This is a genomic window from Acidimicrobiales bacterium (assembly GCA_035536915.1).
GTDB lineage: Bacteria > Actinomycetota > Acidimicrobiia > Acidimicrobiales > JAHWLA01 > JAHWLA01.
The window spans coordinates 1-56,904 of the sequence record DATLNE010000014.1; the positions used below are offsets into that span (position 1 = coordinate 1).

At 70.0% G+C, this 56,904-nt stretch carries 55 protein-coding genes and 1 tRNA gene (1 of these 56 only partly in view); 19 read left to right on the top strand and 37 right to left on the bottom strand.

The window, feature by feature from the left end; all coding sequences use genetic code 11:
- Positions 1-58 precede the first annotated feature (58 nt).
- Both VM938_04105 and VM938_04110 read right to left on the bottom strand, forming a co-directional pair.
- Positions 59-403 (bottom strand): TraR/DksA C4-type zinc finger protein, encoded by a 345-nt coding sequence (locus VM938_04105; GenBank protein ID HVF74208.1) that lies wholly within the window; start codon positions 401-403, stop codon positions 59-61.
- A 10-nt stretch (positions 404-413) separates the two neighbouring features.
- Positions 414-1,124 carry a methyltransferase domain-containing protein gene (locus VM938_04110; protein HVF74209.1) on the bottom strand — a complete coding sequence of 237 codons (711 nt, stop codon included), beginning with the start codon at positions 1,122-1,124 and terminating at the stop codon, positions 414-416.
- A gap of 58 nt (positions 1,125-1,182) precedes the next feature.
- On the opposite strand from VM938_04110, the gene VM938_04115 reads away from it, so the two are divergent.
- On the top strand, positions 1,183-2,862 hold the full coding sequence (locus tag VM938_04115; GenBank protein ID HVF74210.1) for a DEAD/DEAH box helicase: 1,680 nt from the start codon (positions 1,183-1,185) through the stop codon (positions 2,860-2,862).
- Here VM938_04115 and VM938_04120 read toward each other — a convergent pair.
- Positions 2,859-3,683 (bottom strand): GNAT family N-acetyltransferase, encoded by an 825-nt coding sequence (locus VM938_04120; GenBank protein ID HVF74211.1) that lies wholly within the window; start codon positions 3,681-3,683, stop codon positions 2,859-2,861. The genes VM938_04115 and VM938_04120 overlap by 4 nt on opposite strands.
- Before the next feature lie 40 nt (positions 3,684-3,723).
- Entirely contained in the window at positions 3,724-5,115 is a 1,392-nt protein-coding gene (locus tag VM938_04125; protein ID HVF74212.1) for an NAD(P)-binding protein, read from the bottom strand.
- 28 nt (positions 5,116-5,143) lie between these two features.
- Here VM938_04125 and VM938_04130 point away from each other — a divergent pair, with 28 nt between their 5' ends.
- Both VM938_04130 and VM938_04135 read left to right on the top strand, forming a co-directional pair.
- A complete protein-coding gene (locus tag VM938_04130) occupies positions 5,144-6,124 on the top strand; it encodes an NAD-dependent epimerase/dehydratase family protein (protein HVF74213.1) in 981 nt (326 codons plus the stop codon).
- Positions 6,109-6,558: a hypothetical protein gene (locus tag VM938_04135; protein ID HVF74214.1), complete on the top strand. Its 450-nt coding sequence runs from the start codon at positions 6,109-6,111 to the stop codon at positions 6,556-6,558. The genes VM938_04130 and VM938_04135 overlap by 16 nt, the downstream gene beginning before the upstream one ends.
- Here the strand turns inward: VM938_04135 and VM938_04140 are convergent.
- The 4 genes from VM938_04140 to VM938_04155 form a co-directional block, all read right to left on the bottom strand.
- The gene (locus VM938_04140) at positions 6,551-7,486 is read right to left on the bottom strand and encodes a hypothetical protein (protein HVF74215.1); all 936 of its coding nucleotides are present in this window, start codon (positions 7,484-7,486) and stop codon (positions 6,551-6,553) included. The two genes, VM938_04135 and VM938_04140, sit on opposite strands and share 8 nt — an antisense overlap.
- Positions 7,486-7,995: a DoxX family protein gene (locus VM938_04145; protein ID HVF74216.1), complete on the bottom strand. Its 510-nt coding sequence runs from the start codon at positions 7,993-7,995 to the stop codon at positions 7,486-7,488. Before VM938_04145 ends, VM938_04140 begins: the two co-directional genes overlap by 1 nt.
- 152 nt (positions 7,996-8,147) lie before the next feature.
- Complete coding sequence (locus VM938_04150; protein HVF74217.1) at positions 8,148-9,134, bottom strand: hypothetical protein; 987 nt, start codon at positions 9,132-9,134, stop codon at positions 8,148-8,150.
- A 9-nt stretch (positions 9,135-9,143) separates the two neighbouring features.
- On the bottom strand, positions 9,144-9,848 hold the full coding sequence (locus VM938_04155) for a DUF5995 family protein (GenBank protein HVF74218.1): 705 nt from the start codon (positions 9,846-9,848) through the stop codon (positions 9,144-9,146).
- 42 nt (positions 9,849-9,890) lie between these two features.
- Here VM938_04155 and msrA point away from each other — a divergent pair, with 42 nt between their 5' ends.
- Complete coding sequence (gene msrA / locus VM938_04160; protein HVF74219.1) at positions 9,891-10,541, top strand: peptide-methionine (S)-S-oxide reductase MsrA; 651 nt, start codon at positions 9,891-9,893, stop codon at positions 10,539-10,541.
- Positions 10,542-10,564: 23 nt separating this feature from the next.
- On the top strand, positions 10,565-11,107 hold the full coding sequence (locus VM938_04165; GenBank protein ID HVF74220.1) for a carbonic anhydrase: 543 nt from the start codon (positions 10,565-10,567) through the stop codon (positions 11,105-11,107).
- 4 nt (positions 11,108-11,111) lie between these two features.
- On the opposite strand, the gene VM938_04170 is transcribed toward VM938_04165, so the two are convergent.
- Positions 11,112-11,936: a diacylglycerol kinase family protein gene (locus VM938_04170; protein HVF74221.1), complete on the bottom strand. Its 825-nt coding sequence runs from the start codon at positions 11,934-11,936 to the stop codon at positions 11,112-11,114.
- Between the two features lie 82 nt (positions 11,937-12,018).
- Between VM938_04170 and VM938_04175 the strand changes: the two genes are divergently transcribed.
- Together VM938_04175 and VM938_04180 are read left to right on the top strand one after the other, a co-directional pair.
- Complete coding sequence (locus VM938_04175) at positions 12,019-12,555, top strand: type 1 glutamine amidotransferase domain-containing protein (protein ID HVF74222.1); 537 nt, start codon at positions 12,019-12,021, stop codon at positions 12,553-12,555.
- Positions 12,556-12,585: 30 nt separating this feature from the next.
- Entirely contained in the window at positions 12,586-12,786 is a 201-nt protein-coding gene (locus VM938_04180) for a hypothetical protein (protein HVF74223.1), read from the top strand.
- A gap of 30 nt (positions 12,787-12,816) precedes the next feature.
- Here the strand turns inward: VM938_04180 and VM938_04185 are convergent, their stop codons facing one another.
- Entirely contained in the window at positions 12,817-14,043 is a 1,227-nt protein-coding gene (locus VM938_04185; GenBank protein HVF74224.1) for a diguanylate cyclase, read from the bottom strand.
- A 47-nt stretch (positions 14,044-14,090) separates the two neighbouring features.
- Here VM938_04185 and VM938_04190 point away from each other — a divergent pair, with 47 nt between their 5' ends.
- Positions 14,091-15,791 carry a SpoIIE family protein phosphatase gene (locus VM938_04190; protein ID HVF74225.1) on the top strand — a complete coding sequence of 567 codons (1,701 nt, stop codon included), beginning with the start codon at positions 14,091-14,093 and terminating at the stop codon, positions 15,789-15,791.
- On the opposite strand, the gene VM938_04195 is transcribed toward VM938_04190, so the two are convergent.
- The 4 genes from VM938_04195 to VM938_04210 are packed head-to-tail and all read right to left on the bottom strand — an operon-like array spanning position 15,742 to position 17,568.
- Complete coding sequence (locus VM938_04195; protein HVF74226.1) at positions 15,742-15,876, bottom strand: hypothetical protein; 135 nt, start codon at positions 15,874-15,876, stop codon at positions 15,742-15,744. The two genes, VM938_04190 and VM938_04195, sit on opposite strands and share 50 nt — an antisense overlap.
- Positions 15,873-16,637: a metallophosphoesterase gene (locus VM938_04200; protein HVF74227.1), complete on the bottom strand. Its 765-nt coding sequence runs from the start codon at positions 16,635-16,637 to the stop codon at positions 15,873-15,875. Before VM938_04200 ends, VM938_04195 begins: the two co-directional genes overlap by 4 nt.
- On the bottom strand, positions 16,634-16,897 hold the full coding sequence (locus VM938_04205) for a hypothetical protein (protein ID HVF74228.1): 264 nt from the start codon (positions 16,895-16,897) through the stop codon (positions 16,634-16,636). The genes VM938_04200 and VM938_04205 overlap by 4 nt, the downstream gene beginning before the upstream one ends.
- Positions 16,894-17,568, bottom strand: a complete 675-nt coding sequence (locus VM938_04210; GenBank protein HVF74229.1) for a nucleotidyltransferase — start codon at positions 17,566-17,568, stop codon at positions 16,894-16,896. Before VM938_04210 ends, VM938_04205 begins: the two co-directional genes overlap by 4 nt.
- A 56-nt stretch (positions 17,569-17,624) precedes the next feature.
- On the opposite strand from VM938_04210, the gene VM938_04215 reads away from it, so the two are divergent.
- Positions 17,625-17,813 carry a hypothetical protein gene (locus VM938_04215; GenBank protein ID HVF74230.1) on the top strand — a complete coding sequence of 63 codons (189 nt, stop codon included), beginning with the start codon at positions 17,625-17,627 and terminating at the stop codon, positions 17,811-17,813.
- 51 nt (positions 17,814-17,864) lie between these two features.
- A complete protein-coding gene (locus VM938_04220; GenBank protein ID HVF74231.1) occupies positions 17,865-18,908 on the top strand; it encodes a hypothetical protein in 1,044 nt (347 codons plus the stop codon).
- A 325-nt stretch (positions 18,909-19,233) separates the two neighbouring features.
- Here the strand turns inward: VM938_04220 and VM938_04225 are convergent, their stop codons facing one another.
- Genes VM938_04225 through glgX form a run of 6 tightly spaced genes read right to left on the bottom strand, consistent with a single transcriptional unit; the run spans position 19,234 to position 27,666 of the window.
- On the bottom strand, positions 19,234-20,349 hold the full coding sequence (locus VM938_04225; GenBank protein HVF74232.1) for an NAD(P)/FAD-dependent oxidoreductase: 1,116 nt from the start codon (positions 20,347-20,349) through the stop codon (positions 19,234-19,236).
- A gap of 5 nt (positions 20,350-20,354) precedes the next feature.
- Complete coding sequence (locus tag VM938_04230) at positions 20,355-20,816, bottom strand: SRPBCC family protein (protein HVF74233.1); 462 nt, start codon at positions 20,814-20,816, stop codon at positions 20,355-20,357.
- Positions 20,817-21,191, bottom strand: a complete 375-nt coding sequence (locus VM938_04235; protein ID HVF74234.1) for a DUF5709 domain-containing protein — start codon at positions 21,189-21,191, stop codon at positions 20,817-20,819. It abuts the gene before it with no gap.
- Positions 21,192-21,200: 9 nt separating this feature from the next.
- Positions 21,201-22,910 carry a malto-oligosyltrehalose trehalohydrolase gene (gene treZ / locus VM938_04240; GenBank protein HVF74235.1) on the bottom strand — a complete coding sequence of 570 codons (1,710 nt, stop codon included), beginning with the start codon at positions 22,908-22,910 and terminating at the stop codon, positions 21,201-21,203.
- A gap of 42 nt (positions 22,911-22,952) precedes the next feature.
- Complete coding sequence (gene treY, locus VM938_04245) at positions 22,953-25,577, bottom strand: malto-oligosyltrehalose synthase (protein ID HVF74236.1); 2,625 nt, start codon at positions 25,575-25,577, stop codon at positions 22,953-22,955.
- Positions 25,567-27,666, bottom strand: a complete 2,100-nt coding sequence (gene glgX / locus VM938_04250) for a glycogen debranching protein GlgX (protein HVF74237.1) — start codon at positions 27,664-27,666, stop codon at positions 25,567-25,569. The genes treY and glgX overlap by 11 nt, the downstream gene beginning before the upstream one ends.
- Before the next feature lie 93 nt (positions 27,667-27,759).
- Here glgX and VM938_04255 point away from each other — a divergent pair, with 93 nt between their 5' ends.
- On the top strand, positions 27,760-28,137 hold the full coding sequence (locus tag VM938_04255; protein HVF74238.1) for an ATP-binding protein: 378 nt from the start codon (positions 27,760-27,762) through the stop codon (positions 28,135-28,137).
- A gap of 16 nt (positions 28,138-28,153) precedes the next feature.
- Complete coding sequence (locus tag VM938_04260) at positions 28,154-28,519, top strand: hypothetical protein (GenBank protein HVF74239.1); 366 nt, start codon at positions 28,154-28,156, stop codon at positions 28,517-28,519.
- Positions 28,520-28,574: 55 nt separating this feature from the next.
- On the opposite strand, the gene VM938_04265 is transcribed toward VM938_04260, so the two are convergent.
- Positions 28,575-31,526, bottom strand: coding sequence for an EAL domain-containing protein (locus tag VM938_04265; GenBank protein ID HVF74240.1), 2,952 nt, complete (start codon positions 31,524-31,526; stop codon positions 28,575-28,577).
- 136 nt (positions 31,527-31,662) lie between these two features.
- On the opposite strand from VM938_04265, the gene VM938_04270 reads away from it, so the two are divergent.
- The gene (locus VM938_04270) at positions 31,663-32,250 is read left to right on the top strand and encodes a hypothetical protein (GenBank protein ID HVF74241.1); all 588 of its coding nucleotides are present in this window, start codon (positions 31,663-31,665) and stop codon (positions 32,248-32,250) included.
- Positions 32,247-33,365 (top strand): response regulator, encoded by a 1,119-nt coding sequence (locus VM938_04275; protein ID HVF74242.1) that lies wholly within the window; start codon positions 32,247-32,249, stop codon positions 33,363-33,365. The genes VM938_04270 and VM938_04275 overlap by 4 nt, the downstream gene beginning before the upstream one ends.
- Here VM938_04275 and VM938_04280 read toward each other — a convergent pair.
- Entirely contained in the window at positions 33,362-35,014 is a 1,653-nt protein-coding gene (locus VM938_04280; protein ID HVF74243.1) for an AMP-binding protein, read from the bottom strand. The genes VM938_04275 and VM938_04280 overlap by 4 nt on opposite strands.
- A gap of 1 nt (position 35,015) precedes the next feature.
- Positions 35,016-36,230, bottom strand: a complete 1,215-nt coding sequence (locus VM938_04285; GenBank protein ID HVF74244.1) for an acyl-CoA dehydrogenase family protein — start codon at positions 36,228-36,230, stop codon at positions 35,016-35,018.
- Positions 36,231-36,322: 92 nt separating this feature from the next.
- Here VM938_04285 and VM938_04290 point away from each other — a divergent pair, with 92 nt between their 5' ends.
- Entirely contained in the window at positions 36,323-36,751 is a 429-nt protein-coding gene (locus tag VM938_04290; protein HVF74245.1) for a hypothetical protein, read from the top strand.
- A 1-nt stretch (position 36,752) separates the two neighbouring features.
- Here VM938_04290 and VM938_04295 read toward each other — a convergent pair whose 3' ends face one another.
- A complete protein-coding gene (locus VM938_04295; GenBank protein ID HVF74246.1) occupies positions 36,753-38,084 on the bottom strand; it encodes a hypothetical protein in 1,332 nt (443 codons plus the stop codon).
- A 35-nt stretch (positions 38,085-38,119) separates the two neighbouring features.
- A complete protein-coding gene (locus tag VM938_04300; GenBank protein ID HVF74247.1) occupies positions 38,120-39,355 on the bottom strand; it encodes a M15 family metallopeptidase in 1,236 nt (411 codons plus the stop codon).
- A 117-nt stretch (positions 39,356-39,472) separates the two neighbouring features.
- Here VM938_04300 and VM938_04305 point away from each other — a divergent pair, with 117 nt between their 5' ends.
- Positions 39,473-42,184 carry an aconitate hydratase gene (locus VM938_04305; GenBank protein HVF74248.1) on the top strand — a complete coding sequence of 904 codons (2,712 nt, stop codon included), beginning with the start codon at positions 39,473-39,475 and terminating at the stop codon, positions 42,182-42,184.
- Here the strand turns inward: VM938_04305 and VM938_04310 are convergent.
- Genes VM938_04310 through VM938_04320 form a run of 3 tightly spaced genes read right to left on the bottom strand, consistent with a single transcriptional unit; the run spans position 42,168 to position 44,901 of the window.
- Positions 42,168-43,502 (bottom strand): MFS transporter, encoded by a 1,335-nt coding sequence (locus VM938_04310; protein HVF74249.1) that lies wholly within the window; start codon positions 43,500-43,502, stop codon positions 42,168-42,170. The genes VM938_04305 and VM938_04310 overlap by 17 nt on opposite strands.
- Entirely contained in the window at positions 43,499-44,317 is an 819-nt protein-coding gene (locus VM938_04315; GenBank protein HVF74250.1) for an SRPBCC domain-containing protein, read from the bottom strand. The genes VM938_04310 and VM938_04315 overlap by 4 nt, the downstream gene beginning before the upstream one ends.
- Complete coding sequence (locus VM938_04320) at positions 44,314-44,901, bottom strand: helix-turn-helix domain-containing protein (GenBank protein ID HVF74251.1); 588 nt, start codon at positions 44,899-44,901, stop codon at positions 44,314-44,316. The genes VM938_04315 and VM938_04320 overlap by 4 nt, the downstream gene beginning before the upstream one ends.
- A gap of 94 nt (positions 44,902-44,995) precedes the next feature.
- On the opposite strand from VM938_04320, the gene VM938_04325 reads away from it, so the two are divergent.
- A complete protein-coding gene (locus VM938_04325; GenBank protein HVF74252.1) occupies positions 44,996-45,829 on the top strand; it encodes a neutral zinc metallopeptidase in 834 nt (277 codons plus the stop codon).
- 38 nt (positions 45,830-45,867) lie between these two features.
- On the opposite strand, the gene VM938_04330 is transcribed toward VM938_04325, so the two are convergent.
- The 4 genes from VM938_04330 to VM938_04345 all read right to left on the bottom strand — a co-directional run bounded on the left by VM938_04330 (position 45,868) and on the right by VM938_04345 (position 50,695).
- Positions 45,868-46,608, bottom strand: coding sequence for a hypothetical protein (locus tag VM938_04330; GenBank protein HVF74253.1), 741 nt, complete (start codon positions 46,606-46,608; stop codon positions 45,868-45,870).
- Positions 46,609-48,438: 1,830 nt separating this feature from the next.
- Entirely contained in the window at positions 48,439-48,939 is a 501-nt protein-coding gene (locus VM938_04335) for a toll/interleukin-1 receptor domain-containing protein (protein ID HVF74254.1), read from the bottom strand.
- Positions 48,940-49,297: 358 nt separating this feature from the next.
- Positions 49,298-49,753: a YfbU family protein gene (locus VM938_04340; GenBank protein HVF74255.1), complete on the bottom strand. Its 456-nt coding sequence runs from the start codon at positions 49,751-49,753 to the stop codon at positions 49,298-49,300.
- Between the two features lie 768 nt (positions 49,754-50,521).
- Positions 50,522-50,695, bottom strand: a complete 174-nt coding sequence (locus tag VM938_04345) for a hypothetical protein (GenBank protein ID HVF74256.1) — start codon at positions 50,693-50,695, stop codon at positions 50,522-50,524.
- A 105-nt stretch (positions 50,696-50,800) separates the two neighbouring features.
- Here VM938_04345 and VM938_04350 point away from each other — a divergent pair, with 105 nt between their 5' ends.
- Together VM938_04350 and VM938_04355 are read left to right on the top strand one after the other, a co-directional pair.
- A complete protein-coding gene (locus VM938_04350; protein HVF74257.1) occupies positions 50,801-51,778 on the top strand; it encodes an ATP-binding protein in 978 nt (325 codons plus the stop codon).
- A 155-nt stretch (positions 51,779-51,933) separates the two neighbouring features.
- Positions 51,934-54,249, top strand: coding sequence for a S8 family peptidase (locus VM938_04355; GenBank protein HVF74258.1), 2,316 nt, complete (start codon positions 51,934-51,936; stop codon positions 54,247-54,249).
- A 384-nt stretch (positions 54,250-54,633) separates the two neighbouring features.
- Here the strand turns inward: VM938_04355 and VM938_04360 are convergent, their stop codons facing one another.
- The 5 genes from VM938_04360 to VM938_04380 form a co-directional block, all read right to left on the bottom strand.
- Positions 54,634-54,876 (bottom strand): helix-turn-helix domain-containing protein, encoded by a 243-nt coding sequence (locus VM938_04360; GenBank protein ID HVF74259.1) that lies wholly within the window; start codon positions 54,874-54,876, stop codon positions 54,634-54,636.
- A gap of 56 nt (positions 54,877-54,932) precedes the next feature.
- Positions 54,933-55,394 (bottom strand): site-specific integrase, encoded by a 462-nt coding sequence (locus VM938_04365; protein HVF74260.1) that lies wholly within the window; start codon positions 55,392-55,394, stop codon positions 54,933-54,935.
- Complete coding sequence (locus VM938_04370) at positions 55,372-55,983, bottom strand: hypothetical protein (protein ID HVF74261.1); 612 nt, start codon at positions 55,981-55,983, stop codon at positions 55,372-55,374. Before VM938_04370 ends, VM938_04365 begins: the two co-directional genes overlap by 23 nt.
- Before the next feature lie 206 nt (positions 55,984-56,189).
- Positions 56,190-56,264, bottom strand: a tRNA-Cys gene (locus VM938_04375).
- 37 nt (positions 56,265-56,301) lie between these two features.
- A protein-coding gene (locus VM938_04380) for a dehydrogenase E1 component subunit alpha/beta (GenBank protein HVF74262.1) crosses the window boundary here: on the bottom strand, positions 56,302-56,904 show its 3' end. The gene runs 1,521 nt beyond the window's last position; 603 of the gene's 2,124 nt are visible here — the last part of the coding sequence; the start codon falls outside the window, past its right edge — the gene reads right to left on this strand; the stop codon is at positions 56,302-56,304.

Genomic DNA, 56,904 nt, shown 5'->3' on the forward strand with positions numbered 1-56,904 from the left:
GCCGTTTTACAGCGCGATTTCGACGCAACTTCGCCACGGCGGGCCTGCGCCTCCAAGCCTACGAGCGGCGTGCCGCGCACGACGTGCACGAAACGGCGTCGGGCAACACCGCCAGGCGTTCGGCCGGGATCGGCACGCCGCAGGAACTGCACACGCCGTAGGTACCGGCGTCGAGCCGGGCAAGCGCCTCGTCGAACGCCGCCAACCGGCTGCGGGCACGCTCCAGCAGGGCGGCGACCCGAGCCCGTTCGAAGCCCACCGTCGAGCCGTCGGGGTCGTGCTCGTCGTCGAGGGCCACGCCCTCGGACGCCGACACGACGGCCGCCAGTTCCTCGGCCAACTCGGCCGCTTGGGCCGCGACGCGCACCCGTTCGGATTCGAGGTGCCGCCGTGCCTCCTCCACCCCGCCGAGCCTACGAGCGGCGCAGCACGTACTGGGCGAAGACGGCGTCGTCGGAGTACGTCGCCTCCTCGACAACGAAGCCCGCCCGTTGGGCCATGGGCTCCAGCAGCCACGTGAACGTGGAGTGCTCGTCGCGCACGTGCTCTTCCAGTTCGACCCGGCTCCACTCCTCGGCGCCGTCGCCGTCGGCGGTGGCGCACCACTGCTCGATGCGCCGCTCTGCGTCGGCGGGCTCGAAGCTGTAGACGACGTCCCACAACCGCAGCACCCCGCCGGGCCGCAGCAGGTCGCGGATGCGCCGTAAGGCGACGCCCTTCCAGAAGTCCGGCAGGTGGTGGAGCGCGTAGCGGGAGTAGACGAGGTCGGCGGGCGGTCCCTGGTGCTCGTAGGTGAGGAACCCGGCCTCCACGACCTCCACGTTGGCAGCGCCCGCTTCACCGACCTTGGTGCGCAGCCGCTGGAGCATGACCGGCGACACGTCGACGGCCACGACACGAGCGCACCACGAGGCGACGGCCAGGGTGAACTGCCCGGTACCCGCGCCGAACTCGACCACGGTGGCCTCCGGGGTGAGCCCCCACTGCCGGCAGCGCGCCACCTCGGCGGCGGCGTCGGCGTCTTCCTTGGTGTCGTACTGCGACACATGGAGCTGGTCGAGGTTCTCTCGACCGGCACTCGCCACCTCGTCGAGCAGCCACCCCGGTCGGCGGTCGGCAGGCACATGAGCATCCTCTCGCGATTCCGAGGACCGGAAGGCGTCATGGCATAGTCGCCTCATCATGACTTCCGATGCACCCGACGGCATTGCCGCGTTCGCGCACCTGGCGCTGCGCCCCGAACTCCTCCAAGCCCTGAGCGAGCTCGGCTACGAAGAGCCCACCCCGATCCAGCGCGAGACGATCCCTCCTCTCGTCGAAGGCCGCGACGTACTGGGCCAAGCGGCCACCGGCACCGGCAAGACGGCGGCCTTCGCCCTGCCCATCCTCGAGCGATTGGTGCCCGGCGGCGCCGACCCTCAGGCACTCGTCCTGGTGCCGACGCGGGAACTGGCCGTACAGGTGTCGGAAGCCGTGCACCGCTACGGCGCCCGCCTCGGCGTGCGGGTGCTGCCCATCTACGGCGGCCAGCCCATCAACCGCCAGCTCCGTGCCCTCGAACGCGGCATCGACGTGGTGGTGGCCACCCCCGGCCGCGCCGTCGACCACATCGCCCGCAAGACCTTGCGCCTGGGCAACCTCACCACCGTGGTGCTCGACGAAGCCGACGAGATGCTCGACATGGGCTTCGCCGACGACATCGAGGCGATCTTCGCCGAGACGCCGGAGAACCGGCAGACCGTGCTGTTCTCGGCCACCCTCCCCCATCGCATCGACGCCATGGCGCGACGCCACCTGCGCAACCCGGTACGCGTGCAGCTCGACCGCCAGGCCTCGCAGTCGGACGGGCCGTCGCTGGTGCGCCAGAGCGCCTACGTCGTGCCCCGAGCCCACAAGCCCGCCGCCCTCGGGCGCATCCTCGACGTGGAGGCGCCCGCCGCGGCCATCGTCTTCTGCCGCACCCGCGACGAAGTCGACCAGCTGACCGAGACACTCAACGGCCGCGGCTACCGGGCCGAGGCGCTGCACGGCGGCATGAACCAGGAACAGCGCGACCGGGTGATGAACCGCCTGCGGGCCGGGACCGCCGAACTGCTCGTCGCCACCGACGTGGCCGCCCGCGGCCTCGACATCGACCAGCTCACCCACGTCGTCAACTACGACGTGCCGTCGGCGCCCGACTCCTACACGCACCGCATCGGCCGCGTGGGGCGGGCAGGCCGTGAAGGCGTGGCCATCACGTTGGCCGAGCCGCGCGAGCACCGCATGCTCAAGACCATCGAGCGGGTGACCAAGCAGCGCATCACCGTGGAGAAGCTGCCGACCATCGCCGACCTCCACGCCCGCCGGTTGGAGATGACCCGCGCCGCGCTGCACGAAAGCCTGGTGGAGGACGACTTCGAGCGCTTCCGGGTCGTGGTCGAGACGCTGACCGACGAGTTCGACGTGATGGAGGTCGCCCTCGCCGCCGTGAAGCTGGCCCACGAGGCGGGCAACGCGGCAGGCGACGACGAGGAGATCCCCGAGTTCACGCCCCGCGCCGACGGCGGCGACACCCGTGGGCCGCGCAAGCCGCAGCCCCGTGGGCCGCGCGGCCCGTCGGTGGGCACGACGCGCGTGTTCGTGGGTGCGGGCCGCAACGCGGGCGTGCGCCCGCAGGACCTGGTCGGCGCCATCACCGGCGAGTCGAGCCTCAGCGGACGCGACATCGGGGCCATCGAGATCTCCGACCGCTTCGCCCTGGTCGAGGTGCCCGAAGCGGCGGCCGACGAGGTCATCGCCGCCCTGCGCACAACCACCATCAAGGGCAAGCGCCCCCCGGTGCGCCGCGAGCGCTTCGAGCAGCCCGGGGGGCGGGCTTAACCGAAGCGGTAGCGCAGGCACTCTCCCGCGGCGCGGTAGCCCATGCGCCGGTAGATGGAGTTCGACACCGGGTTGCCCAAGTCGGTGTAGAGCATGGGGCGGTGGCCTTCGTCGAGCAGGCGCTGCGACAGGGCAGCGACGCACCCACTGGCGTAGCCGGTGCCCCGCCGTTCGGGCGGCGTGTAGACGAAGGCGATGCGCGACACGCCGTCGAGCGGCGTCGATGCCGCGGCGATCGACACCGCCTCGCCGGTGTCCCAGACCCACATCTCCCCCGCGGCCGTGCGCCGCGCCACGAGCGCCTCGATGTCCAACGTCGGCCCGTCGCCCACTTCCACCTGGAAGGCGGTCACCCACTCCACGAGCAGGTCGTGCTCCGCGGGCGTCGCGACGCGCAGCCGGCCTTCCACGCTCGGCAGCACGACCGTGTGCAACTCGTACACACGCATCCCCGAGGTCGGGAATGCCCCGACGCCGACCATCTCCGTCCACTGCCCTGCGAAGCGCGCCGCGGTGGCGGCGTCGCCGTGGATGCCGGGGAGGCGCACCCCGCTGTCGGCGATTGCGGTCACGACAGCGGCGACGGCCTCGGCGGGCATGGGAGTCATGGTGGCGGCGAAGTCGAGCGGCGAGAGGAACACGACGCCCACGACGTCGTCGCCGGCTCGCACCATCCAGTAGCGACCGGGCTCCGGGGCGGCGACGCGGGCGGCAAGCAGCGTCCGAACCAGGTTGTGCATCACCGGGTCGGAGGCGAGGAACGCATCCGCCTTCTCCACGACCTCGTTCGCGTCGTCCGTCGCCTCCACCGTCAGGTCCATGCGGCCATGATGGCCGCGCCGTCCACCGGCCCCGACGGAATTAGCCGGCGCCGACCAAAGCCAACATCTCGTCGCGCGACGGGCCGGGCGCCGGGCGCGGCGTCGCCCGCATCGCCGCGAACGTCTCCTCGATGCGGCGCTGGAGCTCGACGTCGTCGTCGAGCACGGCCGTGCTGTCGAGCAGGCCGATACGCCGCACGTACATGCGGAACACCTCGGCATCGGCCATGGCGACGGCGCCGCCTGCCACCAGGCTGAACAGTGCGTAGTCGCCGTCGTGGTGGGCGAAGTCGACCGGCTCGCCCAGCCACATGCGACGGCGCTGCTCGTCGAGGGCGGTGGCGAGGTCGTAGCGCTCCCGCAAGGCAGGCATCACCGCCGCTGCGTACGCGCTCGACGCGTCGACCACATCGGAGTGGTCGCGCAAGGCCGCGGCCAACGCCGTCGCGTGCACGAAGGCAAAGGCCACGCCGTGCGCCAGCACCGGGTCTGTGTGGCAGAGGGCGTCGCCCACGGGCACCAGGCCCACCGCCGTGGTTGGGCCGTAGTGCCGCAAGGTGTTGCGCAGCCCGGCCATCGGCATCATGTCGGTGATGGGCTCGACCTTCTCCGGGTCGACCCACAGCCGCAGCATGGGGATGCGATCGGCGGCCGCTTCGAAAGCTGCGGCATCGCCGAAGGCCCGCCACTCAGGCACGCCGCTCGGCACCGCCAGCAGGGCGGCGAAGGTGTCGTTGTCGCCGGGGAAGGTGGCGAACCCGAGGTACCCCAGGTCGCCACGCGGACTGAGCAGCCAGGGGCCGTCGGGCAGCTCGAACCCGGGCCGCACCCGGTAGTAACGGTTGTAGTACACGACACCGCAGTCGCTGCTCTCCGCGGGATCGGATTCGACGCCCGCGTCGCGCAGCCACGCCGTCGTCGGGGCCCGCCGTCCCAGGGCGTCGACCACCAGGTCGCCGTCGAGGTCGCCGCCGTCGGTGCGCACTCCCGTCACCCGGCCGCCGTCGAGCACCAAGCCGGTGACTTCGGTGGTTGCTCGCACGTCGATCCGCGGCTCGGCGTCGACGGCGCGGCGCAGGGCCCACTCGATGACGGGACGGCGCACGGCCAAGTAGCGGAGGTCGTCGTCTCCCGGTCGAGGACCGCCGGGCGCCCGGGCGGCGACGTCGACGTCACCGGCCCCGGCCGCCAACAGGTCGGCGAACACGTCGGGCAGGCTGTCGCGCAGTTCCGCTCTCCCGCGCGGCCCGATGGCATGGGGCTGGAGGAAGTGCGGCACGCCGCGGCGCTCCCAGCCGATCGACTCCTGTGACGGCCCGACGTCGAAACCGTCGCGCTCGACCACCGTCACCCGATGGCCGTCACGGGCCAGCCGAAGCGCCGTCGCCAACCCGGCCAGGCTGCCCCCCAAGACCAGCACGGTCGCGCTCATGCCGCGCAGGCTAATAGCGTCGCCTTTCATGCGACTGCTGGTGCTGGGAGGAACGTCGTTCGTCGGGCGGCACATCGTGGAGGCTGCCCTCGACGGCGGCCACGACGTGACCTTGTTCAACCGGGGCCAGACGAACCCCGGGCTGTTCGACGGATGCGAGCAGCGCCACGGCGACCGCGACAAGGGCGACTACGCGTCGCTCGCCGACGGCACGTGGGACGCCGTGCTCGACGTCAACGCCTACATCCCCCGCGTGGTTCGTGAGGTGGCCGCGGCCCTCGACGGACGGGTCGGGCACTACACGTTCGTCTCCACCGTGTCGGTGTACGTGGTGTCGGGCGACGATTCCGTCGACGAGTCGACGGAGCTGGCGACGCTCGACGATCCCACCACCGAGGTGGTCGACAACGAGACGTACGGCGGCCTGAAGGTGTTGTGCGAACGGGAGGTCACCGCCGCCTTCCGGGGCCGGTCGACGATCGTGCGGCCTGGCATCGTGGCCGGCCCCTTCGACCCCACCGACCGCTTCACCTACTGGGTACGGCGGGCGGCGCGAGGCGGCATTGTGGCCGCCCCCGCCCGGCCCGATCAGCCGGTGCAAGTGGTGCACGCGCGAGACCTGGCCGACTTCACGGTGGGCGCCACCGCCGAGGGCCTCGAAGGCCCCTTCAACGCCGTCGGTCCCACCGAGCCGATGACGCTCGCGGGCCTCATCGAGGCATGTGCCGCGGCGGCGCGCAGCGACGTCGAAGTCGAGTGGGTCGACGAAAGCTTCCTGCGCGAGCAGCGCGTGCGCATGCCGTTGTACGTGCCGTCACACGCGCAACTCGACGGCGTGTTCCGATGCTCGCCCGCCAAGGCGCTGGCGGCCGGCCTTCACAACCGGCCGGTCACCGAGACGGCGGCCGACACGTTGGCGTGGGACCGCACCCGCGGCGACACGGCCATGGAAGGTGCGCCGACGCCCGAGCAGGAGGCCGCCCTGCTCGAGGCGTGGCGCACCCAGTGAAGCGGGGCTACCTGGCCTCGGTCGTCGGGGCCTTGCTCGGCGCCGCCGCCTTGGGACTGACAGGCGTCTTCGTGGCCTTGGTCCTGGCGGGCAACGCCACACAGGACAACGACGGCGACGCCTTCGGCGAGCTCTTCGGCGACCTGTTGGGCATCGTCGTGGTGGGCATCCTGTTGGCCATGGCGGGCCTGTGGATCGGCGCCGCCCTGGGCTGCTGGTTGGGCCTGAAGGTGGCGGGCCATCCCCGCCAGGCCCGCACCGGGGTGGTGCTCGGCGTGCTGCTGCCGCCGTGGGTGATCGGCTTGGCCGTGGCCCTGGGGGCGGCGTTCGGGGAGGTGCCCGACCTGGTTGTCGGCGCCGCGTCGGCCGCCACCGTCGTCGGCGCGCCGGTCGCCGCCCGTTCGCTGGCGATGCGCGGCAGCGAGGTCAGCTGAAGCGTTCGGAAGGCTGCGTGTCGAACGTCAGCAGCACTTCCCAACGCCCGTCGCCCCGCCGCTGCGGGCCGCGCATGCGCTCGCGCAACTCGTCGGCCGGCCCTTCGATGCGGATGCCGTTGGCCGACAACACCCGCTTGGTCGGCACCGCGTCGGGGTCGAGGGCGACGGCAGGCCGGCGCTGCGCCCGCAGCTCGCTCTCCACCTCGTCGCGGTAGGGCGAGAAGTCGGGCACGTCCTCGGCGATCCAGTCGAGGGCTTCGTCGACCTGCGTGGGCCGGCGCCGGGCCAGCGACTCGGCCACCTCCTCGGCGGCGTCGGGCAGGCGCGAGGTGACGGCCGTGACCATGGCGGCCACTGCCCGCTTGGGCGCCTGGTCCTGGCGCAGGCCCAGCGCGGTGAGGAAGTAGAGGGCGCCCACGTCGAGCTGGTCGCCCACCACCACGTCGCTCTCGGCCCGCGGGTCGGGGAACAGCGCCCCCTTCTGCAGGCGGCCCGGCGCGTCGAGGGCGTCCTGCACGGCGCCCAGCCGGGCCCGGCCCTGCGTGCGTTGCAGGTAGCCGAGCCGTTCGGCGGTGACCTGCAACTTGAGCACGGCAGCCATGGCCTGGCCGTCCTCGTCGACGCCGTGCAGCGCCACCAACAGGCCCGCGGGCGTGCGGAAGTCCATGCCATCCAAGAGAGTTGCCGCCAGTTGGTTGGCCGAGGCCAGGAACTGCTGCTCGCTCCCCGTCCGCAAGGCCTCGAACCGCTCCTGCGCCGTGTCGTCGACGAACGACGTGGGCGGGCTCTTGGCCGCCAGCGCGGCCAGCGTGTCGAGGTGGGCGTCGAGGTACTCGGCCGTGGTGGCGTCGACCTCTTCCAGCGCGAGGGGATCGAGGGACCGACCGACCTCGACCAACCCGTAGGCAACGCGCAGGATCGCCATCAGGCGGGGCGCCGCCAGAAGGCGAGCAGGTAGGCGGCCGTTCCGCCGATGCCGACCACGGCGGCGACCAGCAGGGCCTGGCCGGGGTCGAAGGCGAACGACACGTCGAGGGCGTCGTCGAGCGACCACTCCCCCGGGCCGAAGGTGGCCAGCGCCAGGCCGAGCACGGCGAGGGTCATGACGTACTCCCACCCCTCGGTAGGCCGGGCGGTGATGAAGAAGCCCTTGTCGCGGTGGTTGGTGAGATAGGCCACGAGCATGAGCGACACCACCACGCCGTAGGCGGCGGGCGTGAGCAGCCCGAGGGCCAGGACGGGCGCGATGCCCACCTCGCTCCACGTCAGCAGTTGCGCTTGTAGGCCGCCGTACTTCAGGCCCAGGCTCTCCAACCAGTTGGCCATGCCGGGGCCCGATCGCAGGGCCTTCACGTGCTTCCACCCGTGGGCGAACATCACGAGGGCGATCCAGACGCGCGCCAGCAGCAATGAGAAGTTCACGGCGTTCGACATCGCGGGCGACCCTATCCGTGGCGGAAGGTGATGCTGATCCTCGGGCCTGCCGACGCCACCTTGGGCACCGTGTGCTCCCACGTGCGCTGCAGGGTGCCGCCGGTGACCAGCAGGTCGCCGTGGCGCAGGTCGAGCAGGCGGCTGCGGCTACGTCAGGCGGTTACGGGTGCAGGGAAGTGCACGTAGTGCTCGATCAACAGCTTGCCCAGGTCGCCGTCCGACAGGGCCGCGTCGACGCCGCCGAGGTCGGCCTTCAACGTGTCGAGGATGACCTCCAGGGTGAGGTCGTCGCGGTGATCCGCCCATGCGGCGCGCTCGGCCTCGTCGGCGAAGCAGTACGCCTTCCACGACACCGAGTACCGCAGGTCGTCGGTGGCGTACTCGGCGATGCGCTCGTCGCCGTCGCGCACCGACCACCGGTCGCCGCCGTCGTGGTGCAGGCGCATGCCCGGCTTGATGCGCGGGAGGGCGCTGTCGTCACCCAGCACCCGGTCGACTCCGTGGAACACGGTGTCGGTGTCGAGCATGGCGGCGGTGTTGTGGCAAGGGGCGTAGGTGGCGGCGGGGCCTGCGGCGCCCTCGGGGTAGTAGGCGAGCTCGCCGCCCCGCCCGCCGCCGAAGTAGGCGATGCCGGTGGCGATCGGCATGCGCCACCGCTCGAACAGCCCCGAGTGGCGAGCCACCACCAGGAGCCACTGGGGCACCACCTTGCGGTTGGCGCCGCGGAACTCGGGCACGTCGGTGTGCACGGCCAGTTCCTGGCCGGGCAGCAACAGGTTGGCGTAGACGATGGCGGGCACCACGACCGGCCTGCCGTGCAGTTCCCGGGCCGCCTCGGCCAGGCGCTCGCTCTGCCACAGCACCTCGACGCCCTCGGCGTAGACGTCGTCGCCGTAGGCGTAGGTCTCGCGGAAGTAGTTGGTGCGCGCCGCCCGCACGGCGAGCGGTTCGTCGGTGCGGCCGAAGCGGCCGCCGGTGCGCACGAAGTTCACGGCGGCGTCGTAGCGCTGGGCCAGGTCGGGAGCGAACGAGGTCTCGAAGCCCTCGTTGGAGTACAGGCCGTAGCTGCCGAAGCGGAACCAGAGGTCGACGACCGCCTCGGCCTCGTCGGGCGACAGCAGCGGGTCGAGGACGATCATGGCGTGACGCTAGGCCAGCGGGCCGAGCAGTGCTCGGGTGACCTTGACCGGGTCGTGCTGCTCGAAGCGGCGCAGCAACGGCACGGCCAGCGAAGCGGGGAAGGCGGGCTGGGTGACGAGGTAGGCGAGCACCGTCACCAAGCGGTCGAGCTCGGCGGCGTAGGAGGTGCGGCCCGCGGCGTCGAGGGGCAGCATGCGGCGCGAGGCGTCCCACGCCTGGTCGCGAGCGACCCGCAGGGAGAAGTTGAACAGGCGCCCGCCGCCCAGCCGGGCCGCCTCGTTGGTCCAGCGCGACACGCGGTCGAGGTCGCGCAACACGACCGTGTAGGTCGAGGCCAGCACGGCGTTGACGGCCAGGAAGTCGGCACGGGCGGCGTTCACGTCGACCACCGCCAACGGGAGGTCGTGGTTGACGTGGGCATTGATGCCGAGCAGCAGGTGCTGCACGATCAGCAGGCGCTCGTCGCCCGCCACGTCCCACGAAGCCCGCCAACAGGCGGGCGCCGCCGCCCGGTCGGAGAAGGCCGTGAGGTAGTAGCCCGCAAAGGTGGTGGCGAAGGCTGTCATGCGCTCGCCGTCCTCGAACGTGCCCCCGGCCGCGGCCCGGGCGATCTCGGTGGTCACGCGTGCGTACAACGCCGGGAAGTAGCCGGTGGCGTCGGTCGCCTGCAGTGCGATCCCCCGCAGGTCGGCCACGGTCTGGTCGAGCCCCATGGCGCGGCAGCGTAGGGAATGGAGGTCACTAGCGTGGAAGCCATGTCGTTCTTCCGTCGCCCGCTGTCGATGCCTGGTCCCGACGAGGCGCTGCCCGGCCGCGGCGAACGGATGCCGGTGGCCGAGCGCCACCTCGTCCTCGGCACGCCGATGGCGCGGCCGTTCCCCGACGGCATCGAGACGGCGGTGTTCGGCATGGGGTGCTTCTGGGGAGCCGAGCGCTTGTTCTGGCAGGTGGAGGGCGTGTTCACCACCGCGGTGGGCTACGCGGGCGGCCTCACGCCCAACCCCACGTACCAAGAGGCGTGCAGCGGCATGACCGGCCACACCGAGGTGGTGCTGGTGGCCTACGACCCCACCGCGGTCGGCTTCGAGGAGCTGCTGCGGGTGTTCTGGGAGGGCCACGACCCCACGCAGGGCATGCGGCAGGGCAACGACGTGGGCACCCAGTACCGATCGGCGCTCTACACGACGACCGACGTGCAGCGGAAAGCGGCCGAGGCGTCGCGGGTGGCCTATCAAGAGCGGCTGCACGCCGCGGGCCACGGCGACATCACCACCGAGGTGCGCGAGGCGCCGGAGTTCTTCTACGCCGAGGACTACCACCAGCAGTACCTGGCCAAGAACCCGGGCGGTTACTGCGGCATCGGGGGCACCGGGGTGGCCTGCCCCGTCGGACTCGCCACCGACTGACCGGATTCGCCAGGATTGGCGGCGTGACCGCCTTCGACGACCTCCTTGCCGCCAACGACGATCACGTGGCCCGGTTCACCACCGGGATGCTGCCCGCCCCGCCCGCCCGGGCGCTGGCCGTGCTCACGTGCATGGACGCCCGCATCCTGCCCTTGGACGCGATGGGCCTCGCCGTCGGCGACGCCCACGTGGTGCGCAACGCGGGCGGGCGCGTGACCGACGACGCCCTGCGGTCGCTGCTCGTCAGCGCGCACGCCATGGGCGTGCGCAAGATCGCCGTCATCCACCACACCGAGTGCGGCGTGGCGAAATCGACCGACGAGGAGTTCCGGCAGTTGGTGCTCGACGCCACCGGCCACGACCCCGACCCCATCCGCCTGCTCGCCATCGCCGATCCCGACCAGGCCTTGGCCGACGACGTGCGCACCTTGGCCACCTCCCCCCTCCTGCCCGAGGGCACCGAGGTCGCGGGCTTCCGCTACGACATCCGCACCGGCCGCCTCCACCTCGTTTCTGGTCCGGGAATCCCGCGCCAGAGCGCGGGATTCCCGGACCAGAACCACTGAGCAGCTACGGCACCAACACGGTCAAGGCGCCGGGCAGCACCTCGTAGCGGAGCGGGTTCTCCAGGCGGACCACTTCGCCGTCGAGGGCCACGTCGACGAACGACCGGTTGAGCACGTCGATGTCGATGGTGTCGACCAGGCGCTGCACCAACAGCGGTGACCGGCCCAGGCGGCTGAACAGCAACGCGGCCACGGCCCGGGTGCGCGCCAGGGGCCGGTCGGCCCGCATGACCCGCACGTCGAGCGTCTGCTCGTCGAGGGCGTCGCGGGTGAGGTCGTCGCCGTAGCGGCCGTTGCCCACGAACACCAGCCACGCCCGGTACGTCACGCCGCCCACCCGCACCCGGAAGCGATGGCCCTTGCGGGCCTGCGCCCAGGCGGCGGACAGGTCGGCCATGGCCCGCGGCAGCCGCGACGACCGCCGCCGCCGCTCCCGCACCAACGCGGCGTAGAAGCCGATGCTGGAGTTGTTGACGAACACCCGGCCGTTCACCTGGCCCAGGTCGACCGTCGACAGGTTCGACGCCGCCGCGGCGTCGGCCAGCGTCTCGATCCCCAGGTGGCGGGCGAAGTGGTTGCGGGTGCCCGCGGGCACGGCCAGCAGCGGCACCCCGGTGCCCGCCAGCACGGCGGCGGCGGCCCCGATGCTGCCGTCGCCTCCGGCCACCCCGACGAAACCTGCGCCGTCGGCCAGCGCCTGTTCGACCGAGGCGCGCAGGCCCTCACCCTCGCATTCCACCAGTCGGTGGCCGGCAAAGCAGCGGGCCAGTTCGTCGCCCACATCGCCACGGCCCGACTGCGGGTTCACGAACACCACTCCGGGCCGCATCTGGGAATCCTGCCACGGCGTCATCACGCACCTCGTCGGGTAAGTAGGGTCAAGACCTTCAGCGGAGAGGGGAGAGCGCTCTATGGGGAGAGTCGCATTCGTCCTGGCCGACGACTTCGAGGACAGCGAGTTCCGTGTCCCGTACGACCGGCTGATCGAAGAGGGCCACGTGGTCACCGTGGTCGGGCGCACAGCGGGCAAGGCGGTGACAGGTAAACGCGGGAAGGAAACCGTCACGCCCACCGCGTCGGCCGACACGGTGAGCGCGGCCGACTTCGACGCCCTCGTCATCCCCGGGGGGTACTCCCCCGACAAGCTGCGCATGGACGAGGGCATCGTGAAGTTCGTCAAGGGCTTCTTCGGCAGCGACAAGCCCGTCGCCGCCATCTGCCACGGCGGCAGCCTGTTGGTGGAAGCCGATGCCGTGGAAGGCCGCACGGTGACGTCGTGGCCCTCGGTGCGCACCGACCTGGTCAACGCCGGGGCCGAGTGGGTCGACGAGGAGGTCGTGGTCGACGGCAGCCTGGTCACCTCTCGCCAGCCCGAAGACCTGCCCGCCTTCACCGAGGCCATCCTCGACAAGCTCGACGCCACCCGGCGCATGCCCGCCGACGTGTAGCGGGCCGATGTGCAGGGGTACCGGTGCCACATGACCGAGCACACGAAGCCCAACGAGGAGACCCGCCAGGCCGACCGCGACGCGCTCAACGCCGAGCACACGGCCGGGCAGGAGCCCACGCCGGAAGAGGAGCAGGCCGCCGAGCGCAACACGGTCAGCCCCGAGACGCCTGAGCACTACCAGGAGATGACCGAACGGGGCGCCAACCAGCAGGGCGAAGGCCGTATCTGATCGTTCGAAAGGTGCGGGGCTTCGGCTCGATTACGAGCCGGCGCCCCGCACGTTTCGCGTCTTGCCTGCGAGCATGCGGACGTCGGCGGCGGCCAGCAGCACGTCGATGTCGTCGCCGTCGTCGGGGAACGTGGCCGCCCCCCACGTGAACGAGGGGGCACCTGCCTGGGCCACGCGGGCCAGCGCCGTCTCCGTGGTGCCCTCGGCCGATTCCGGCAGCAGCACCACGAACTCGTCGCCGCCGATGCGGTAGGCGGCGTCGCCCACCCGCAGCGAGCGCTCCAACGCCACCCCCAACGACCGGAGGCGGGCGTCGCCTGCGGCGTGGCCGTCGCGGTCGTTGACCAGCTTGAGCCCGTCGAGGTCGGCCAGCACCACCGTGAACCGGCGCCGGTGCCGGGTAGCCCGGCCGATCTCCCGGCGCAGGTCGCGCTCCAGCGCCCGCCGGTTCAACAGCCCCGTCAAGGGATCGACGTAGGCCTGCGTCTCCAGCCGTTGGGCGATGCGCGACACGGCCACGCCCATGCCCCGGTCGACGATCATGTTGAGCCGGTCGAACGTCTCGGTCTCCTCCCCCGGCGGCAGCGCCCCCGCCAGCCGCCGCCGCAGCGCCTCGCGCAGGCAGACGAACTGGCCGACGGCCGATTCCACCGAGCTCACCGACATGGCGAAGACCTCGGCCACCTTCTCGATCTCGGGGTCGGGCCCCCATCCCAGCGGCTGGGGCCTGCGCAGGGCGTCGGCCACCGCCCGCACGATGGCCTCGGCGATGGGTGGCTCGGCCTCGGGGCCGAGCAACGGGTCCCACCGGCATAGCTCCTGCCACGCCTGCACGACGGCGGCGACAGCGCCCTCCAGTAGCTCGACGGCTGCGGGCGGTGCCTCTTCGTCGACCTCCGTGGGCAGGTGCAAGGCGCTGATGACGGCCTCCACGTCGCCCCGCACGACGTGGGCCCCCACACAGACTGCCTCGTCGTCGGGCGCCACGGTGACCACCACGGGCACCTCGGGCAGCAGCCGGTCGAGGTCGTCGCACACAGCCGCTGCACCGCCCTCGGGCAGGTCGCCCGCTACCACCACGCCGTAGACGGTGCGGGCGCCTTGTTCGTCGGCCAGCAGCCGCCGCGCCTGTTCCGGCGACGACGACTCCAGCACCCGCGCACCGTCGACCTCCAGCCCCAGCCGGAGCAGCCGGCGCATGGCGGGATCAGGGTCGACCACGAGGACGGTGGGGCGCGCGGTGGTATCGGAACTCATCTGGTCTCCTGTGTTCCCCGACAAGGCACAGTAGATTCGGGTTTGTCATGCATCCTGCTGTCGACCACCCGACGCGGGGCGCCCGAGACACGTTTTCCGTCCTCGCCAGAGCCGCTCGGGCCCTCTACGCCGAGCGCGACCGTGACCGGCTCATGGGGTGGGCCACCACGGCCACCCGCGACCTCACCGGCGCCTCGGCCGCCGCCCTGTTCCTCGGCGGCCCTGACGGCACGTCGGAGTGGGCGGTCGACGGCCCGCCCGACCTCTCCGCCCTGGTCGACCCTCGCTCCCACACGGCGCTGCGCCGGGCTTGGCAGGGCGACGCCACCGTGCGCTGCGACGACGTGCCCGAGGCCATGGAGACGGCCTCCATCGCCCGCTGCATGCCCGACCTGCGCTCCCTGGCCGCCGTCCCCGTCGTGCGCACCGACGGCACCCCGTGCGGCGTCCTGCTCATCGGCGACTACGAACCGGGCGCCTTCGACGACGACGACGTGGCTGCCGCCGAGGTCATGGCCGCCCACCTGGGCGTCGCCCTCGACAACCACGCCCAGCTCAAGGCCCTCGACGAGGCTCGCAGCGTCCAGCGCCAGGTGGTCGAGCAGCTGCAGGAAGCGGTGCGCCCCCCGATGCCGTCGCTCCCCGACACCGAGCTCGGCGTCTCCTACCGGCCCGCCGACCCCGGCGCACCCACGGGCGGCGACCTCTACGACTGGGTGCTGCTGCCCGACGGCCGCCTGCACATCGCCGTCGTCGACGTCATGGGCAAAGGCGTGGGCGCCACCAAGGACGCCGTGGCCGTCACCCACGTGCTGCGCCTGCTCGTGCTCGACGGCTGCCCCCTCGAAGACGTGGTGGCCCGGGCCGACAGCATCGTCACCGCCCAGAACCCCGAGTTGGTGGCCACGCTCATCCTGGCCCACTACGACCCCCGCTCCCGCGAGCTGGTGCTGGCGGGAGCGGGCCACCCGCCCGCCCTGCTCGTCTCCAACGGCGTCGCCCGCGAACTGCCGGCCCACGGCGTGCCCATCGGCTGGCCCGGCGCAGGCACCGACGAGTTGGTGCGGGTGACCCTTGAGCGGGGCGACACCGTCGTCCTCTACACCGACGGCCTCATCGAAGCGACCAAGGACATCCTCGCGGGCTTGGAGGACCTGGCCCGCTACGGGGTGGAGACGGCCACGTACCCGGCCGCCCAGCAGGCCCGGGTGCTGGTGGAACGCGCCCTCACCGGGGCCGCCCGCCGCGACGATTCCCTTGCCGTCGTCCTGCGCTGCCGCCCTGCGCCAGTGGCCACCACCATCGCCCTCGGCCCCTTCGAGCACCACCTCTCCCCCAGCCCGGCCACCGTTTCCTTGGCCCGCAACCTGCTGCGGGAGTGGCTGGTGCGGGTGCCGGTGGAAGACGACGCCGTGCACGACCTCCTGCTGGTGGCCACCGAGTTGTGCGCCAACGCCGTCGAGCACGCCCGCTGGGACAACGGCGGCGTGGCCTTGCGGGCCGAAGTCGACGGCCCCGACATCGTGCTGGAAGTGGTCGACGACGGTGGCGGGCTGAGTTGGCCGCACGTCGACGTGGAGCCGCCCGACGCCGAGGCCGAACAGGGCCGAGGCCTGTGGCTGGTGCACACGCTGGCCGACGAGGTGGTGCCCGACTTCGAGGGGGCGCACACCACGGTGCGGGCCCGCCTGCGCAACGTCAGCTCTGCTCGTCGTCCGCCAGTCGCTCCCGCTCCTCCGCCGGCCTGAGCTCGTCGCCCAGTTCGGCCACGCGGCGCTCGCGCTCGTCGTCGGGAACCGGGGCCAGCGGCGCTTCCTTGTCGCCGCCGCTCACGCGTGCGCTCCCGCCGGGGTGCCGCAGCTGACCTCGCCGCCACGGTCGAGGCAGTAGACCGAGTACGCCTTGCGCAGCACGGGCTGGGCCACGTTGCGCACGGTGATGCCCCCGGGGGTCACGCCCTTTTCCGAGCCGCCGTGGGCATGGCCGTGCAGGGCCAGGTCGGCCCCCGCCCGGTCGACGGCCTCGGCCAAGTAGTAGCTGCCGAGGAACGGGTAGATCTCCAAACGCTCGCCGCGCAGGGTCGACTCGACGGGGGCGTAGTGCATGAGGGCGATGCGCACGTCGGCGTCGCGGATCTCCTGCAAGGCCTTCTCCAGCCTGGCCGCGGTGTCGATGGAATGGCGGACGAACGCCTTGGCCGCGGGCTCGCCGAACTCGGAGGCGCAAGCACCGGCGAAGCCGCCACCGAAGCCCTTGGCCCCGGCCACGCCCACGGACACGCCGTCGACTCCGACGACGGCAGCGTCGCCTTCGAGCACCTGCACGCCGATGCCCGCCAACGACTTCACCACGTAGTCCTCGCAGTCGGACTCGTAGTCGTGGTTGCCGAGCACGGCGAAGGTGGGCACCTCGTCGGGCAACCCCCGCAGTTCGTCGCACAACACGTCGGCCTCCTCAGGCAGGCCCCGCTTGGTGAGGTCGCCCGCCAACAGGAAGACGTCGGCCCGCTCGGGCAGGTGCTCGAGGTGACAGCGCACGCGGCCCACCGAGTCGGCGCCGACGTGTACGTCGCCCACCGCCGCCACCCGGATCACGACAGGTGCTCCTCGTCGGACATCTCGTCGTACTCCGCCACCGTGGCCTCGTTGTGCAACTCGTAGTCGGGCAGCAGTTCGCCCACCACGTCGGCCACGGCGGCGTACCGCTCCCGGGTCGACACGGTGCCGGTGACGAAGACCTTGCCGCCCGCGATGGTGAGGTGCAGCCCTTGTTCGCTCACCCGTGGATCGCAGGCCAGCGCCTCTTCGACGTGGCCCACCAGGTAGTCGACGGGGCTGTTCTGTTCGAGGGTCATGAGGCGTCGGGGTCGTCGATGAGGCGGAACAGTTCCCGCACCGGCTTCCAGGGCACGACGAGGTCGTTGGACTGGGCGTACAGCAACAGGCTCAGCACCCGCCGCACGCCCTTGCGGGCCCGGCGCACGAGGTAGTCCCAGTCGAGCTCTTCGCAGGTAGCCAGCAGGCCCAGGGCGTCGTACCAGTGCCGCGGCATGTGCTCGCCGTGCACGACGGCCTTGATGACCAACAGGTCCTCGGGCGGGATGATGAAGAGCTGGCGCCCCCGGAACTCGCGGCGCTGGGCTCGGGCCAGCATCTCGTCGTCGACGTAGATGTCGCCGGTGGAGCGGAAGATGATGTCGATGAGCTGGCCGTGCTTGGAGGCCTTGAACAGCCAGTCGGGGAAGGTCTCTTCTGTCTCGAAGCCCCGCAGGGCCAAGGCATCGAGGACCCGCCTGGCGTCCTGGGGCTTCACGAACAGGTCGATGTCGTGCGTCCAGCGGGGGCGGCCCCAGCACGCCGAGGCGATGCCGCCCATGAGGACGTAGGGGACCTCGTCGGCGTCGAGGGCGTCGACCGTCTCGTCGAGGGCGGCCAGGAACTCGGCCTCGTCGGCCGCAGCGGCCGCCACCGTGTCGCGGACCCGTTGTTCGTCCTCGGAGATCTGCTCGGCTGCAAGACTCGCCATCGCGTCTAGGGGGTACCCCCTTGCCAGGAGCAGGCAAACGGTCAGGAGGCCACGCCATGTCCGACGACATCGTCCCCGCTGCCAACGAAGCGGACGCCATGGAGCAGGAGCAGTTGCTGCAGGACCCGCTCGCCGAGGGCGCCGTCGACGTCGACCTCGGCATCGTGCCCGACGCCAACGAGGCCGACCTCATCGAGCAGGCCCAGCCCGGCCCGCTGCTCGACGAGGACGAAGCCCGGGAGTAAGCCGGGGCCGCACAGGTGTCGCCCTCGTCGCGGGAGGGAACGCCTGGGGCGATGCCCCGCCTCCGCCGAGTCGACTGTTCCATGCCCGGGATCCGGCGCCGGCGCGCCGGGCGCGGGTTCACCTACGTCGATGCCTTCGGCCAGAAGGTGAGCGAGCCGGCGGTGATCGACCGCATCCGCGCCTTGGCCATCCCGCCCGCCTGGACCGACGTGTGGGTGTGCCCGTTGGCCAACGGCCACATCCAGGCCACCGGGGTGGATGCCCGGGGCAGGCGCCAGTACCGCTACCACGACGCCTGGCGGCTGCGGCGGGACCAGGAGAAGTTCGACCACATGATCGCCTTCGGCCGGGCCTTGCCCGCCATGCGCAAGGCCATCTGCGCCGACCTGGCTCGCGACGACCTGTGCCGGGAGCGGGTGCTGGCCTGTGCCACCCGGCTGCTCGACCTCGGCTTCTTCCGAATCGGCACCGAGGGCTACGCCGAGCAGAACCAGACCTACGGGCTGGCCACCATCCGCAAGGAACACGTGACGGTCGGCCCCGGCGACCTGGTGTCGTTCGACTACATCGCCAAGTCGGGCAAGCGCCGGCTGCAGTCGATCGTCGACCCCGACGTGGCCGAGGTCATCCGCACGCTGAAGCGGCGCCGGGCGGGCGGGCCTGAGCTGCTGGCCTACCGGCGCGACGGCGGCGGGTGGGCCGACGTGCGCTCGGCCGACATCAACACCTACGTGAAGGCGGTGACCGGCGGGGAGTTCACGGCCAAGGACTTCCGCACCTGGAACGCCACCGTGCTGGCCGCCGTGGGCCTGGCCGTGTCGACCACCGTGACCTCGGCGACCGGCCGCAAGCGGGCCGTGGCCCGGGCGGTCAAGGAGGTGGCGTATTACCTGGGCAACACGCCCGCAGTGTGCCGGGCCTCCTACATCGACCCCCGGGTCATCGACCACTACCAAGCGGGCACCACCGTCGCCGACGTGCTGCACCGGCTGGGCCAGGACGCCGAGTTCGGCCAGTTGTCGACCCAGGGCGACATCGAGCGGGCCGTGCTCGACCTGCTCGACGAACCGGCCGCCGACGCCGCCGCCGCCTGAGCTTCGAGCTCCTCGCGAGTTTCCGCCCGAGACGCGCAGAAGCCGCCAACCCGTGAGGGCCAGCGGCTTTTGCTCACACACTGGGGGGGCCGATCGATACGGCGCCCCCAGTGTGTGGGGCTCCCGGGGGGCGGGACAACAACTTTCTGCCCCAGCTTGGCGACCGCAAAACCAGATTTTCGAAAATTTCTCGAAAATCGTCAGGAGCCGAGCCGAAGGCGAGGCGACCAATGAGCACAGCGCCCGTCTCGGCGGCCGTAGGCCGTCGAGAACCACCTGCGGCGCGCGGCGGGTGAGCTGGCCGCACAACTCCTAAAAGCCCTGGTCAGCCGGGTGGAGCAATGGTGTTGTCGACGGGTTCGCCCTCGTCGAGGTGCCCCTGCTGGATGAAGGTGTGCTCGTCGCCACCCTCGGTTCGGGTGCGGATGCCGTCGATCTCGTCCCCGAGCTCGTCGAGGCGGGCGGCGGCGGGCCGTTCGGCATCTTGGTGCTGGGTCATAGGCCCCTCGTACCCCGGCACCGCCCCCTCCCATCCCGGCCGCAGCCCGCCCTCGCCCCGCAGCGACTGGGCGCAGGCCACCCCGGCCATGGTGCCCTTGGCGGCGGCCACCTGCACCAGTTGGAGCCCGGGGGTCATGTCGCCCGCGGCGTAGACGCCGGGCACGTCGGTGGCGCCTTGGTGGTCGACGCCCGTGCAGCCCTCGTCGGAGCGACGGCAGCCCAGTTGCAGGTCGAGGTCGGATGACGGCACGTGGGCGATGGAGAAGAAGGCCAGCCGGCAGGGCACCACGGCGCCGCTGCGCATGCGAACGCCCTGCAGGTCGCCGCGGGTGCCCAGCAGCTCGACGGCGTCGTCCTCCAGCACCCGCACCCCTTGGGCGGCCAACCGCTCCCGGTGCCAGGCGTCGCCTTCGAAGCGGCGGCCGTCGGTGACCACGGTGACCGACGCCGCCCAGCCCAGGAGGGTCAGGGTGAAGCCCACCACCTGCTCGCTCCAGCCGAAGGCCACCACCGTCTGGTTGCGGGACTCGTAGCCGTCGCAAGTCGGGCAGTGGAAGACCGAGGCGCCGTAGTGCTCGAAGAAGTTCTCCACCTCGGGGAACACGTCGCGCACGCCGGTGGCCAGCACCACCCGCTTGGCCCGCAACGGCTCGCCGTCCTCCAGGTCGAGGGTGAAGGTGCCGTCGTCCTCCCGCCGGGCCGAGGTGGCACGGGCGGCGCAGACCTCGGCCTCGGGGTAGCGCAACAGGTCCTCACGGGCCTGCTCCAGGAAGTGCGCGGGGTTCATGGGGTCGGAGCCCAGGTAGCCGTGGGCGTCGTCGACCCAGCGGTTGCGGTGCTCGCCGCTGTCGAGCACGACGACGTGGCGCTGGTAGCGGGCCAGCCACAGTCCGGCACTCAGGCCCGCGGGCCCGCCGCCCACCACAACGGCGTCGTGCACGGGGCTCAGGTGGGGCGAGCGTCGGCTGCCCGGCGCTCGTCGACGAGCTTGCGCAACCGCCGCAACGACTCGGCGTTGCGGGCCTTGGTCAGGACGTCCATGACCGGCGTGGGCACCAGCTTGGCGGGCCCGGCAACAACCTCTTCCAGCAGCACCACGTGCGTGCCCTCGGCGCCCCGGTCCTCCAGCAGGATCGTCACCGCGGCCACGCCCGCCGGGCGGGCCCGGGCCTCGAGCACCAGGCGGGTGGGCTCGACGATCTCCCGGACCTTGGTGTTGTCCTTGACGCGCAGCGGCCATGCCCCCACCTCGTGGTGGAAAGCGGTGCCCGGTTGGGGCCAGCCGTCGTCGACGGCGCGGATGCGACGGGCGCCGACCACCCAGCCCGGGTAGGCGTGGGGGTCGGTGATGACCGCCCACACGTCCTGCGGGGTGGCGCCTTCGAAGTCGGATTCGTTGCGGGCCATCTACGGCAGGTCGGTGATGTGCATGGCGGCCTCTTCGGCCGACAGGGCGTCGGTGTCGCCGAACGCCTCGGAAGCGATGGCGTCGCGCTCGGAGTCGAGGCCGGCCACGCCTTGGTCGGGCTCGACGAGCCGGCCCACCGAATCGTCGTCGAGGGTGTCGGCCATCACGTCGGGCTCCTCCCGCAGCACCCGTTCGGCCAGCGGCTCTTGGAGGCGCTCCTCCTCGGCGGTGATGCCGAACTCTTCGGCGGCCACAGGGTGGTCGCGGGGCGGCATCATGCCCTCGAACTGGTTGTAGTCGTCCTCCAGGCCGGGGGGCGCGTCCTCGATGGCAGGGATGCCCTCGGCTTCCAGGTCGAGATCGTCGTTCGACATGGCGCCTCCTTACCCGTGAACCAGAATTGCCACGCTGTCGGGCGGCAGGTGGACGGTGCCGTCTCCCGCCTTCACCTCGCCCGCGCTGAGCACCACGTCGCCGGCAGCGGCCACGTCGACGGCGGAGTCGCCCACGTTGCAGGCCACCGTCACGCCGGGACGGCGCAGCACCAACCAGCGGGCAACCTCGTCGTAGTCGACGTCCACGGCATCGAGGCGGTAGTCGAGCAGGCCGGGAACGCTTCGCCGCAGGGCGATGAGGCCGCGGTGCCAGTCGAGCAGGTCGTCGTCGGCTGTCGACCAGTCGAGCTTGGAGCGTTGGAAGGTGGCGGGGTCCTGGGGGTCGGGAACGTCGTCGGGCTTCCAGCCGAACGAGGCGAACTCCGAGCGCCGCCCTTCGCTCACGGCGGCGCCGAGGTCGGCGTCGTCGTGGTCGGTGAAGTAGAGGAACGGCGTGGTCGCGCCCCACTCCTCGCCTTGGAACAGCATCGGCACGAACGGGGCCGTGAGCACCAGCGCGGCCGCCACTTTTAGCCGCTCCGGGGGCATGAGCATCGACGACCGCTCCCCTAGGGCTCGGTTGCCCACTTGGTCGTGGTTCTGGAGGTAGCCGAGGAAGCGGTGGCCGGGCAGGCGGGGGTCGAGGCGGCCGTGGCGGCGGTTGCGGTGCTCGGAGTGGGTGCCCGCATAGACGAAGGCCTGGCGCAGGGCGGTGGCCAACTGGGCCATCGAGCCGAACTCGCTGTAGTAGCCCGAGCGCTCGCCGGTGAGCACGGTGTGCAGGGCGTGGTGGAAGTCGTCGCTCCACTGGGCGTCGATGCCGTAGCCGCCCGCCTCGCGGCGCTGCACCACTCGGGGGTCGTTGAGGTCGCTCTCGGCGATGAGGAACAGGGGGCGGCCCAGGCGGGTCGACAGGGCTTCGACGGCCAGGGCCATCTCCTCCAGCAGGTGCATGGCCGAGGTGTCGAGCAAGGCGTGCACGGCGTCGATGCGCAGGGCGTCGAAGTGGTAGTCGCGCAGCAACATGAGGGCGTTGTCGACGAAGAAGGTGCGCACCTCGTCGGAGCCCGCGCCGTCGAGGTTCACGGCGTCGCCCCACGGGGTGTTGTAGCGATCGGTGAAGTAGGGGCCGAATGTGCCGAGGAAGTTCCCGGCCGGGCCGAGGTGGTTGTAGACGACGTCGACGATGACGCCCAGGCCTCGGTGGTGGCAGGCGTCGACCAGCAGCTTGAGCCCCTCGGGGCCGCCGTAGTGGTGGTGGGGGGCGTAGAGGTCGACGCCGTCGTAGCCCCAGCCTCGTGTGCCGGAGAACTCGTTGACGGGCAGGAGCTCGACGGCGGTGACGCCCAGTTCGACCAGGTGGTCGAGCTTCTCGATGACGGCCTCGAAGGTGCCCTCCGAGGTGAAGGTGCCGACGTGCAGCTCGTAGACCACCGCGCTGGGCAGGTGGATGCCCCGCCAGCCTGTGTCGGTCCAGGGGAAGGCGTCGTGGTCGACGATCACCGACGGGCCGAACACGCCCTCGGGCTGCGACGGCGAGCGGGGGTCGGGCACCGGCTCCGCGCCGTCGACGGAGAACGCGTAGGCCACGCCCGGCCCGGCGTCGTCGACCTCGGCCGCGAACCAGCCGCCCGCCTGCGGCTCCATCGGCACCCGCCGACCGCCGACTTCGACATCCACCCGCGTCGCCGCCGGTGCCCACACCTCGAACCGATGCATACCACCTCCGGTCCCGAGTACATAGCCGGCGAAAATCGCCGGCTATGTACTCGGGACGTGCTCCAGTAGGGCCACGGGGAAAGAGCGGAGCAGGTCGGCCAGCTCGACCGGCCCGCCCGAGTGCTCCTCACCCGTGAACACGTTCGTCCAGCGGCCGTCGGGAAGCTCGACCGCAGTCTCTGCCCATTGCCCGTCGAGCCGCAGCACCAAACGGGGCGCCACCGTCACCGCCTCGTCACCGCGTGCGAAGGCCACCGCGTGCTCGGCCTTGTCGCCACCGACGGGCAGCGGGCGATAGGTCGACTGGCGTCCGAAGGCGTCGGGCCGCCGCGCCCGCAACGCCAGCGCCTCCTTGACCACGAGCAGCTTGGGCAGCCCGTCGTCGCTGCGCCCGATCACCTCGTCGACCTTGAGGTCGTCGAGCTCGGCCAGGAGGCGGCGGCGCTGCTCGTAGTCGACCGGCCTGCGGTTGTCGGGGTCGACCAGGCTGAGGTCCCACAGCTCCTGGCCCTGGTAGATGTCGGGCACGCCGGGGGCCGTCAGCTTGATCAGCGTCTGGGCCAGCGACGTCACCCGCCCGATTTCGACCAGCGGCGCAACGAAGGCGGCCAGCTCGCCCTGGAAGCGCTCGTCGGCCAGCAGTTCGCGCACGTGGCGTGTGAGCGCCTCGTCGTAGGCGGGGTCGGGATCGATCCACGACGTGTGCTCCTTGGCCTCCTTCGACGCCTTCTCCATGTAGGCCACGGCCCGGTCGGGGTCGAGGGGCCAAGCCCCCACCAGCACCTGGAGCAACAGGTACTGGGCGTTGGCGTCGACGGGGCCGTCCTTCACCCAGCGCACGGCGAAGCCCGCCCACTCGTCGGGGATCTCGGAGAGCAGCGAGATGCGCGACCGCACGTCCTCGCTGCGTTTGGTGTCGTGGGTGGAGGTGGCCAGCATGGCGGCAGGCCACTGCCGCTGCGCCTCCGTGCAGGCGGCGTGAAACTCCTCGACCGACGTGCCGAAGTGGCCGGGGTCGCCGCCCACCTCATTAAGGGAGACCAGGCGGTTGTACGTGTAGAACGCCGTGTCCTCCACGCCCTTGGCCATGACCGGCCCGGTCAACTGTTGGAAGCGGGCCACCAGCTCGCGCTCGGCCTCGCCGTCCATCTCGCCCAGCAACAGGCGGCGTACGAAGTCGAGCAAGTCGGCGTCGATGTCGGGCCGGCGGCGAGCCACGTCGGCGGCTGCCGTCTCGATGAAGCGCCGGTCGTCGTCGCCCGCAGGGGGCACGTAGGTGCGGTAGACGGGGAAGGAGGCGGCCACCTCCCGCAACACGTCGTGCAGCTCGTTGCGGGTGTAGTCGCGGTAGCGCCGGTGGCGTTCGCACACGGCCACGAGCAGGTTGGTGAGGCGGATGACGTCGGCGGCCAGCACGTCACGCAGCACCAGCAGCTTCTTGTCGACCACGATGCCCGGCCAGTCGGTGGGCTGTCCGGTGAGCTCCTCGTACAAGCCGGTCAGCGCCCGCTCCCCCGCCGGGTCGACGAACAGGCCGCCGAGCAGGTTCAAGAAGTCGTAGCCGGTGGTGCCCGCGGTCGCCCACGCCGAGGGCAGGCGCTCGCCGTGCTCGAGGATCTTCTCGACCACCACCCACACGCCGCCGGTGGCCTCGGCCAGGCGGTCGAGGTAGCCGGACGGGTCGCGCAGCCCGTCGGGGTGGTCGATGCGCAGGCCGTCGACTACGCCCTCGTGCACCCATTCGAGGATGCGCTGGTGGGTGTCGGCGAAGACGTCGGGGTCCTCGATGCGCAACCCGATGAGGGTGTTGATGTCGAAGAAGCGGCGGTAGTCGAGCTCGCGCCCCGCGGTGCGCCAGAAGGCCAGCCGGTAGTTCTGCCGGTCGAGCAAGGCGTCAAGGGCGTCGGGGTCGCCGTTCGCCTCGGCCACGACGACATCGACGGCGGCCGCCACCTCGGGCTGTTCCTCGCACAACTGCGCCAGGCGCGACCGCAGCACCTCCTTGTCGCGATGGCGCTCGCGCACGCTGTCGGGATCGGTCGACGCCGCGTGGGGCAGGCGGCCCAGGGCGGCGGCGATCGACTCCAGTTCGTCGCTCTCGCACCGCTCGGCTGCAGTCGCCAGCAGCGTGTCGAGCGAGCGGGGCGCCACCGGCCAAAGGTTGTCGTAATAGTGGACGGTGAACGAGCCGCCTTCACGCCGCAGCGCCAGCTCCCCCGCCTCCAAGACGCGGCCGTAGTGGTCGCCCAGCACCGGGAGCAGGACGGTGTTGCGCAGCTTCGACTCCGGCGGGTCCCAGTCGACGTCGAAGTAGGAGGCGTAGACGCTCGACGGGCCGTTCTCCAGCACGTCCCACCACCAGCCGTTCTCGGGGGTGCCGATGGCCATGTGGTTGGGCACGATGTCGAGTACCTGGCCCAGGCCGGCCCGGCGCAGGGCCGCGCACAGCCGGGCGTGCCCTTCCTCGCCGCCCAGCTCGCCGTTGGCCCGGTGGTGGTCGACCACGTCGTAGCCGTGGGTACTGCCGGGAGCAGCCTGCAGGTAGGGCGAGGCGTAGAGGTGGCTGACCCCCAGCGCGGCGAGGTAGTCGGCCACCGCGGCGGCGGCGTCGAAGGTGAACTCCGGCGTGAACTGCAGCCGGTAGGTGGCCCGGGGGTCAGCCGACACGGCGGAGCACGGCGAGGCTGCGGGCGGTGGTGTTCACCTGGTCGCCCGCCTTGTACTGGTCGCCCTCGCTGAAGGTGTCAGCGGTGTCGAGCACCTTGATCCACCCCTCGCCGTACGGGGCAGGGGGCAGGGCGAAGTCGAGGTTCTCGTGGTAGGCGTTGAACAGCAGCAGGAAGCTGTCGTCGACGATGCGCTGGCCCCTCGGGTCGCGGGTGGGGATGGCGTCGCCGTTGAGGAACACGGCCAGCGACTTGGCGAAGCCCGACTCCCAGTCGTCCTCGTTCATCTCGGTGCCGTCGGGGCGGAACCAGGCGATGTCGGCCACGTCCTCGCCGTGCAGCCTGCGGCCCTGGAACCACCGGCGGCGGCGGAAGATCGGGTGGCGCTTGCGCAGGTCGACGAGGCGCTGGGTGAAGGCGATGAGCTCGCCGTCCTGGTTCTCCCAGTCGAACCAGGAGATCTCGTTGTCCTGGCAGTAGGCGTTGTTGTTGCCGTGCTGGGTGCGGCCCATCTCGTCGCCGCCCAGCAGCATGGGGATGCCCTGCGACAGGAACGTCGTGGCCAGGTAGTTGCGCTGCTGCTTGGCCCGCAGTTCGTTGACGGCGGGGTCGTCGGTCGGCCCTTCGACTCCGCAGTTCCACGAGCGGTTGTGGCTCTCGCCGTCGTTGTTGTCCTCGCCGTTGGCGTCGTTGTGCTTCTCGTTATAGGAGACGAGGTCGCGCAGGGTGAAGCCGTCGTGGGCGGTCACGAAGTTGATCGAGGCGTAGGGGCGGCGCCCGTCGTTCTCGTAGAGGTCCGAGCTGCCGGTGAGTCGGTAGGCGAACTCCGACAAGCCCTGTTCCTCGCCCCGCCAGTAGTCGCGGATGCAGTCGCGGTACTTACCGTTCCACTCCGACCACAGCGGCGGGAAGTTGCCCACTTGGTAGCCGCCTTCGCCGATGTCCCACGGCTCGGCGATGAGCTTGACCTGGCTGACGACGGGGTCCTGCTGGATGAGGTCGAAGAACGCCGACAGGCGGTCGACCTCGTGGAACTGGCGGGCCAGGGTGGCCGCCAGGTCGAAGCGGAAGCCGTCGACGTGCATCTCCAACACCCAGTAGCGCAGCGAGTCCATGATGAGCTGCAGCACATGGGGGTGGCGGACGTTGAGGCTGTTCCCCGTGCCGGTCGTGTCGTAGTAGAAGCGCTTGTCCTTGTCGACCAACCGGTAGTAGGTGGCGTTGTCGATGCCCTTGAAGCTCAGCACCGGGCCGAGGTGGTTGCCCTCGGCGGTGTGGTTGTAGACGACGTCGAGGATGACCTCGATGCCCGCGTCGTGCAGGTGCTTCACCATCTGCTTGAACTCCTGCACCTGCTCGCCGCGCTGGCCCGACGACGAGTAGTCGTTGTGGGGGGCCAGGTAGCCGATGGAGTTGTAGCCCCAGTAGTTGCGCAGGCCCTTCTCTGTCAGGTGCGAGTCCTGCACGAACTGGTGGACCGGTAGAAGCTCGACGGCGGTGACGCCCAGGTTCTGCAGGTAGTCGATGGCCACGGGATGGGCCAGGCCCGCGTAGGTGCCCCGCAGTTCCTCGGGGATGTCGGGGTGACGGGCGGTGAAGCCCTTGACGTGCACCTCGTAGACGATCGTCTCGTGCCACGGGCGCTTGGGACGACGGTCGTCGGTCCAGTCGAAGTACGGGCTGGTGACCACGGCCTTGGGCATGTGGGGCGCGCTGTCGAGGTCGTTGACGGGGCCGTCAGGCTCGCCGAAGCGGTAGCTGAACAGAGCCTCGCCCCAGTCGATGTCGCCCTCCACGGCCGTGGCGTAGGGGTCGAGCAGCAGCTTGGAGGGGTTGCAGCGGGCGCCGTTGGCGGGGTCGTAGGGGCCGTACACCCGGAAGCCGTAGCGGCGGCCGGGGCCGACGTTGGGCAGGTAGCCGTGCCAGCAGAACGCCGTCATCTCCGGGAGCTCCACCCGGGTCTCCGTGCCGTCGTCGTCGAAGAGGCACAGCTCGACTCGTTCTGCCACTTCCGAGAACAACGAGAAGTTGGTGCCCGCGCCGTCGTAGGTCGCGCCGAGAGGGAAGGGGTCCCCGGGCCAAATTTCCATGCAGCACGGTCTACCCGAGCGGGAGGCCGCGCATACTTTTGTTCCCGCTCGGGGAGGAGGGAGTCGGAGGCCAGGCTGCCTGCCCGGACGCTTGTGGACGAGGTACTGCAGGACCGCACGACGTTGCGCGCCGACGCGTCGAGCGCGCGCGCCGCTCGTCGGTTCCTCCGGGACGTGCTCGAGGACTGGCGCTGCGACGAGGTGGTCGAGGTCGTCCTGCTGGCCGCCAACGAGCTGGTGACCAACGCCATCCTGCACGCCCGCACCGACTTCGAGCTGATCGTGCGCCTGGCGCGGGGCGTGGTGCGCATCGAGGTGATCGACTTCGACGAACGGCTGCCCGTGCACCGCGACGCCCGCGACGACGCATTGGGTGGGCGCGGGATGGGCGTGCTCAACGCCGTCGCCGACCGGTGGGGGGTCGACCCCGTGCTCGGCGGCAAGAAGGTGTGGTTCGAGGTGCCCGCCTAGCGGGGACGATGGCTGCATGCCCGACGACGACGTGAACGAAGTCGACCTGGAGCAACAGCCGGTTGGGCCCGGCGGCGAGGCGGGCGGCGGCGAGTGGCCCGACCCCGATGCGCCCCCGACCGGCCCGGCGCCCGGCGAGTCCCCCCGCTCGGATGCGCCCGCCGACCCCGTGGGCGGCGACGGCACCGACACCCAGGCCGAGGTGCAGCAGGACGGCTCCACCGGCGGCGACCGAGGCGAGGCCCGCCTCGGCGAAGGCCCTGCGGGGTTCAAGGACGTGCTGGAAGCCGACCCCGTGCGTGGCGGCTCCGCCTCCACACCCCACGACGACATCCCCGAAGACCGCGAGTCCTCCCCCGACCCCAGCGCCGGCGGCCCCTGACTCTCACTGAACTGCCAGTTGTGCACACCAGGGTGCGCACAACTGGCAGTTCAGTTCAGGCGGTGAGCGACGAGCCTGCTGCCGTCGACGCCACGGCGGCAGCCAGGGCATCGGCCGCCATGGGGCGGCCCAGCAGGTAGCCCTGCGCCAGTTCGCAGCCGTGGCGGCGCAGGAAGGAAAGCTGCTCCTCCGTCTCCACGCCTTCGGCCACCACTCGCAACCCGAGCGAGTGGGCCATGGCGATGGTGGCCGCCACGATGGGCGCCTCGTCGTCGGCGTGGGCGATCTCGTTGACGAACGACCGGTCGATCTTGAGCGTGTCGAGCGGGAACTGCCGCAGCCGGCTCAGCATGGAGTAGCCGGTGCCGAAGTCGTCGATGGCCACCGACACCCCGAGCCCCCGCAGCCCGTCGAGCTTCTCCCGGGTGTCGCCCACCTCATCGACGGCCACGCTCTCCGTCACTTCCAGCTCCAGCCGCGACGGGTCGAGCCCCGCCGCCCGCATGGCCTCGATCACCGTCACCGCCATGCGCGGGTGCTGGAGGTGGCGGCCCGACATGTTGACGGAGATGCGCAGCGACGGCAGGCCCTCGCGCTCCCACGCCTGCGCCTGCAAGCACGCCGTTTGCAGCACCCACGTGTCGACGGCAACCACCAAGCCGACCTCTTCGGCCAGCGGGATGAACTCGTCGGGGCGGATGATGCCGAGCGAATGGTGCTGCCACCGCACCAGCGCCTCGACGCCGACTACGGCGCCCGACGTCAACTCGACGATGGGCTGGTACGCCACCCGCAGCTCGTCGTGCTCGATGGCGTTGTGGAGGTCGGCCTCCAACGCCAAGCGGGGGTACGCACCGTCGCCCGCCCGCGGCCCGTACAGCTCGTAGCTGTTACCGCCCCGAGCCTTGGCCCGGTACATGGCGATGTCGGCGTGCTTCAGCAACGTCTCGTAGCGCAGCCCGTCGCTGGGGTACAGGGCGATGCCCACCGACGGGGTCATGAACAGTTCGTTCTCCCCCACCGTGAACGGCATGCGAAACCCTTCGAGGATCTTGCCCGCGATGATCGTGGCGTCCTCGTCACGATGGATGCCGGGCAGCAACAAGGTGAACTCGTCGCCGCCCATGCGGGCCACGGTGTCGCCCTTGCGCACGGCGCCGAGCATGCGCCCCGACACCTGCTTGAGCAGTTCGTTGCCGAAGTCGTGGCCCAGCGAGTCGTTGACCTTCTTGAACCGGTCGAGGTCGATGAACAGGACGGCCACCCGCTCGCCCGACCGTCCGCTCTGGGCCAGCGCTTGCGCCACCCGGTCCTCGAACAGCAACTGGTTGGGCAGCCCGGTCAGTGCGTCGTGCATGGCCTGGTGGCGCACCTGCTCCAACAGCCGCACGTTGGCCAGCCCGATGCCGGCCTGCGCCGCCAACAGCTCCAAGCACTCGATCTCGTGGTGGCCCACCGGCTCGATGCTGCGCGACGACACGACCAGCGCAGCGACCACCTCGTCGCTCACCCGGATGGGCGTCGCCACCGTGGCCCGGAACCCCGCCGCCCGGCAGTCGGCCAGCCCGCCCTCCCACGACGAGTAGTCGTCGATCACGACGGTCTCGCGGCGAGCCCGCATGGCCCCGGCCAGCCCGGCGGCGATGGGCTGGCGTTCGGTGCCCACTGCCTCGGGCAGCCCTCGTCGCCGCGTGCTGAACCACGTCGAGGTGGGCTCGTCGAATACGCAGAGCTCGACCCCGTCGAAGCCCAAGGCCAATGAAGCGTCGACCACCGAGTCGAGCAACCGGTCGGCTTCCAGCGAGCCCATGGCCCGGCCCGCGGCGGCCACCAACTGCAGCAATCCCGCCCGGTGCTCCGACTCGGCCCGTGCCTGGCGGTGCTGCTCGGCGTGGGTGGCGTAGCTGCGGGCCAGGTGACCCGTCGTCAGGGCGACCAGCAGGACGATGCCGAGCCGGTACGTCCACGACTCGACCATCACCGACTGGCCTTCGTAGGTCGCCGCCCCCCACACGTCACGCAGGATGTAGGCCACGCTCGTGGCCGCCCACGTGATGAGCGCACCGCGCAGCTGCGCACGGATGGCCCCTTCCATGGCGGGGATGACCAATAAGGCCCACAAGGCCGAGGTGGTGTCGAAGGTGAACAGCCACACGAGCGACATCACCACGGCGGCGTCCACCACCAAGCCGACCGTGCCCAACCGCACCAAGGTGCGCGGCGAAGACGATTTCTCGAAGCGAAGCGATACCAGGTTCATGGCCACCAGCAGGCCCATGACGGCAGCGGCGGCGGGGAACTTGGGGAACGGCACCGACACGCCGGGCGGCGGCACATACAGGACGAACTGGACGGCGCTGAACAACACGCCGACCCACCGGGCCAAGCGCATGGCCGCTTCCCGCTCCCGCAACGAACGCGTGGCGTCCACGCCTTCGTCGGCGGGCGACGTCGATTCGTCCACCCGGAGCATCGGCTCGGCCCGCGGCCCACCCGTCGACCCGTCGTCGTCGGCCATGAGCTCGGCCACGTCGACGGCGGGCAAGGGATGCACTGGTTGCGGCTCCGGGCGGGCGCCCGCCCGCCACGGGGGGCACAGCTCGGCCAGCACGGTGGTCATCTCGCTGAAGGTGGCACCCTTCTCCAGGTACACATGGGCGCCGCGGGCGATGGCGTCGTGGGCCATGTGCTCGGCTTCGAAGCCCGACAGCACCACGATCTTGGTAGCAGGCGAGGCCTGGAGGATGCCGGAAATCGCCTGCAACCCGTCCATAACGGGCATAGCGAGGTCAAGGACCACGGCATCGGGCTTCTCGCTGGCCACCATGGCGATGGCCTCCAACCCGTCGGCCGCTTGGCCGACCACTTGGAAACGGCCGTCGAGCTCGAGGGTGTAGCGCAACAGGGCGCGCACGTCCGCAGTGTCGTCGGCGATGACAACCCGCGTCTTGCTCGGGGCGTCGACCCCTGCGGTCAGCATGCCGACAGGGCCCGCTGCGCGCGCCATCCCGTCTCAGCCATCGGGGACTACATCGGCTGCAAAGGGGCGCAACGTGACCCGTTTCCTGATGATTCTGCGCTGCGCTCATCTTCGACACGCGCCTGCCGAAGCAGTAAGTGCAGGAGGCGGAAGGAGCTTGGCTGTGTGGTGGCAGATCGGCGTGGCGGCGAACGCAGTGGTGGCGGTCTCCTACGTCGGGATCGCGCTCGCCCTGCTGATCCCCCTGTTGCGCACCCGCCAGGTGCCCTCCAACCGGCTCGGCACGGCCACCGTCGCCATTTTCTTCACCTGCGCCGTGCACCACGGCGGCCACAGCCTGCACATGCTCCTGCCCGCCCTCGGCATGGAGGCGCACCACGGCCTCTCGCTGCGTGACGCCTTCGACTGGCACCAAGCGAGTTGGGACGTGCTGAGCGCCTTCGTCGGCATCTGGTACTGGTCGCTGCGCTCGACCTACGGCCCGCTCATGCGCGGCGCCGCCCTGTTCGACGACATGAAGGAACGGCAACGCCGTGCCTTGGAGATCAACGACGAGATCGTGCAGGGCCTGTCGGTGGCCAAGCTGGCGCTCGAGCTCGACGAACGGGGCCGCTCGGCCGAGGCACTGGAACAAGCGCTGGCGTCGGCCCGCACCATCATCTCCGACCTGTTGGGCGACACGGAAGAGGAGTTCCGACTCGGGCCGGGCGACCTTCGGCGCCGGGCTCCGGCGCACGTGGGCAAGTCGTGATCGACGCCATGGCCTCGACGATGGCGGCGCGGGTGCTGCTGGCCGACGACACGCCCGACATCCGCACGTTGCTGCGCTTGGTGCTGTCGCGCCACGACGACTTCGAGGTGGTGGCCGAAGCGGGCAACGGCAGCGAAGCCATCGAGATGGCGAGCCTCCATCGCCCTGACGTCGTGCTGCTCGACCTGGCCATGCCGGTCATGGACGGGCTCGAAGCCCTCCCCGGCCTGCGAACCGCCGTCCCCCACGCCAAGATCGTCGTGCTCTCGGGGTTCAACGCCAGCCAGATGGCCGACGAGGCGTTACGAGCGGGTGCCGACGCGTACCTGGAGAAGGGCACCCCGCCCGGGCAGTTGGTCAGCGAGCTACGTCGCATCTGCGGCTTCCGGGAGACGCCCGCCGACGTCCCGACCGTCGTCGACGACCCTGCGCCTGGCGAGCAGGCGCCACCGATGTGGGGCCCGGAAGAGCTGGCCCTGGTGAACCATGAACTGCTCAGCCCGCTGGCCGTCATCGAGGGCCTTGCCTCGTTGCTCGAACGCAAGCCCGAGGTCTTCCGCCCCGAGCAGATCCGCGAGCACGCGGCCAGCATCAGGCGCAGCACCCGCCACCTCGGGGCGCTGCTGCAGACGGTCACAGACGCCCGCCGGCTGGAGGCCGACGCGCTGGCGTTGGAGCGCTCTGCCATCGACCTCGTCGTCCTCGTACGCGATGCCGTGCAGGACCTGGCCGTGGTCACGGACGGCCATCCGGTGCGAGTGGAAGCACCGGCGTCGATGGTGGTGTCGATCGACCCGGTGCGAGTGCGCCAGATCGTCACGAACCTCGTCACCAACGCCGCCAAGTTCTCGCCCCACGACGGGCTGATAACCGTGCGGGTAGCCGCCAACGACACCTCCGTCGAGGTGAGCGTGCGCGACGAAGGCCCCGGGGTGGCGCCCGAACGCCGCTCCGAGCTGTTCCACCGCTTCAGCCGCCTCGACGCCGGTGCCAAAGGCATGGGCCTCGGCCTCTACATCTCACGCGGCCTGGCCCGTGCCCACGGCGGCGACGTCGTGCTGCTCGACGACGGCCCGCCCGGCGCCACCTTCGTGCTGCGCCTGCCTCGCCGCTAGACGAAGCTGTCGCGCAGCTCGCGCTTGAGGATCTTGCCCGCCGGGTTGCGCGGCAGTTGCTCGTTGCGCACCTGCACGCGGGTGGGGACCTTGAACGGCGCCAAACGAGCCCGCACGTGCTCCTGCAACTCTTCCGCAGTGAGTTCGTGGCCGGGACGCACATAGACGACGGCGGCCACCTCTTCGCCCAAGCGTTCGTGCGGCACGCCGAGCACGGCCGCTTCGTAGACCGCCGGGTGCTCGTAGATGGCGGCTTCGACCTCGGCGCAGTACACGTTCTCGCCGCCGCGCAGCACCATGTCCTTGGCCCGGTCCTCGACGTAGACGAAGCCGTCGTCGTCGACCCGGCCGATGTCGCCGGTGCGCAACCACCCGTCGACGATGGTCTCGGCCGTGGCCTCGGGCTTGTTCCAATAGCCGCGGATGAGGTTGGGCCCCTTGAACCAGATCTCGCCGCGCTCGCCCCGGGGCACGGGGCGGCCGTCGGGGTCGCGCACGTCGACTTGGAGGATGGGCGTGACGCGCCCGGTGCTCGTGGGGTGGCTCACGTAGTCGGCGCCGCCGTTCTGCGGGCCGTAGGCGTTGGTCTCGGTCATGCCGTAGCCGATGCCCGGCCCCGCCTTCTTGAAGCTGCCCGCCACCCGCTTCACCAACTCGGGCGGCGCAGGGGCGCCCCCGCCGCCCACGCTGACGAGTGACGAGGTGTCGAAGTCGGCAAAACGGGGCGACTCCAGCAGGTCCCAGCTCTGGGTGGGCACGCCCACGAAGTTGGTGACCCGCTCCCGCTCGATGAGCTCCAAGGCCCGCTCGGGGTCCCACTTGTACATGATCACCAGCTTCACGCCGGCGGCGAAGCACGACAGCATGACGGCGACGCAACCCGTGACGTGGAACAGCGGCACGATGAGGATGAAGGCCGACGGGTCGCTCGGTGGCGGCGCGCCGTCGGACTCGCGGCGCAGGCGGTCGACGGCGGCACGACAACCGAAGCCCATGAGGGCCTGGAGCACCGCTCGATGGGTCGAGACCGCGCCCTTGGGCCGGCCCGTCGTGCCCGAGGTGTAGAGGATGGTGGCGTCGTCGTCGGGGTCGATGTCGACGGCGGGAAGCGGTTGCCCCAGGCGGGGCAGGACCACGTCGTCCCAGCGGTCGCCCGACGCGGCGTGGCGCACGCCGAGCACGCGCACGCCGAACCCGGCGGCCCGTTCTGCCCGTTCGGCGTCGGCGACCAACAAAGAGGCGCCGGAGTCGTCGAGCGCGTAGTGGAGCTCGTCCTCGGTCCACCAAGCGTTGAGCGAGACCACCACGGCGCCCACCGACAGGATCGCCGCGTAGGCGATGATCCACTCGGGGTAGTTGCGCATGCCGAGGGCAACGCGGTCACCCTTGCCGATGCCGTAGTGCTCGACCAGCGCGGCGCCCACTGCGTCGACATGGGCCATGACGTCGGCGAAGCTCCACCGCTCGTCCTCGTAGACGAGAAAGGTGGCGTCGCCCCGCGAGCGCGACAGGTCGAAGATGTCGCGCAGCGATCGGGGGGCGTGCTTGAACACCGTGCAGGAGATGCCGCCGAGGCCGAGCTCGTCTGTCTCGAACCACTGTCCCGGTCCTGTGACCTGGGCGACGGCGTCGTCGTAGCCGAGCGTCATGTCAGTTCCCGAAGTCCCAGCTCTCGCCCTTGGCGTAGCTGCCGAGCACCGTCTTGGCGATGAGGATCTTGTGCACCTCGTCGGGGCCGTCGGCCAGCCGCAAGGTGCGGGCGCCGAGGTACATGCCCGCCAGCGGGAGGTCGTTCGACACGCCCGCCGCGCCCCACACCTGGATGGCCCGGTCGACCACCCGGTGGTAGGCGGCAGGCACGAACACCTTGATGGCGGAGATGTCGGTGCGAGCGGCCTTGTCGTTCTGGTCGATCTTCTCCGCGGCGTGGATGGTCATGAGCCGGGCCGCCTGGATGTCGATGTAGCTGTCGGCGATGAAGCCCTGCACGAACTGCTTGTCCTTCAACGGCCCGCCGTGCACCTGGCGCGTCTCGGCCCGCTCGACCATAAGGTCGAAGGCCCGCCACATCTGCCCCACCGAGTTCATGCAGTGGTAGATGCGCCCCGCGCCCAAGCGGTCCTGGGCCGCTTCGTGGCCTTGGCCCGCATGGCCCAGCATGTTCTCCACGGGGATGCGCACGTTTGTGTACTTCACCTCGCAGTGGTCGGAGGTGTCGCGGCCCCAGATGCCGATGCCCCGCACGATTGTCACGCCCGGCGTGTCGGTGGGGACGATGAACTGCGCCATGGAACCGGTGTCGCTGACCCGGGCCATGACGATGAAGAAGTCGGCCTCCAATCCGTTGGAGGTGAACCACTTGTGGCCGTTGATCACCCAGGAGTCACCGTCGCTGGTGGCCGAGGTGTCGAGCGAGCGGGGATCGGAGCCGGGGTTGTGCGGCTCGGTCATGGAAAAGCCCGACTCCATGGTCCCGTCGATGAGCGGCAGCAACCAGCGCTCTTTCTGCTCGTCGGTGCCGTACTTCACGAGGATCTTCTGGTTGCCGCTGTTGGGCGCGACCACCCCGAACAACTTCGCCGCGCCGATGGCGTAGGCGAGGATTTCGTTCATGTAGGCATGGGCCAGGAAGTCGAGGCCCATGCCGCCGTACTCCTGGGGCAGGTGGGGTGCCCACAGGCCTGCTTTCTTGACCTTTTGCTTGATGTCCTCACGCAGCTCGCGGGCGGCCTCGCGGTCACGACTGCGTCCCCACAGCGCCGCTTCATTGGGGAGGATGTCGTTGTTGACAATCTCCGCCGTGCGCATGCGGATGTCGTTTATGCGCTCGTCGAGCGTTGCGATCGGCTTGACGTTCATCGCCATGCCCGCACGATAGGCGGGCCGACTGACATCGGCGTCAGGAGGGAACTTGTGCGGTGATGCCTCGTTGGTGGTGCCGCATGTGGTCTCCTCTTGTGCCCAGCCCGTGGCCCGAAGGCGCATGGCACTGCCCCACGTGCGGCCGCGTGCTCGTCGGCGGCGGACGGCCGGGGCGCAGCGGGTCGGCGATGTGGGAGGGCATGACCCGGTTGGAGCGGTCGCAGGCGTGCCTGGTCGACGGCACGCCGCTGCCCGAAGCCGAGCGCCGCTCGCTCTCGCCCGAGCAGGTCAGGGCGCGGGCAATGACCCTGGCGGCGTCCCTCGACCGACGATGGGCCAAGCGCCTGCGCGGCGCGGTGTCGCAGTACGAGCTGGCCCACTACCTCGTGTGGCTGCGGGCCGACAGGTGCGTGCCGCGCGACATCGCCGAGATCGACCGGCTGCTCTACGCCATCGGGCTGCTGTTGCCCACCGACGGGCCGCGGGCCCGCCCGCCGCTCGTCTACGGGCCGTGGCGGTGGTAGCTCAGGCCAGCGAGGCGAAGGCGATTGTGGCGCCGGACGGCGACCACGCCAGCGCCGAGAACGGCGACGCGTTGCCCTTGAATTGCGCCACCCGGCGCGAGCCCACGCCTACCAGGCACAGCGCAGGACGAGCTTCGTTGGCGACCTTGGCGTAGACGGCCAACGAGCCGCTGTCGGGCGCCCACGTGGGCTGCTGCAGGTCCTTGCCCACCAGTCGTTCCTTGCCGGTCGACAGGTCGGTGGCTGTCAGCCCCGAGGCCGAGACCCAACCTATCTCCCGCCCGTTCGGTGACATGCCGAAGCTCGACCCGCCGGTGCCGACCGTCCGCAACTCGGCGCCGTCGGGCCTGGCGGCGGCACCGAGGAAGCGCCCGCCCTGCACGGGCACGAACGCCACGCGGGTGCCGTCCGTCGACCAGGCCAGGGGGAAGCCGGGCGACTCCGAATCGCCCAGTTCCTTCACCGCCGCGCTCTCGACAGTGAGTACCCCGAACTTCTTGCTGTCCGTGTACGCCACGTGCTTGCCGTCGCCCGACACCGAGATGTTGTGCACGGCACGGCCGGCGCTCGCGTCGATGAGGTTTCGCCGGTCAGAGCCGTCGGCATCGACCATGGCCAGGGTGCCGCCGTCGGTGAACACGATGGTCCCGTCGGGCCGCACCTCGAGGTCGCCGACGATCGCGGTGGTGTCGACCACGTCGGTCGCCCCGCCGCCCGCAGCGGGTACGGCGACGATGCGGTCGTGGGTCGTCTCGGCTCGAACGGCCACCATGAGCGTGCTGCTGTCGGCCGTCCAGTCGAAGTGCCCCGCCGGCAGCGCTTCGTAGACAGTGCGGCTGGCGCCTCCGATGTCGAGCACGACGAGGCGGCGGTCGTCCTGCGGCCCGGCCAGGTAGGCAAGGCGCTTGCCGTCGGGTGACCAGGCGAAGCGCTCGATGCCTTCGGCCACGACGCGGCGCAGGCGGCCGTCGGCGACATCGACCACCCAGAGCCCCGAACTGTCGATCGTCGATGCCGAGCCCAGGCACGTGGGCTGGGCAAAGGCCGTCGTGGTGGTGCTCGTCGGCGCCGCAGTGGTGGCGGTGGTCAGCGGTGCTGTCGGGGTTTGCCCGACGAGGGGCCCCACGGTCGAGTCGGTCGTCGGCTCCGTCGTGTCGTGGGTGAGGTCGGCGGCCGTCGTGGTCGTGGTGCTGTCGGTCGACAGCCGGGTGTTGTCCTTGTCGTGCAATACGGCGGCGAGCAGGCCCGCCACGAGCAACGTCGCCGTTGCCGCCGCCACGGTGGGCGTTGCATGTCGGGCGCCGACCAGGCGCGTTGCAAAGGTCGTGAGCAAAGTTGTCCCCTTGGTTGCCCTGGTGCCGATGGTACCTATGAGAACGACGTAACCGTGCCGTCCACGGCCACCAGGCGGTAGCCGCTGCCTGCGGGGGCCATGCCCGCTACCGGCGCCGTGGGCTGCCCACCGAGCGAGCCCCGGAAGGGCGCGCCGCCGAAGGTGAAGATGCCGCCGTCGGACGCCACCAGCCAGTAGGCGCTCGGCCCGGCGGCGGCCATGCCGACCACCGGCTTGTTGAGGCGCTGACCGCCCGTGCTGCCCGCGAAGCCCGCGTCACCGAAGGTGAAGATGCCTCCGTCCGATGCCACCAGCCAGTAGCCGTTGCCGCTGGGCGTCGCCGCCATGCCCACCACCGGCTTGTTGAGCGGCGTGCCGCCCATGCTGCCGAGGAAAGCTGCGTCGCCGAAGGTGAAGATGCCGCCGTCGGAAGCGACGAGCCAGTAGCCGTTGCCCGTGTTGGTGGAGGCCATGCCGACGATGGGCTGGTTCAACGGCTTGCCGCCCATGCTGCCGAGGAAGCTGGCATTGCCGTAGGTGAACACGCCGCCGTCACCCGCCACCAAGCGGTAGCCGCCGCCGTCGGGGGTGGGCGCGCCGCCCACCATGAGCCGCTGCAACGGCAAGCCCTCGGCACCGCCGTGGCCGGTAGCGCCGTCGGCCGCCGTCACCGCACCGAGTCCGGTGACCGACCACCACCCGCCGCCGGGCTTGGTCATCACCGCCACGATGTCGGCGCGCACGGGGTCGCCGCCCATGACCCCGCCGTCGCCGACCCACTCCCAGTGCCACGCCTCGTCGCAGCCGCTGCCGCCGGGTCGCGCCCAGCCCGGGTGGTTCCAGCCGTAGTGGGAGGCGTTGGCCTTCAGCCACGCGTAGGCGGGCGACGAGAAGGTGAGGCCGCCGCGCCGGTCACGGAAGTCGACGGCCTTGCCCCATCCGTGCATCGACGTCCCCGGCCGCGCCGCGCACGGGCCCCAGGCGGCACGCTCCTCCACTTGGCCGTCGTAGGGCCGATAGCACTCGGAGGTGGCGAGGTCGACGCCTTCGTGGCGGGCGGCGGCGAGCAGCAGGTGGAGGCTGGTGGCCGCGGGCCGATAGGCCACGCACCGGGGGCCGACGGTAATGAGGTCGGTGCTGTGCAACTGCCCGTTGCTGCGGCCCGGCACCGGCGTGGGCCGGTTGTCTGGGTGGACCGCAGGACCGGCGGAGGCGGGCGCCCCCACGGCAACGAGCACAGCGGTGAGGGCCACGAGCAACGAACGACGCATCCCCCCAGTGTGGCGGGTAGGAGGGCCAGAGCATGCGGTTTCGGGACCAGCGCGACGCGGGGCGACAGTTGGCCGAGCGAGACGAAGAAGTGCTTGACCTCCTGTAGGTTCCGCGTCATGAGCCGAACCCTGCAGGTCGGCGACGACCGCTACGAGATCTGGCCGCTGGGCGACGTCGACACGTTGCCGTTCTCCTTGAAGGTGCTCCTGGAGAACCTGTTGCGCAACGGAGCCGACGAGGACGCCGCCGCGCTGGCAGCGTGGGACCCGGCCGCCACCGTCGACCGGGAGCTGGCCTTCTCCCCCGCCCGCATCCTCATGCAGGACTTCACCGGCGTCCCCGCCGTGGTCGACCTCGCCGCCATGCGCGATGCGGTCGTGGCCCTCGGCGGCGACCCCGCCCGCATCAACCCGCTGGTCCCCGCCGAGTTGGTGATCGACCATTCGATCTCGGTCGACGTGGCGGGCGTGGCCGACGCCGTGGTGCGCAACGTGGAACTGGAGTTCGGCCGCAACGTGGAGCGCTACCGGTTCCTGAAGTGGGGCCAGCAGGCCTTCGACGGGTTGCTGGTGGTGCCGCCCAACACCGGCATCTGCCACCAGGTCAACCTCGAGTACCTCGCTCGGGTGGTGTTCGTCGACGATGCCGGCCGTGCCTATCCCGACACCCTGGTGGGCACCGACTCGCACACCACCATGATCAACGGGCTCGGCGTGCTCGGGTGGGGCGTCGGTGGCATCGAGGCCGAAGCGGCCATGCTCGGCCAAGCGGTGTCGATGCTCACGCCCAAGGTCGTCGGCTTCCGCCTCCACGGCGAACTGCGGGAAGGCGCCACCGCCACCGACTTGGTGCTCACCGTCACCGAGTTGCTGCGCCGCCACGGCGTGGTCGGCAAGTTCGTTGAGTTCTACGGCCCCGGCGTGGGTGCGGTGCCCGTCGAGAACCGGGCCACCATCGGCAACATGTCGCCGGAGTACGGCTCGACGTGCGCCATCTTCCCCATCGACGACGAGACCCTGCGTTACCTCCGTTTCACCGGCCGCGACGAACAGCGCGTGGCCTTGGTGGAGGCGTACGCCAAGGAGCAGGGGCTGTGGCACGAGCCCGACCGCGAGCCCCGGTACTCCGAGCACATCGAGCTCGACCTCGGCACCGTGGTGCCCAGCATCGCCGGGCCCAGCCGGCCGCAGGACCGGGTGGCGCTCGACGAGGCGAAGGCCCGCTTCCGCGAAGCGCTGGGCGCCTTCCTCGGCGTCGAAGCCGACACGCCCGAGCACGCGTCGGCCCTGTCGTTCCCGGCCAGTGACCCGCCCGCGGCGATGGGCGGCGTCACCGGGACGGGCGAACCCGACAACGGCGAGCCGCCGCACGGCAACGGCGTGGTACCCGACGACGGCCACGAGGTGACGTTGGCCGACGGCACCACCTACCGCATCGACCACGGCAAGGTGGTGATCGCCGCCATCACCAGTTGCACCAACACCTCGAACCCCTACGTGATGGTGGCCGCGGGCCTGTTGGCCAAGAAGGCCGTCGAGCGCGGCATCGACCGCAAGCCGTGGGTGAAGGCGTCGCTCGCCCCGGGAAGCCGGGTGGTGACCGACTACTTCGAGCGGGCCGGGCTCACGCCGTACCTCGACAAGCTCGGCTTCAACCTCGTCGGCTACGGCTGCACCACCTGCATCGGCAACTCAGGGCCGTTGGCCCCTGAGCTGTCGCAGGCCATCGCCGACGCCGACCTGTCGGTGGCTGCGGTGCTGTCGGGCAACCGCAACTTCGAAGGGCGCATCAACCCCGACGTGCGCATGAACTACCTGGCGTCGCCGCCGTTGGTCGTCGCCTATGCGCTGGCAGGGACGATGGACTGGGACCCGTACGCCGAGGCGTTCCCCGGCACCGACGTGTTCCTGCGCGACGTGTGGCCCACGTCGGCCGAAGTGGAAGAGGTGGTGCGCGCCGCCGTCGACACCGAGATGTACCGGCAGCGTTATGCCACCGTGCTCGAAGGCGACGAGCGGTGGCGGTCGCTCGACGTCGCCACCGGCGAGCGCTTCGAGTGGGACCCCGAGTCCACCTATGTGCGGCTGCCGCCGTACTTCGACGACATGCCGGTGGAGCCGGTGGCGCCCGGCGACATCGACGGGGCCCGGGTACTGGCGTTGCTGGGCGACAGCATCACCACCGACCACATCTCGCCCGCTGGGTCCATCCGTCGCGACGGGCCTGCCGCAGCGTGGCTGCAGGCACACGGCGTGCCGGTCGAGGAGTTCAACTCGTTCGGTTCGCGGCGGGGCAACCACGAGGTGATGCTGCGGGGCACGTTCGGCAACATCCGGTTGCGCAACCGATTGGCGCCCGGCACCGAGGGCGGCGTCACCCGCCACCTGCCCAGCGGCGAGCAGTTGTCGATCTACGACGCGGCCGAGCGCTACCGGGCCGAGGGCGTGCCGCTGGTGGTGGTGGCGGGCACCGAGTACGGCTCGGGTTCGTCACGCGACTGGGCGGCCAAGGGCACGGCGCTGCTCGGCGTGCGCGCCGTGTTGGCCCGGTCGTTCGAACGCATCCACCGGTCGAACCTGGTGGGCATGGGCGTGCTGCCGCTGGAACTACCGGCCGACATCGAGCTGACGGGCGAGGAGGTCGTGACCATCGTCGGCATCGGCGGGCGCGACCCCGAGGAGCTCATCGGCGCCGCGCTCCCGGTGCAGGCCGGCGAACTGCGCTTCGAAGCGCGGTGCCGTATCGACACGCCGACGGAAGCGGCCTACTTCCGCCACGGCGGCATCCTCCCCTACGTGCTGCGCCAGTTGGCTACACGGCCGACCTGAGCCGACGGTACGACCGCGATGTCCACAGGGCGGCGGTGACGGCCACGCCGAGGAGCCCGGCGAGCGTGAACATCATGGCGATGCCCCGGTCGGGCCCGACGCCGAACCAGCCGCCGATGGCGTCCGCTCCACCACCGTCGGTCATCAGCGGCATGAACACCACCTCGGCCAGGGGCGCCATGAGGAACGCCGTCAACGGCGAAGCGGCGTTCTCCACCAGCTGCGAGAAGCCGAAGACGCGGCCCTGCCGCTCGTAGGGGATGGCGCGCTGGAGGATGGTGTGCTCGGCGGCTTCCAGCACCGGCACCAAGGCGAGCCATACGATCATGCCGACGACGAGCATGACGATCGACGACCGCAGCGCTAACACGGAGCACGCGGCCCAGTTCACGAGGTTGCCCCGCAGCAGGACGCGCAACGGATCGGGTCCCAGCCCGTAGCGCGACACGAACAGTCCGCCTCCGATGAAGGCCAAGCTGATGAAGCCCCACAGCACGCCCCATGCCTCGACCGACACCAGGTTCAGCCCGTAGGCATCCATGAGCGCCATGAACACGCCCGCCAACAGGTTGTTGAAGGCCGTCAGGAAGATCAGCATCGACAGCCCGGGTACAGCACGGATGGCTTCCAACGCGGCATGCACGTCGACATGGCGGCGCGGCGCACCCGGGGCAACTGGTTCCGGTTCGGGTTCGTCGATGGTGATGGTGAAGAGGTGGACGAGGGCGACCACGGTGAGCCCGAGCGCCAGGTAGTACGCCCACCCCATGCCGAGCGTGCCGATGACCAGGCCGCTGAACACCGAGGTGATGGCGAAGGAGGCCCCGGTGATGGTCCCCACCATGCCGTTGGCGCGGTCACGATGCGGCTCGGGGACGAGCAGGGTCACGCACGTCGCCATCACGATGGCGCGCAAGCCGCCTGCCACCGATCCGAGCAGGGTGGTCAGGGCGAGCAACCAAAACCACGGGCCGCGGAGGCGCAGCAGCTCGTCGCGGTCGACCGTCAGGAACACCATGGTGGCCACGGTGAAGCAGGCGGCCGAGGTGGCAGTGGCCAGGACCAGCGCCTGGTGCTTGCGGTGAAAGTCGACGAACGTGCCGAAGAACGGCCCGAGGATGGCAGACGCGATGGCCGAAGCCCCGCCGATCATCCCGGTGGCCACCACCGAGCGGGTCTCCAGGTAGACCCAGAAGGTCAGGGCGAACCACAGGAACGTGCTCGTCACCCCGGCGACGAGCGTGTTCAGAAGCAACCGCCGGAACGCCGGCGGCACCACGGCGAGGACTGCTTCGGGTTCTGCGACGTCTTCGCTCATGCCTGTGCCGCTTCGGGTGCGGCGTGCTCGCGGGCGACTCCTTCGAGCCAGGCCTGCCACGCGGGCTGTTCGGCCTTGGCGTAGTCGGACGCGGCGTCGGAGAAGACGTACCCCTGTACGTGCACGCCGCTGGTCGTCTCCCCCGAGTTGAACGAGTAGAAGTTGAGCAGGCCTGGCACCGGGGATTCCATGCGCACCAGGAAGTGCCGCGGCACGACGCGCTCGACCTCGCCGAGGACGCCACGTTCGTCGACCTTGTCGCCGACGGCCTCGGCGCCGAGCTTGGCCTGCAAGGCGGCGATGGTCTCTTCGGGCGTGGCCGGGAAGTCGTCGACGCCGGCCCATATGGCGGAGGCGTGTTGGCCGGGGAAGTGGGTGAGGTAGAGGCGGAGGTTGTCGAGGATGGCACCCCAGCCGTGTGTCATCTCGTCGAAGAACTCGTTCTCCCAGTCGGCGCCGGTGCCGAAGGCGCTGGTGACCACGGTGACCACGCAGGTGCCGCCGGAGCGGGCTTCCACCAGGAACTCGGTGGCGAGTGGCGTCACGTCGGCGTCGGGGTGGCCGCTGAACTCGTCCCAGTCCTCTTCGTAGGCGAAGCGGCGGGCGGGCTCGAAGGCCGTGACCCGCCCGTTCGATGTGACGCCCGGGCCCATGTGGAAGGCCAGGGCACCGCCCTCGCGGGCGTCGAGCTCGGTGGACATCATCCACGAGGCGATGCCGTCGGCGGTGGCGATCGCTTCCCACACCTGCTCGGGGGTGCCGGGGACGACGAGGGTCAACTCGAAGCGGTGCGGGACGTTGCAGTGGTCGGTCATCGGGTCTCCTCGACGGCAGGCTTGGGATGGGCGGCGACGACGAGCCGGTGCGGGCGGCCGTGGTCGTGGTGGTAGCGGGCGACAAGGTCGAGCACGGAGGCAGTCAGCTCGTCGGCGAAGGCGGCGCGGTCGGCGGCCGAGCGGAAGCGGATCTCGGTGTCGACGGTGAAGGTGGGAAAGCGGCGGCCCGTGGCATCGGCCTTGCGGGCCAGGCTGCCGACCTCGCGCATGATGCGGCCTGCGAGGGCGATGAGGTAGCGGGCCGACATGCGGTCGGCCACGTCGTCGGGGCGGGCGCCGTCCTCGGCGATGGCGGCGGGCGAGACGACGTAACTGGCCGCCGTGGCCCGCACCAACCGCTCGGTGATGCCCCCGTGCATGCGGACCTCGGCCAGTTCCACGAGGCCGTGAGCCTCAAGGGTCTTGAGGTGGTAGTTCACCTGCTGGCGAGAAAGGTCGACGCGGGCCGCGAGGCCCGCAGCCGACGCGGGCGCGTCGGCCAGTTCGGCCAACAGCCGAGCCCGCACAGGGTCGAGCGCCGCGGCTGCCACCCCCGGGTCCTCGATAACGTCGACGTCTCGCACTACGGGCAGCTTGCCTCTTGACAACTTTTCTTGTCAAGGACGGCTGTGGACCGGCGAGGCTTGCCGCTTCTCCGACAGGGGAAGTAGCGACGTCATGCGATTCCGCCGTGACGCCAACCTCGACACCTCTCAGATCGGCGATCGCCGCGGCATGCGCGCGGGCGGGCCGGTGCTGGCTGGTGGTGGGTTGATCGGGCTGGTGTTCCTCGTCGTGAGCCTCCTGGCCGGCGGGGGCGGCGACGGCTCGGGCTTGCAGTTGGGCAGCGACGAGTCGACGTCGGACCTCTCGGCCCAGTGCCGCACGGGCGACGACGCCAACCAGCGCGACGACTGCCGCATCGTCGGCGTGGTCAACAGCGTGCAGCGCTTCTGGGAAGGCCAACTGCAGGGGTATCGCCGAGCCCGCACGGTGTTCTTCGAGGGAGCCACGCAGACGGGCTGCGGGAATGCCACGTCGGCCGTCGGCCCGTTCTACTGCCCCCTCGACCAGACCATCTACATCGACCTCGGGTTCTACGGCGACCTACGCACCCGTTTCGGTGCGCGCGGTGGGCCGTTCGCCGAGGCCTACGTCATCGCCCACGAGTACGGGCACCACGTCGAGAACCTGCTCGGCGTCCTCGATCGCGCCAAGCGGGGCGACGCGGGTGCCGAGAGCGACAGCGTCAAAGTCGAGCTCATGGCCGACTGCCTGGCGGGCATGTGGGCGCGCGGTGCGGTCGACACCGGGTACATCGAAGAGCTCACCGACGCCGACATTCGCGACGGCCTCGACGCCGCCGCCGCGGTGGGCGACGACCGCATCCAAGAGCGGGCGCAGGGGCGGGTCGATCCAGAGTCTTGGACGCACGGATCGGCCGAGCAGCGCCAGCGGTGGTTCAGCACCGGCTTCCGAACGACGAACGTGGAGCAGTGCCGAACTCTCTGACGGCAATGTGTCTGCCGCGCAAACTCGCGGCAAGGCTGTCACGGGATGCGGACGAATCCCCCGACTTGATCTGCGCGAGGCCTGCTCGTCGGGACGTCGATACCCGGCCCAGCGAGGCGCCACGACACGCGGAGGTCGCCGGGAAGGGTTTCCGGGGGGATCTCCGCCTCCATCCGGAACTCGGCCGTTTTACCCGGGTCGATTGCCTCCACGGGAGTGCAATTGAGCGCGTAGGCGTCCACCCGTGAAACCCCACGGCGACCCCCCACGCTGTTCTGGCCGAGCTCGATCACAAACGCAGGGCAGGGATCGAGGACGATTGCCACTTCCGTCGGGTTCCGCAGCATCACACGGAAATAAAGAACCTCGCCCGGCATAGCCGTAGGGGGCAGCCAGATCTCCGCCCCCAGGGATCGGGCGGGAGAGGGCATCGGGGGCGGTGCTTCGTTCAGGCGCTCGAACGACCCCAGCAAGAGGTGCGAGACGACCTCGTCGGCGGTGCACTCGGGCCGACGCGGTCGGTCAACCGGGGCACCGACGTCGCCGTCGATACCTTTCAAACGCACGACGACGCGTTGGCCCTCAAGGGGGACATTGCAACCCGGAGGGGTCCAGTCCACACGCAGGCGGGCGGGACTGCCGCGCTGAATGTCGATGCGAGAGTCCGCAGGTACCCGCGATTTCCGAGCTTCACCCCGAGACTCGACGCGAACCTCCTCGATGCCCTCGATCCGACAGGAGTCGCTCGACGCCGTTCGTAGCTCCATGAAGCCGTACACGCCGCCGCCGACCGTCTGTGCGAACCACTCGGGGAAGCGAGCCTCGAGCTCCGAGCGTTGGCAGCTACGCCTTGCCCGTTGGGGTTCGACAGGAGGCGGCTGCAGCCGCAGGGACTCCGGGGAGACACGACGACCCGTCCACGGAACACTGCCGTCGGCATGGGTGGTGGCGGCGGTCTGTGGCAGTGTCGAGGGCGACGGTGCCGTGGACCGGTCACCGGACGCGCAGGCAACAAGCAAGGCCAGGGCTCCGGCGAGCCCGACCGCTACGAGTCGTCGTTGCGCTACGACTCGTCCCCGCCGCCGCGATACACGTTCGGTGGGTCGTCGCAGAAGCGAACCTCTCCGGGCGTTTGCTCGATGTTCTCGTAAAAGCTGAGCTTCCACGGGCTGCCGTTGCGAAGAAGATTCACACTGCGCGGGCGTGGTGGGGCGAAGTCGCACTGATCCCACGGGTTCAGGTCCACCCCTGCTCTGTGTCGGCGGTGAATGCCTCCGAAGGGTAATCCGACGGTGGCTCCGAGAGGTGGTAGACCTCGCCGAGGGCGGCACCAGAGCCGGCGCCTCTGCACTGCTTCGCCGCTTTGCGGGCGCAATCGCTGTGTACAGGGCTTTGCAGACCGCTGCCTGACCTTGGGAACTCCCTGGCCAGAGGCAGTTTATCGGTGTGGTGGGGAGCGCTTGGGGAGCAAGATCGAGGCTCGTGGCGGGCGATCGCGGTGAGCAGCGGTCAATGTGGGCGCGCCGGCCGCCACCGAGCAGTACGTCGGTCGTCAGCTGCTCGCGCCGCGGGACATCCGGACCCACTGCTTGACGGCCTCGGTGTTGCGCCAGTGGGGGTAGTCCTTGGGTCGGAGCAACCCTGCACCTTCTCGGATCGCTGACTCGAGCTCCAGCCGCTCAAGCCTCTCCCGCGCCGCTTCCTCCAAGAACCGGCCTCGCCCGCGCTGGCCAACCATGGGCGTCCACTTGCTTGACCAACTCGTCATTGAAAGTCACTCGCATCTGCGACATCTGCGTCTGGGCTCGCTCGGCGTGGTCCCGACTATGCCCACTCGGTCAGCGCAGCGCGGCCTAAAAAAGCAAAACCAGGCCAGCAGCTGAGGCTACTGGCCCGCACCATTGTTGGCCCCCGACGACAGCCCACACGAGCCTGTCAAGGGGCGCCCGGCGGCTCGTGTCCGGCCTCGGCTCCGCCGCCCCTTGACCGGCTCGTACGTGCCAGCGAGGGCTGACAGTCCCACCCACGCGAGGGACGACAGACATCAAACGGAACCCGACGACGACCACGATGACGAGGCCGGAACCAGATATTCAGCAGGAGGTCGACTGAGTACTTACGTCACTTGACAGCAAGGCCGATAAAGGCTGCACACACTTTGCACAGCAAGCTGTGGCCACCCATGTCGCCGCCCGCCACGGGCTGCTGTCAGGTCGCAGCGGTCGTTACGACGACGGCGTGGCAGGCGCACCTCTCCCGAGCCCACTGCGCGTCAGTCTGCGTGAGGAAGTCGATCACGATCTCTCGTCCGCGATCGCGCCGACCGCGGCGTTCGTATGGGTGCGCTCCATGCCACCGTGATGAACCTCGGCACCGCGGGACGACCAGAGCGTTCGCTGGACGCGTCCCGAGCCCGTCAACCGCTGCAGACGCGATAGGTGCTGCCTTCCTGCTCAGCTTGCCGCGTGTAGTCGAGGCGTCATTCGGAACGGGTTGGGCGACGGTGCGTCAGGTGACCGATCTCGCCGGTGCATTCCTCCTCCGGCCCCGAGGCACGACTAGCCAAACGGAGACGAGCTTGGGACCGCGATGAGAGGCACCCGTCCCCGTCAGTCGCCGCTCTCAGCAGCCGCCGCCGCGGCGACCTTCTTGGCGGCGTCCTGCATCGACAAACCGTCGCCAATGGTCAGGCCCGACCGCGCTGCGAGCAGCGGACTCACCGCTCGGAGGGCATCGAACGTCGTGCCGTGGGCGACAGGAATCACCCGGTCAGTGAAGAGCAACGCAGAGAGTTCCTGGTCGGCGACTCCCTGGGCCTCCAAGCTCTTGAGCAGCGCCGGGGTCACGAGCACGATCCCGATGCGGGACATCGCCAGGCCTCTATCGATCTCGCGCAGGAGCGACTTGCCGAGTCCGACCTCGGTCTCGCTGAACCAGACCGTCGCACCGCTCGCGACCAGCTCGTCGTAAAGATCCTTCGCTGCTCCCTGCCGGTCATCCCAGGCGTGGCAGAGGAAGAGGTCGCGACGGTCGGGGTAGGTCCGCGCCTGCACCTCGGCAACACGGACGACCGGCTCGAACGTACGCCACTCCGTGGGCGAGTACGACACGGTCCCGCCGCCGCGCAGGCGACGCGTGCCACCACCGCCGCCGCCCGACGGGACACCGCTCGACGACCCGCCGCCGTACGACCCTCTGCCTCCCGTCGGGTATCGCGAGGGAGGGCTGTAGGAGGAGTATAAGGACGATCGGTAACGGCTCCCGCACGCAGGACAGTTCGCGGCGGCGGCCGCAGATCGGTGCCCTCGAACGGGTGCCGTGCATCGCGCCATGCTCCGAGGATACAAGCGATGGCCACGATCTCATGGAACGATCGCAGATCGCGAAACGTGGCGCGAACGTGTGATCGTCAGACCCAAAAGCATCGGCGGCGACCGCGGGCTCTACCCCCGGACGCCCCGGACGTCGTCAGCCCCGACTCTCTGCGATCCGACCCAGTTCGTCGGCGTTCAGATGGCGCATGCTGGCGGCGCGCATCTTCTCCCGCCAGATGGGGTCGTAGACGTCGAGCATGGCCTGATACCTGCTGAGCATCAGCGAGTGGCTATTGCCCCCGTCCGCCGCCTTCACGTCGTCGACCAGGTCCCTCCAGCGGCCCGTCGCTTGCAGGTAATCGACGTAGCTGGCCATCTTGCCCTCCCGCGCATCGTTACCGTCGAAGCCCTGGAAGAACAGGACGTACTTGTGATCGGCCAGCAACGCGGCCCGCTCGGTCTCATCCAATTCGGCGATGCTCGCCTTCATCACTCGGAACATGTCGAGGATGTCGTAGACGAGGCGGCAGTCGTCATGCGGCAGCTCGGAGTAGGGCGAGAACACCTTCCCGTACTCGGCCGTGTAGCCCTGCGTGAGGACCTCCTGCATCGCCGGTGATAGTCGGTCTCGCTCTCGTCGAGGTGCGACAGGATCTGGTGCTGGAGCGCGAGCGTCTGCCGCTCGAAACGGGATAGCGAAGTCGGCGCGCTCAGGTCGTCGTAGTCCGTGCTCATCGCCTGCCTGTCCGGTGGCTGCTTGTGTTGTCGGGCGTCGAGATCTTACCGAGGCGCTTTCATTACCTTGTTCGAACGCTGTTCCCCTCCGCACTGAGGTTTCGGTGGCGAGTGCGCACGTTACTGAGTCAACACCGGTCATCTGCGCACCGATGGGCGCCACTTCGGACACGTCTCGCACCAGCCGCCGCGGCCTATCCGGCGTTGCGAATGGAAGTCGCAGTGGTGCACTACGGCCAGCTCGGCCCTAACGAGGGACACGCGCTCGATCGTCGTCAGCCGAAAACAACCGAACGCCGTAGACCCCCAGTCGTGAGGCTCATCACGCACGCGCACGAGAGTCGATGTCGACGACAGTTTCGATCGTCAGCGAGCCGCTGCGCGCCGCTCGTCGTTCGTATGGCTACGCTCCCCTTGCCGATGGCGCGCAGCAGATGGGAACGGATCGCCCGTTCGGGGCCGTGTTCCACTCGTTTCCAGCCCATTGGCTGGCTCGCCGGCCCCTGCTGTGTCCGACAGCGCCCCAACGCCCCCCAGACGGCCGTGAGCGTGTTGCAGTCGGGCGTACCCGTGCGTCCGTCGTAGACAAGCCGCAGCGCAGGGCGTCGAAGATGCACCGCAGCACCGCGTCCGGCTCGTCCCGTCAGGTCGTCCAGCCGGGCGATGGGGTCGTCCAGCACCACCGGCTCGTCGTCGTCCCGCGCCCCAACTGGTCGAGAAGTGCGCCGAGCATGGCCAGCTTCTTCTCGCGCTCGGCGGTCGGCTCCGACAGCCGCTCGGGCATGGCCCGGAATGATGCTGCCGTCCTGGTCGTCACGATCCTCGAGCTGGTGGACGAGCCGGAAGCCCCACATGATCGCCAGCGTCGGCGAAGAACATGCGTACGCTGAGGGCGTGCGAGGCGACGATGGCACGGAGTGACTTGGTCAAGGCGCTGATGCGGAGCCATCAGCAAGGCGACGATCGCGCCTTCCACTCCGCCGCCGAGGCACTCATCGAGGACGAGCGACGGAAACGGCATGATCTCCTCGCTAACGAATTGACGGCGATTCTCCAAGAACCGACGTCAGGCAAGCGGCCGCTGCACGTTTCCTCACTCAAGCCGTTGCCGAAGACCCGAGACGACCTCCCCTTGTTGTCGATCTCGCAGCCGTCAGTCACGTTCCAGGATCTCGTGCTCCCGGCCGACGTGAGCTCCGTCTTGGAGTCCGTGGTCGACGAGTTTCGCCAACGGTCGATGCTGCGAGCGCACGGGGTTCGCCCTCGCTCAACGCTCCTCTTTGTCGGGCCGCCGGGATGCGGAAAATCTGTCAGCGGCGCCGCGATCGCCGGTGAACTCGGGCTGGCTATCGCCCGAATCCAGCTCGCCACCGTCGTATCGTCGTACCTCGGAGAGACGGCGCGGAACCTCGAACAGATCTTCACCTTTCTCAACAGCGGTTCGTGGGTGCTTCAGTTCGACGAGTTCGACATGCTCGGCCGCGAGCGATCAGACCGGTCGGACCACGGTGAACTTCGACGCGTCGTTGCTGCAATGTTGCAGATCATCGATGAAAACAATGCCGACTCTGTGTTTGTTGCCACTTCGAATCATCCGGGACTGCTCGATTCGGCCGTCTGGCGTCGCTTCGATGAGGTTGTGGAATTCCCGCTTCCAGACGAAGCAGCGCGCGCCGCACTAATTCGGCTAAAACTCCGAGGAGTGCGAGCAGACTTGAAGCCTACTGAAGAGGCCCGTCGAATGGAGGGGCTCAGCGCAGCCGACATCGAAAGCGTCTGTCTGAACGCTATTAGGCTGATGGTTCGCCGCTTCGACAAGGCGGTAACCGCCGAGCACATCGCGTACGGAATGGAACGGGAAGAGGCACGGAGACGAGCGATCAACAGCTCCCTGGGATGAGCGATGGAGCCCAGGGGGGGCTCCATCTACTTCGGCTGAGGCGGACGCTTGAACCAGGCGGGCGTCGGCCGGGCCGCGGGTTCGGAGGCGGACGCCGCCATGAGGATCTCCCTCGCCACGGTGGTGAGCTTCAGCAACGTGCCCGGACTATCACCATGGGCCATCTCGCCCGGACCGCCGTTCTTGGCATCGACCCCCGTCTCGTGCTCGTGTTTGAACTCGGCGCGCCAGTCGAACCGGAGGACTTCCGACGGGCGGGACTACGCGTGCTCGACGCCTCGCACCGCCGTGTCGTCATCGCCTTCGCCGACGACCCGGAGCTCGCAGCGTTCAATGAGCGCCTGGACGCACTGCAGGGCGGGGCACCGGAGGGCCAGAAGTCGGAGCCGTACGCGGCGTTCTTCGACGCTATCGACAGCCTGCGGACTCTGGGACCGGATGACCGCGTCACGGAGCGGTTGGCGCAGGTCCTCGCATCCGGCTCAGCCGACGGGATGCTACGGCTGGACGTCGAGTGCTGGCACCCCGACGACCGCGACCTCGCCGCGGATTGGCTCGCAGCGCTCTCCGATGCCGTTGATCAAGCCGGCGGGCGCGTGGCGGACCGCTACGTCCATGATGCAGCAGGGCTTCTGCTCGCACGCGTGTATGCGCCGGCCAAACGGGTACACGAGCTCGCCGAGCTTGACTTCGTAGCACGAATCGACGTACTTCCGACCCCCGCGCTCACCGTGCCGCAGCTTTTGGGAACGGACGATGCGCGACTCCCTCCGGTTGAGCCGCCCGCGGACGGGGCACCGATCGTCGGGGTGATCGACTCAGGCGTCCGTTCGGCTCACCCCCTCCTGGCTGGCGCGGTCGTGACCGCGGACGCACTCGGCACGGGCATCGCCGACGGCCAGGACGAACACGGGCACGGGACGATGATCGCCGCACTGATTCTTCACGGTCGCGTGGACAGCGCCATCGCCCGCGGGCTGCCCCTTCGGCCGCTCGCGCAGATCGTCTCAGCTCGCGTGCTCAACTCCGAAAACCAATTCCCGGAGGAAGACCTGTGGGAACGGGACCTCGCGGACGCAGTTGAATGGTGTGTCGATCAGGGCGCTTCGGTAATCAACATCTCGCTCGGCGACAATCGGGCCGTCCTTTCCGAGGCACGTCAGATGAGCGCCGCCGCCGTCATCGACGCCCTGGCGCGTCGGCACGGGGTCACGATCGTGATCTGCACCGGCAACATCGGACCGCTCGACTACATGGACGTGAGCGACGAAGGTGCCGCTGTTGCGTATCCCGCGCCGCTTCTGGACGCCGCCCACGCCCGGCTCATTGATCCCGCTCCCGCCATGCTCGCTCTCACCGTAGGCGGGATGACCCAGGCGGCCGCCGCGACCGGACTGAGCGGGCGCGAGACGGTCGTCCGAGTTCCCATGGGACGCCCGGGCTGGCCGTCCCCGTTCACGCGAGTGGGCCCGGGCGTTGGCGGCGCGGTAAAGCCTGAACTGGTCGAGCTGGCAGGAACGCTGGGGATCGAGTCCGGCCGGCTTGTGGACAATGACGCCGAGTTGAGTGTGATCAGCGCGGGAGCCGCCGTAGACCGGCTCCTTGCTTTCGATGTCGGTACGAGTTTCGCGGCGCCTCTCGCCACCCGCGTCGCCACGGCTGTCAAGGCCAGATTTCCGGACTTCTCGGCTAATCTGGTTCGCGCCCTGGTGTTGTCATCGGCTGAGCCACCTGCATTCGGGCAGGAATTGGAAGCCGAGCGCCCGTCAGACCGCGCCGAGGCGGTTCGTCGCCTCTTCGGATACGGGCGACCATCCATCGCGCGAGCTACTGAGTCGACCACCCACCGTGTCGTCCTCGTAGCCGAGGATCAGATCCCGATCGACGGAATCCACATCTACGAGATTCCTGTTCCCGAAGCGTTCTTCGCCGCGGGTGGGCAGAGAGGGCTGGACGTTGCGCTTGCATATAGCCCCCGGACGCGCGCGCACAGGCTCGATTACATGGCGAGCCGCATGGAGTTCCACCTGGTCCGTGGGATGCCTCTCGACGACGTCGCCCGAATATTCGCCCAGTTGGAGGACGAGGCAGATGACGGCGAGAATGCCGATACTGATGTCCAAGGCGAAGCAGGTGGGCAGGAGCTTGATGCCGAACCGGCTCAGCCCACGTCGCTCCGACAACTCGGCTCCCGCTACTGCGGGATGTCACCGTCGACCACTGTTCGGTCGCGCGGGGCCAACCAGCTCGGTCGAGTCGTGTTCAGCCAACGCCTGGACCGGGACCGCCACACCCCCATGCACCTTGTTGTTCGGAACCTGAACCGGTGGGACGACTCCACGGCGACACAGCCCTACGCCCTGGCGCTGGCGCTTTGGCGGACCGAGTCGCACGGCGAACTCTACGCCGAGCTTGAGGCACGACTTGAAACGGTCGTAGAGGTGCCCGTCGAAATCGAGCTTCGGCCTTGACGCCAACGCTGGCGGACAACCTCACGGATGCGCCTCTGGGAGCGCCGCGGCCGCTACCGCTGGCCCACCGCTCGCAGTCGTCCGAGTCGTTACGGTGCCGAGGTCTCTACGTGACCCTTGCCGGACGCTTGCGGCCGTGACCGAATCGGTGAGCGGCGGGCATCGAAGCCCACGGCGGTCGCTCTCACGGCCGCCGGGGTTTGCTGGCAACGAATGACCGCGGCGAGTTCCCATCAGTGTTCATCCCGCCGAGGGTTCGGACCCGTGCAGGCGCGAGAAAGCAGGCGAGAGAGCGGGCTCTTCATGCGCTTCATGTTTGCGTCTGAAGTCGGTCAGCGAAGGACGCAAGGGTTGTAGTCGGCACAGCGGCTGGGAACGCTCTGCCTAGCTCGCGCGGCTGCGGTTCCGGTCGAGCCAGGCGGCGATGTCGTCGGGGTCGAAGCGGATGAGGTGGCCCCACTTGATGAAGGGGATGCGGCGCTCGGCGATGAGGCGTCGGATGTGGCGCTCCTTGACGCCGAGGTGGGCGGCGAGCCCCGGCACGTCGAATAGCCGGGGCAGCGCCGCCTTGTCGATCATCGGGACTCGGTCAGGCGACGGGCGGTTCTGGTCGTTGATGGCAGTCACGGGCAGCAACGTGCGCCGAGGGACTGACACGACCCCTGACCGCTCGCCTGACAGCCCTACGCCACCTCGCTGACACCGCCGCCTCGGCGGGCCGTGTCAGTTGCGTTGAACGCCTTGTCGAACGCCGACGCGATCGCCTCGTCGAGTTCCGGGAACAGGTCGCCGTAGCGGTCGAGCGTGACCGTGATCGACGCATGGCCCATCCGCACCTGGATCGTCTTGGCGTGGGCACCCGCTCGGATGGCCAGCGCCACGCTCGTGTGGCGCAGGTCGTGGAATCGGCACTTCACGCGGGCGGCGGCCAGCGCGGGCTTGAAGTAGTGCGTGTGGAAGCTCGACGCGATCAGCGGGTTGCCCGCCTGGTTCACGAACACCAAGCCGTCCGCGCCCGGCGCCGAGAACCGGTCCATGTGCTCGGCCAACATCCGCGCCGTGAACGGGGAGATGGCGATGGTCCGCACGCCCGCCTCCGACTTGGGTGGGTGCCAGACCCACTCACCGTTGTCCAGGCGGATCAACTGCTCGACCACCTCGACCTTGCACGCCTTTCAGGTCCACCCGTGACCGGCGCAGTCCCACCAGCTCGCTCCAGCGCATGCCGCTGTCGACGGCCAGGAAGATCAGCGCGCGATAACGGTCCGGCAGGCCGTCGGCCAGGTCGAACACCTGCGGCCAGTCGAGGATCGCCATGCGCCGCCTTGGGACGCTCGGCGGCTGGACGCCGGCGCACGGGTTCGACGCCAACCGCTTGTGCTTGACCGCAACCTCCAGCACGCGGTGCAGCGTCCGGTAGTGGCGGTGCACCGACGACGGCGCCAGGCCGCTGTCGATCTCGTCCAGCAGCCACTCCTCGATCTCCTCGGCCCGCAGGCGACCGAGGCGGTACGTCCCGAACTTCGGCAACACGTACCGGCCGAGGTCACGGCGATACGTCTGCTGCGTGGTGTCGGCCAACCGCCGCGCCAGCGACATGAAGCGCTCGCACCACTCCCCCAGCGTCATGTCGGCCGCACGGGGATCGATCCACGAGCCCCGCTCCAGCGCCACCTCTTCCTCGCGCACCCAGCGCTCGGCGTCGGCCTTCAGGGTGAACGACTTCGACCGCAATCGGCCGCTCGCGTCGCGGTACCGGCCCCGGTACTTGCCGTGGTGCTCTCGATGAACCCCATCTCCAACCTCCGGTCTTGGGGAGCGCTTGGGGAGCGCTCGGCCTGAAAACCAGGGGGTTCGGGGGGTCGACGGCGGTCACTCCCGGTCTGTCACGGACAGACCGAAAACCGCCCCTGACCTGCCATTATGCACGCAGATCAGGTTGGAGGCGGCGACCGGAATCGAACCGGTGTACAGGGCTTTGCAGGCCCTTGCCTAAGCCACTCGGCCACGCCGCCAGGAGGTTGCAGTGTAGGTGGCGGCGACCGGCCGTGCTCAGTACGCCAACAACTCCTCGGCGGCGGCGGCGATGTCGTCGATCTGCGGGAGCACGGCGTTTTCCAGCGTGGGCTCGTAGGCCACGTGCGTGTCGATGGCCGCCACCCGGCGCACCGGGGCGTCGAGGTGCTCAAAGCAGTTGTCGGCCACCCACGCTGCCACCTCGGCCCCGAACCCGCACGTGACGATGTCCTCGTGCACCACCAGCACCCGCCCCGTCCGCTTCACGGAGGCGGCGACCAGCTCCTGGTCCCACGGCACGATCGTGCGCAGGTCGATCACCTCGATGTCGCCGACCTCGGCATCCGCCAGCCGCTCGGCCGCTCGCAACGACTTCTCCACGGTGGCGCCGTAGGTGACGATGGTGAGGTCGGCCCCCGGCCTGCGCACCTCGCCCCGCCCGAACGGCAGCACCCAGTCGGACGGCGGGTACGGGTCGCGGGTGTAGGGCTGGCGCAACAGGTGCTTGTGCTCCAGGAACAGCACCGGGTCCTCGTGCCGGAACGCGGCGCGTAGCAGCCCCGCGGCGTCACGGGCGCGTGACGGAAAGGCGATCAACAACCCGGGCACGTGGGCAAAGATCGACTCTCCGGACTGGCT

Excerpts from the sequence above, each read along its gene's own strand:
- VM938_04115 (HVF74210.1), top strand. The coding sequence starts at position 1,183 with ATGACTTCCGATGCACCCGACGGCATTGCCGCGTTCGCGCACCTGGCG.
- VM938_04120 (HVF74211.1), bottom strand. The coding sequence starts at position 3,683 with ATGGACCTGACGGTGGAGGCGACGGACGACGCGAACGAGGTCGTGGAG.
- VM938_04125 (HVF74212.1), bottom strand. The coding sequence starts at position 5,115 with ATGAGCGCGACCGTGCTGGTCTTGGGGGGCAGCCTGGCCGGGTTGGCG.
- VM938_04130 (HVF74213.1), top strand. The coding sequence starts at position 5,144 with ATGCGACTGCTGGTGCTGGGAGGAACGTCGTTCGTCGGGCGGCACATC.
- VM938_04140 (HVF74215.1), bottom strand. The coding sequence starts at position 7,486 with ATGGCGATCCTGCGCGTTGCCTACGGGTTGGTCGAGGTCGGTCGGTCC.
- VM938_04145 (HVF74216.1), bottom strand. The coding sequence starts at position 7,995 with ATGTCGAACGCCGTGAACTTCTCATTGCTGCTGGCGCGCGTCTGGATC.
- VM938_04150 (HVF74217.1), bottom strand. The coding sequence starts at position 9,134 with ATGATCGTCCTCGACCCGCTGCTGTCGCCCGACGAGGCCGAGGCGGTC.
- VM938_04155 (HVF74218.1), bottom strand. The coding sequence starts at position 9,848 with ATGGGGCTCGACCAGACCGTGGCCGACCTGCGGGGGATCGCACTGCAG.
- msrA (HVF74219.1), top strand. The coding sequence starts at position 9,891 with ATGTCGTTCTTCCGTCGCCCGCTGTCGATGCCTGGTCCCGACGAGGCG.
- VM938_04170 (HVF74221.1), bottom strand. The coding sequence starts at position 11,936 with ATGCGGCCCGGAGTGGTGTTCGTGAACCCGCAGTCGGGCCGTGGCGAT.
- VM938_04175 (HVF74222.1), top strand. The coding sequence starts at position 12,019 with ATGGGGAGAGTCGCATTCGTCCTGGCCGACGACTTCGAGGACAGCGAG.
- VM938_04180 (HVF74223.1), top strand. The coding sequence starts at position 12,586 with ATGACCGAGCACACGAAGCCCAACGAGGAGACCCGCCAGGCCGACCGC.
- VM938_04185 (HVF74224.1), bottom strand. The coding sequence starts at position 14,043 with ATGAGTTCCGATACCACCGCGCGCCCCACCGTCCTCGTGGTCGACCCT.
- VM938_04190 (HVF74225.1), top strand. The coding sequence starts at position 14,091 with ATGCATCCTGCTGTCGACCACCCGACGCGGGGCGCCCGAGACACGTTT.
- VM938_04205 (HVF74228.1), bottom strand. The coding sequence starts at position 16,897 with ATGACCCTCGAACAGAACAGCCCCGTCGACTACCTGGTGGGCCACGTC.
- VM938_04210 (HVF74229.1), bottom strand. The coding sequence starts at position 17,568 with ATGGCGAGTCTTGCAGCCGAGCAGATCTCCGAGGACGAACAACGGGTC.
- VM938_04215 (HVF74230.1), top strand. The coding sequence starts at position 17,625 with ATGTCCGACGACATCGTCCCCGCTGCCAACGAAGCGGACGCCATGGAG.
- VM938_04220 (HVF74231.1), top strand. The coding sequence starts at position 17,865 with ATGCCCCGCCTCCGCCGAGTCGACTGTTCCATGCCCGGGATCCGGCGC.
- VM938_04230 (HVF74233.1), bottom strand. The coding sequence starts at position 20,816 with ATGGCCCGCAACGAATCCGACTTCGAAGGCGCCACCCCGCAGGACGTG.
- VM938_04235 (HVF74234.1), bottom strand. The coding sequence starts at position 21,191 with ATGTCGAACGACGATCTCGACCTGGAAGCCGAGGGCATCCCTGCCATC.
- treZ (HVF74235.1), bottom strand. The coding sequence starts at position 22,910 with ATGCATCGGTTCGAGGTGTGGGCACCGGCGGCGACGCGGGTGGATGTC.
- glgX (HVF74237.1), bottom strand. The coding sequence starts at position 27,666 with ATGGAAATTTGGCCCGGGGACCCCTTCCCTCTCGGCGCGACCTACGAC.
- VM938_04260 (HVF74239.1), top strand. The coding sequence starts at position 28,154 with ATGCCCGACGACGACGTGAACGAAGTCGACCTGGAGCAACAGCCGGTT.
- VM938_04265 (HVF74240.1), bottom strand. The coding sequence starts at position 31,526 with ATGGCGCGCGCAGCGGGCCCTGTCGGCATGCTGACCGCAGGGGTCGAC.
- VM938_04280 (HVF74243.1), bottom strand. The coding sequence starts at position 35,014 with ATGACGCTCGGCTACGACGACGCCGTCGCCCAGGTCACAGGACCGGGA.
- VM938_04285 (HVF74244.1), bottom strand. The coding sequence starts at position 36,230 with ATGGCGATGAACGTCAAGCCGATCGCAACGCTCGACGAGCGCATAAAC.
- VM938_04300 (HVF74247.1), bottom strand. The coding sequence starts at position 39,355 with ATGCGTCGTTCGTTGCTCGTGGCCCTCACCGCTGTGCTCGTTGCCGTG.
- VM938_04305 (HVF74248.1), top strand. The coding sequence starts at position 39,473 with ATGAGCCGAACCCTGCAGGTCGGCGACGACCGCTACGAGATCTGGCCG.
- VM938_04310 (HVF74249.1), bottom strand. The coding sequence starts at position 43,502 with ATGAGCGAAGACGTCGCAGAACCCGAAGCAGTCCTCGCCGTGGTGCCG.
- VM938_04315 (HVF74250.1), bottom strand. The coding sequence starts at position 44,317 with ATGACCGACCACTGCAACGTCCCGCACCGCTTCGAGTTGACCCTCGTC.
- VM938_04325 (HVF74252.1), top strand. The coding sequence starts at position 44,996 with ATGCGATTCCGCCGTGACGCCAACCTCGACACCTCTCAGATCGGCGAT.
- VM938_04340 (HVF74255.1), bottom strand. The coding sequence starts at position 49,753 with ATGCAGGAGGTCCTCACGCAGGGCTACACGGCCGAGTACGGGAAGGTG.
- VM938_04355 (HVF74258.1), top strand. The coding sequence starts at position 51,934 with ATGGGCCATCTCGCCCGGACCGCCGTTCTTGGCATCGACCCCCGTCTC.